General features: G+C 68.7%; 51 protein-coding genes. 18 read left to right on the top strand and 33 right to left on the bottom strand.

Features of this window, described 5'->3' with window-relative positions; genetic code table 11:
- The first annotated feature begins 33 nt into the window (after positions 1 to 33).
- A complete protein-coding gene (locus AC1HFW_RS20380; protein WP_006392258.1) occupies positions 34 to 1,005 on the top strand; it encodes a Bug family tripartite tricarboxylate transporter substrate binding protein in 972 nt (323 codons plus the stop codon).
- Between the two features lie 33 nt (positions 1,006 to 1,038).
- Here AC1HFW_RS20380 and AC1HFW_RS20375 read toward each other — a convergent pair whose 3' ends face one another.
- Positions 1,039 to 1,371 carry a YnfA family protein gene (locus AC1HFW_RS20375; protein ID WP_061072785.1) on the bottom strand — a complete coding sequence of 111 codons (333 nt, stop codon included), beginning with the start codon at positions 1,369 to 1,371 and terminating at the stop codon, positions 1,039 to 1,041.
- 7 nt (positions 1,372 to 1,378) lie between these two features.
- Positions 1,379 to 1,762 carry a MerR family transcriptional regulator gene (locus AC1HFW_RS20370; RefSeq protein WP_006392261.1) on the bottom strand — a complete coding sequence of 128 codons (384 nt, stop codon included), beginning with the start codon at positions 1,760 to 1,762 and terminating at the stop codon, positions 1,379 to 1,381.
- 73 nt (positions 1,763 to 1,835) lie between these two features.
- On the opposite strand from AC1HFW_RS20370, the gene AC1HFW_RS20365 reads away from it, so the two are divergent.
- The gene (locus tag AC1HFW_RS20365) at positions 1,836 to 2,903 is read left to right on the top strand and encodes an MBL fold metallo-hydrolase (RefSeq protein ID WP_479285067.1); all 1,068 of its coding nucleotides are present in this window, start codon (positions 1,836 to 1,838) and stop codon (positions 2,901 to 2,903) included.
- A 9-nt stretch (positions 2,904 to 2,912) separates the two neighbouring features.
- On the opposite strand, the gene AC1HFW_RS20360 is transcribed toward AC1HFW_RS20365, so the two are convergent.
- Positions 2,913 to 3,539 (bottom strand): LysE family translocator, encoded by a 627-nt coding sequence (locus AC1HFW_RS20360; RefSeq protein WP_006392263.1) that lies wholly within the window; start codon positions 3,537 to 3,539, stop codon positions 2,913 to 2,915.
- Between the two features lie 77 nt (positions 3,540 to 3,616).
- Here AC1HFW_RS20360 and AC1HFW_RS20355 point away from each other — a divergent pair, with 77 nt between their 5' ends.
- Positions 3,617 to 4,315, top strand: a complete 699-nt coding sequence (locus AC1HFW_RS20355; protein ID WP_479285066.1) for a nitroreductase — start codon at positions 3,617 to 3,619, stop codon at positions 4,313 to 4,315.
- An 84-nt stretch (positions 4,316 to 4,399) separates the two neighbouring features.
- A complete protein-coding gene (gene metC / locus AC1HFW_RS20350; RefSeq protein WP_479285065.1) occupies positions 4,400 to 5,593 on the top strand; it encodes a cystathionine beta-lyase in 1,194 nt (397 codons plus the stop codon).
- Between the two features lie 63 nt (positions 5,594 to 5,656).
- On the opposite strand, the gene AC1HFW_RS20345 is transcribed toward metC, so the two are convergent.
- The 5 genes from AC1HFW_RS20345 to argS form a co-directional block, all read right to left on the bottom strand.
- Positions 5,657 to 6,631 (bottom strand): alpha/beta hydrolase, encoded by a 975-nt coding sequence (locus AC1HFW_RS20345; RefSeq protein WP_479285064.1) that lies wholly within the window; start codon positions 6,629 to 6,631, stop codon positions 5,657 to 5,659.
- Entirely contained in the window at positions 6,610 to 7,821 is a 1,212-nt protein-coding gene (locus AC1HFW_RS20340) for an ABC transporter substrate-binding protein (protein WP_479285063.1), read from the bottom strand. Before AC1HFW_RS20340 ends, AC1HFW_RS20345 begins: the two co-directional genes overlap by 22 nt.
- A gap of 161 nt (positions 7,822 to 7,982) precedes the next feature.
- On the bottom strand, positions 7,983 to 8,615 hold the full coding sequence (locus AC1HFW_RS20335; RefSeq protein ID WP_006392268.1) for a thiol:disulfide interchange protein DsbA/DsbL: 633 nt from the start codon (positions 8,613 to 8,615) through the stop codon (positions 7,983 to 7,985).
- Between the two features lie 85 nt (positions 8,616 to 8,700).
- The gene (locus AC1HFW_RS20330; protein WP_479285062.1) at positions 8,701 to 9,432 is read right to left on the bottom strand and encodes an SPOR domain-containing protein; all 732 of its coding nucleotides are present in this window, start codon (positions 9,430 to 9,432) and stop codon (positions 8,701 to 8,703) included.
- A 9-nt stretch (positions 9,433 to 9,441) separates the two neighbouring features.
- On the bottom strand, positions 9,442 to 11,127 hold the full coding sequence (gene argS / locus AC1HFW_RS20325; RefSeq protein ID WP_479285061.1) for an arginine--tRNA ligase: 1,686 nt from the start codon (positions 11,125 to 11,127) through the stop codon (positions 9,442 to 9,444).
- A 311-nt stretch (positions 11,128 to 11,438) separates the two neighbouring features.
- On the opposite strand from argS, the gene AC1HFW_RS20320 reads away from it, so the two are divergent.
- The 6 genes from AC1HFW_RS20320 (at position 11,439) to AC1HFW_RS20295 (ending at position 16,191) form a co-directional block, all read left to right on the top strand.
- Entirely contained in the window at positions 11,439 to 11,783 is a 345-nt protein-coding gene (locus tag AC1HFW_RS20320) for a DUF1840 domain-containing protein (RefSeq protein ID WP_006392271.1), read from the top strand.
- An 80-nt stretch (positions 11,784 to 11,863) separates the two neighbouring features.
- Positions 11,864 to 12,181, top strand: a complete 318-nt coding sequence (locus AC1HFW_RS20315) for a hypothetical protein (RefSeq protein ID WP_006386976.1) — start codon at positions 11,864 to 11,866, stop codon at positions 12,179 to 12,181.
- Between the two features lie 230 nt (positions 12,182 to 12,411).
- A complete protein-coding gene (locus tag AC1HFW_RS20310) occupies positions 12,412 to 12,870 on the top strand; it encodes a type III secretion system chaperone (RefSeq protein WP_479285060.1) in 459 nt (152 codons plus the stop codon).
- A 32-nt stretch (positions 12,871 to 12,902) separates the two neighbouring features.
- Positions 12,903 to 13,325, top strand: a complete 423-nt coding sequence (locus AC1HFW_RS20305) for a type III secretion system chaperone (protein ID WP_006392273.1) — start codon at positions 12,903 to 12,905, stop codon at positions 13,323 to 13,325.
- A gap of 26 nt (positions 13,326 to 13,351) precedes the next feature.
- Positions 13,352 to 13,780 carry a CesT family type III secretion system chaperone gene (locus tag AC1HFW_RS20300; protein WP_479285059.1) on the top strand — a complete coding sequence of 143 codons (429 nt, stop codon included), beginning with the start codon at positions 13,352 to 13,354 and terminating at the stop codon, positions 13,778 to 13,780.
- 14 nt (positions 13,781 to 13,794) lie between these two features.
- Complete coding sequence (locus AC1HFW_RS20295) at positions 13,795 to 16,191, top strand: hypothetical protein (RefSeq protein ID WP_479285058.1); 2,397 nt, start codon at positions 13,795 to 13,797, stop codon at positions 16,189 to 16,191.
- A 27-nt stretch (positions 16,192 to 16,218) separates the two neighbouring features.
- On the opposite strand, the gene AC1HFW_RS20290 is transcribed toward AC1HFW_RS20295, so the two are convergent.
- From AC1HFW_RS20290 to AC1HFW_RS20265, 6 genes are all read right to left on the bottom strand, one after another.
- Positions 16,219 to 17,019, bottom strand: coding sequence for a carbohydrate ABC transporter permease (locus AC1HFW_RS20290; protein WP_006386977.1), 801 nt, complete (start codon positions 17,017 to 17,019; stop codon positions 16,219 to 16,221).
- A complete protein-coding gene (locus tag AC1HFW_RS20285; RefSeq protein WP_035359840.1) occupies positions 17,016 to 17,891 on the bottom strand; it encodes a carbohydrate ABC transporter permease in 876 nt (291 codons plus the stop codon). Before AC1HFW_RS20285 ends, AC1HFW_RS20290 begins: the two co-directional genes overlap by 4 nt.
- A gap of 13 nt (positions 17,892 to 17,904) precedes the next feature.
- Entirely contained in the window at positions 17,905 to 19,200 is a 1,296-nt protein-coding gene (locus tag AC1HFW_RS20280) for an ABC transporter substrate-binding protein (RefSeq protein ID WP_479285057.1), read from the bottom strand.
- A gap of 33 nt (positions 19,201 to 19,233) precedes the next feature.
- The gene (locus AC1HFW_RS20275) at positions 19,234 to 20,289 is read right to left on the bottom strand and encodes an ABC transporter ATP-binding protein (RefSeq protein WP_479285056.1); all 1,056 of its coding nucleotides are present in this window, start codon (positions 20,287 to 20,289) and stop codon (positions 19,234 to 19,236) included.
- A gap of 122 nt (positions 20,290 to 20,411) precedes the next feature.
- Entirely contained in the window at positions 20,412 to 21,209 is a 798-nt protein-coding gene (locus AC1HFW_RS20270) for a phosphodiesterase (RefSeq protein ID WP_241068030.1), read from the bottom strand.
- Between the two features lie 35 nt (positions 21,210 to 21,244).
- On the bottom strand, positions 21,245 to 22,258 hold the full coding sequence (locus AC1HFW_RS20265) for a LacI family DNA-binding transcriptional regulator (RefSeq protein WP_479285055.1): 1,014 nt from the start codon (positions 22,256 to 22,258) through the stop codon (positions 21,245 to 21,247).
- A 316-nt stretch (positions 22,259 to 22,574) separates the two neighbouring features.
- Here AC1HFW_RS20265 and AC1HFW_RS20260 point away from each other — a divergent pair, with 316 nt between their 5' ends.
- Positions 22,575 to 23,903 (top strand): amidase, encoded by a 1,329-nt coding sequence (locus tag AC1HFW_RS20260; protein WP_479285054.1) that lies wholly within the window; start codon positions 22,575 to 22,577, stop codon positions 23,901 to 23,903.
- Between the two features lie 132 nt (positions 23,904 to 24,035).
- On the opposite strand, the gene leuA is transcribed toward AC1HFW_RS20260, so the two are convergent.
- From leuA to AC1HFW_RS20245, 3 genes are all read right to left on the bottom strand, one after another.
- On the bottom strand, positions 24,036 to 25,745 hold the full coding sequence (gene leuA / locus AC1HFW_RS20255; RefSeq protein WP_006392282.1) for a 2-isopropylmalate synthase: 1,710 nt from the start codon (positions 25,743 to 25,745) through the stop codon (positions 24,036 to 24,038).
- 391 nt (positions 25,746 to 26,136) lie between these two features.
- Entirely contained in the window at positions 26,137 to 27,114 is a 978-nt protein-coding gene (locus AC1HFW_RS20250; protein ID WP_006392283.1) for a tripartite tricarboxylate transporter substrate binding protein, read from the bottom strand.
- Between the two features lie 196 nt (positions 27,115 to 27,310).
- Positions 27,311 to 27,958 carry a hypothetical protein gene (locus AC1HFW_RS20245; protein WP_035359844.1) on the bottom strand — a complete coding sequence of 216 codons (648 nt, stop codon included), beginning with the start codon at positions 27,956 to 27,958 and terminating at the stop codon, positions 27,311 to 27,313.
- 16 nt (positions 27,959 to 27,974) lie between these two features.
- Here AC1HFW_RS20245 and rpoN point away from each other — a divergent pair, with 16 nt between their 5' ends.
- On the top strand, positions 27,975 to 29,402 hold the full coding sequence (gene rpoN / locus AC1HFW_RS20240; protein ID WP_479285053.1) for an RNA polymerase factor sigma-54: 1,428 nt from the start codon (positions 27,975 to 27,977) through the stop codon (positions 29,400 to 29,402).
- A 102-nt stretch (positions 29,403 to 29,504) separates the two neighbouring features.
- On the top strand, positions 29,505 to 29,804 hold the full coding sequence (locus AC1HFW_RS20235; RefSeq protein WP_104021657.1) for a (2Fe-2S)-binding protein: 300 nt from the start codon (positions 29,505 to 29,507) through the stop codon (positions 29,802 to 29,804).
- Here AC1HFW_RS20235 and AC1HFW_RS20230 read toward each other — a convergent pair.
- Positions 29,774 to 30,694: a LysR substrate-binding domain-containing protein gene (locus AC1HFW_RS20230; protein WP_006392289.1), complete on the bottom strand. Its 921-nt coding sequence runs from the start codon at positions 30,692 to 30,694 to the stop codon at positions 29,774 to 29,776. The two genes, AC1HFW_RS20235 and AC1HFW_RS20230, sit on opposite strands and share 31 nt — an antisense overlap.
- A 112-nt stretch (positions 30,695 to 30,806) precedes the next feature.
- On the opposite strand from AC1HFW_RS20230, the gene AC1HFW_RS20225 reads away from it, so the two are divergent.
- Positions 30,807 to 31,721: a DMT family transporter gene (locus AC1HFW_RS20225; protein WP_479285052.1), complete on the top strand. Its 915-nt coding sequence runs from the start codon at positions 30,807 to 30,809 to the stop codon at positions 31,719 to 31,721.
- Between the two features lie 330 nt (positions 31,722 to 32,051).
- Positions 32,052 to 32,528, top strand: coding sequence for a bacterioferritin (gene bfr / locus AC1HFW_RS20220; RefSeq protein ID WP_006386993.1), 477 nt, complete (start codon positions 32,052 to 32,054; stop codon positions 32,526 to 32,528).
- An 87-nt stretch (positions 32,529 to 32,615) separates the two neighbouring features.
- On the opposite strand, the gene AC1HFW_RS20215 is transcribed toward bfr, so the two are convergent.
- The 4 genes from AC1HFW_RS20215 to AC1HFW_RS20200 all read right to left on the bottom strand — a co-directional run bounded on the left by AC1HFW_RS20215 (position 32,616) and on the right by AC1HFW_RS20200 (position 37,250).
- Complete coding sequence (locus AC1HFW_RS20215; protein ID WP_192579531.1) at positions 32,616 to 33,317, bottom strand: hypothetical protein; 702 nt, start codon at positions 33,315 to 33,317, stop codon at positions 32,616 to 32,618.
- Between the two features lie 24 nt (positions 33,318 to 33,341).
- Entirely contained in the window at positions 33,342 to 34,949 is a 1,608-nt protein-coding gene (locus tag AC1HFW_RS20210) for a peptide chain release factor 3 (protein ID WP_054433946.1), read from the bottom strand.
- A 111-nt stretch (positions 34,950 to 35,060) separates the two neighbouring features.
- Positions 35,061 to 35,690: a LysE family translocator gene (locus tag AC1HFW_RS20205; protein WP_006386996.1), complete on the bottom strand. Its 630-nt coding sequence runs from the start codon at positions 35,688 to 35,690 to the stop codon at positions 35,061 to 35,063.
- A 45-nt stretch (positions 35,691 to 35,735) separates the two neighbouring features.
- The gene (locus AC1HFW_RS20200) at positions 35,736 to 37,250 is read right to left on the bottom strand and encodes a DEAD/DEAH box helicase (RefSeq protein WP_162876239.1); all 1,515 of its coding nucleotides are present in this window, start codon (positions 37,248 to 37,250) and stop codon (positions 35,736 to 35,738) included.
- A 303-nt stretch (positions 37,251 to 37,553) separates the two neighbouring features.
- On the opposite strand from AC1HFW_RS20200, the gene AC1HFW_RS20195 reads away from it, so the two are divergent.
- Positions 37,554 to 39,026: a YdgA family protein gene (locus AC1HFW_RS20195; RefSeq protein WP_061072764.1), complete on the top strand. Its 1,473-nt coding sequence runs from the start codon at positions 37,554 to 37,556 to the stop codon at positions 39,024 to 39,026.
- A gap of 151 nt (positions 39,027 to 39,177) precedes the next feature.
- A complete protein-coding gene (locus AC1HFW_RS20190) occupies positions 39,178 to 40,614 on the top strand; it encodes a YdgA family protein (RefSeq protein WP_479285051.1) in 1,437 nt (478 codons plus the stop codon).
- Positions 40,615 to 40,650: 36 nt separating this feature from the next.
- Here the strand turns inward: AC1HFW_RS20190 and AC1HFW_RS20185 are convergent, their stop codons facing one another.
- The 8 genes from AC1HFW_RS20185 to AC1HFW_RS20150 form a co-directional block, all read right to left on the bottom strand.
- A complete protein-coding gene (locus tag AC1HFW_RS20185; protein WP_479285050.1) occupies positions 40,651 to 41,859 on the bottom strand; it encodes a metal-dependent hydrolase family protein in 1,209 nt (402 codons plus the stop codon).
- A gap of 28 nt (positions 41,860 to 41,887) precedes the next feature.
- Positions 41,888 to 43,615, bottom strand: coding sequence for a dipeptide ABC transporter ATP-binding protein (locus AC1HFW_RS20180; protein ID WP_238890835.1), 1,728 nt, complete (start codon positions 43,613 to 43,615; stop codon positions 41,888 to 41,890).
- A 7-nt stretch (positions 43,616 to 43,622) separates the two neighbouring features.
- Positions 43,623 to 44,549 (bottom strand): ABC transporter permease, encoded by a 927-nt coding sequence (locus AC1HFW_RS20175; RefSeq protein WP_061072760.1) that lies wholly within the window; start codon positions 44,547 to 44,549, stop codon positions 43,623 to 43,625.
- A 12-nt stretch (positions 44,550 to 44,561) separates the two neighbouring features.
- Positions 44,562 to 45,533, bottom strand: coding sequence for an ABC transporter permease (locus tag AC1HFW_RS20170; RefSeq protein WP_006392299.1), 972 nt, complete (start codon positions 45,531 to 45,533; stop codon positions 44,562 to 44,564).
- A 155-nt stretch (positions 45,534 to 45,688) separates the two neighbouring features.
- Entirely contained in the window at positions 45,689 to 47,296 is a 1,608-nt protein-coding gene (locus tag AC1HFW_RS20165; RefSeq protein WP_035359848.1) for an ABC transporter substrate-binding protein, read from the bottom strand.
- 209 nt (positions 47,297 to 47,505) lie between these two features.
- Positions 47,506 to 48,876, bottom strand: a complete 1,371-nt coding sequence (locus AC1HFW_RS20160) for a GTPase/DUF3482 domain-containing protein (protein WP_006392301.1) — start codon at positions 48,874 to 48,876, stop codon at positions 47,506 to 47,508.
- Positions 48,869 to 50,299 carry a DUF2868 domain-containing protein gene (locus AC1HFW_RS20155; RefSeq protein ID WP_479285049.1) on the bottom strand — a complete coding sequence of 477 codons (1,431 nt, stop codon included), beginning with the start codon at positions 50,297 to 50,299 and terminating at the stop codon, positions 48,869 to 48,871. Before AC1HFW_RS20155 ends, AC1HFW_RS20160 begins: the two co-directional genes overlap by 8 nt.
- Positions 50,300 to 50,376: 77 nt before the next feature.
- Complete coding sequence (locus AC1HFW_RS20150; RefSeq protein WP_479285048.1) at positions 50,377 to 51,264, bottom strand: helix-turn-helix domain-containing protein; 888 nt, start codon at positions 51,262 to 51,264, stop codon at positions 50,377 to 50,379.
- Between the two features lie 170 nt (positions 51,265 to 51,434).
- On the opposite strand from AC1HFW_RS20150, the gene AC1HFW_RS20145 reads away from it, so the two are divergent.
- On the top strand, positions 51,435 to 52,328 hold the full coding sequence (locus tag AC1HFW_RS20145) for a DMT family transporter (RefSeq protein ID WP_479285047.1): 894 nt from the start codon (positions 51,435 to 51,437) through the stop codon (positions 52,326 to 52,328).
- 43 nt (positions 52,329 to 52,371) lie between these two features.
- On the opposite strand, the gene AC1HFW_RS20140 is transcribed toward AC1HFW_RS20145, so the two are convergent.
- From AC1HFW_RS20140 to gcvA, 3 genes are all read right to left on the bottom strand, one after another.
- Positions 52,372 to 53,577, bottom strand: coding sequence for an aminotransferase class V-fold PLP-dependent enzyme (locus AC1HFW_RS20140; protein ID WP_479285046.1), 1,206 nt, complete (start codon positions 53,575 to 53,577; stop codon positions 52,372 to 52,374).
- 47 nt (positions 53,578 to 53,624) lie between these two features.
- Positions 53,625 to 54,098, bottom strand: coding sequence for a RidA family protein (locus AC1HFW_RS20135; protein WP_006392307.1), 474 nt, complete (start codon positions 54,096 to 54,098; stop codon positions 53,625 to 53,627).
- Positions 54,099 to 54,206: 108 nt separating this feature from the next.
- Complete coding sequence (gene gcvA / locus AC1HFW_RS20130; RefSeq protein ID WP_479285045.1) at positions 54,207 to 55,109, bottom strand: transcriptional regulator GcvA; 903 nt, start codon at positions 55,107 to 55,109, stop codon at positions 54,207 to 54,209.
- Positions 55,110 to 55,154: the final 45 nt, after the last annotated feature.

Raw genomic sequence — 55,154 nt, 5'->3', positions numbered from 1 at the left:
TGACGCAGTGCTACGCAACACCACAAGGAAGCCATGAAAAAGAAGATGCTGTTCACGGCCGCGGGGGCGGCCCTGGCAATCATGACGGGCGGCGCCGCGCTGGCGCAGGGCTGGCCCGCCAAGCCCATCACCCTGGTCGTGCCCTACACCGCCGGCGGCAGCGCCGACGCGATCGGGCGCCGCCTGGGCGACGTGCTGCGCAAGGAGGCCAACGCCACCGTCATCGTCGAAAACAAGCCCGGCGCGGGCGCCTCGGTCGGCACCGACTTCGTGGCGCGCGCCCAGCCGGACGGCACCACCCTGCTGCTGGCCTCGACCAGCCCGCTGACCATCTTCCCGCACCTGGCCAAGACCAACTACGATCCGATGAAGGACCTGACGCCGGTGGCCAGCGTGGCCGTGGCGCCCGTGGCGATCGTCGCCACCAAGGCCCTGCCGGTGAAGGACTTCGCCGGCCTGATCGACTACGCCAAGTCGCACCCGGACGGCGTGCGCTACGGCACGCCGGGCCAGGGCACCGTGGCCCACATCGGCATGGCGGCGCTGACCACGCAGACCGGCACCAAGATGCTGCACGTGCCCTACCGCGGCAACAGCCAGGCGCTGACCGACGGCCTGGGCGGCGTGGTCGAGCTGCTGGTGGTCAACACCGACGTGGTGCTGCCGCACGTGGCCAGCGGCGCGCTCAAGCCGCTGGCGGTGATGGCGCCCGAGCGCCTGGCCGCCTGGCCCGACGTGCCCACCATGGCCGAACTGAAGCTGCCGCAGGCGCAGTACTTCTCAAACTTCGGCATCTTCGCGCCGGCCAACCTGCCGCCGGCGGTGTCGGGCCCGCTGCAGGCCGCGCTGGCCAAGGCCGTGGCCAGCCCCGAGTTCAAGGAACTGCTGGCCAAGTCCTACCTGCAGCCGGGCACCGCGTCCGGCGACGCCTTCGTCAAGCAGGTGCAGGCCGAATACGCCAACAACGCGCGCATCATCAAGGAAGGCAACATCAAGGCGGAATGACGCCGGCGCTGCACGGTTATCCGCGGCAAGCGCTCAGGCGGTCTTCGGCCCGAACATGATGACCAGCATCCCCGCCAGGCACAGGCCCACGCCGACGTAGTCGCTGACGCTGGGCCGCACGCCGTCGACCGCCCACAGCCACAGCAGCGCCATGCCGATGTACACGCCGCCGTAGGCCGCGTAGACGCGTCCGGACGCGGTCGGGTGCAGCGTCAGCAGCCAGGCGAACAGGGCCAGGCTGACGGCGGCCGGCGCCAGCAGCCAGATGGAATAGCCGCGGCGCAGCCACAGGTACGGCAGGTAGCAGCCGACGATCTCGGCCAGCGCGGTCAGGATGAACAGCGCGACGGTTTGCAGCATGCCCATGGCGCGGTCAGGCCCGCTGCTGCGCCAGCAGGTCGTGGCACTGGCGCTCCTGCACCGCGATCTCCTGCAGCGTATCCTCGATGTCGCGGCGCTGCTGTTCCAGCGTGGCGCGGTGCTGGGCCAGCACCGCCAGGTACTGGCGCAACTGCACCTCGGTGTCGCCGGGGCCGTCGTACATGTCGATCAGCGTCAGGATCTCCGACAGCTGCAGGCCCAGGCGCTTGCCGCGCAGGGCCAGCTTCAGGCGCGTGCGGTCGCGCGGCCCGAAGATGCGGTTGCGGCCCTCGCGCGCCGGGCTGACGATCCCCTGGTCTTCATAGAAGCGGATCGTGCGGGGCGTGACGTCGAACTCGCGGGCGAGCTCGGAGATGGTCCAGGTTGACGGGGACATGCGACGTGTGGCAGTTTACGTAAACGTAAATTATGATGACTTGACGCGATCGTCAAGCGTGGAGAGCGAGGCAATGAACCCCAACGAACAGAAGCTGCAGTATCCCTGGGCCGATTTTCAGCCCGAAGCCGGCCGGGCCCACCAGGTGGCCGAGGGCGTCAAATGGATCCGCATGCCGCTGCCGTTCGCGCTGGATCATATCAATCTCTGGCTGCTGCGTGATCGCATCGACGGCCGCGACGGCTGGACCATCGTCGACTGTGGCATCTCGCGCGACGAGGTCAAGGCGCTGTGGGAGCAGGTATTCGAGAACGAACTGGAAGGCCTGCCCGTGCTGCGCGTGATCGTCACCCACATGCACCCCGACCACATCGGCCTGGCCTACTGGCTGTGCGAACGCTGGGACGCGCGGCTGTGGATGACCATGACCGACTTCATGGTGGCGTCGCTGTGGTCCTCGCGCCGCAATGACGCCGGCGCCGGTCCTGGCGGCCAGTCGGCGGTCGACCACTTCGCCCGCCACGGTCTGACCGACCCGGACGCGCAGGAACAGATCCGCCAGCGCGCCAACTACTTCCCCAACCTGGTGCCGGCGGTGCCCGCGCGCTACACCCGCATCATGCACGGCGACCAGGTGCGCATCGGCGCGCGCGATTGGCGCGTCATCGTCGGCTACGGCCACGCGCCCGAGCACGCTTCGCTGCATTCGCCCGACCTGGGCGTGCTGATCTCCGGCGACATGGTGCTGCCGCGCATCTCCACCAATGTCAGCGTGTTCGACTACGAGCCCGACGCCAATCCGCTGCCGCTGTACCTGCGTTCGCTCGACGGTTACGCCGACGTGCTGCGCGACACGCTGGTGCTGCCGTCGCATGGCCGGCCGTTCAAGGGCCTGCACGAACGCATCGCGCAGCAGCACGAGCACCACCGCGACCGCCTGGCCGAAGTGCTGGAGGCCTGTACCGCCGGGCCGCAATCGACCTCGGACATCGTGCCGGTGCTGTTCAAGCGCAAGCTCGACCTGCACCAGCTCACCTTCGCCATGGGTGAGGCGCTGGCGCACCTGCATGCGCTGTATTTCGAAGGCAAGTTGACGCGCGCCACCGGCGCGGACGGCATCGTCCGCTTCAAGGCGGCCTGACGCCGCTTGCTAGCGCGTGGCCGTCGCCAGCCGCACGGCCAGCCCCACGAACACCAGCGCCGCGACGCGGTTGAGCCAGCGCTTGGCCGTGACCGAGCGCTGCAGCAGTTCGCCGAACGCGCCCGAGAAGAAGGCGATGGCGCCGAACACCAGCAGCGTGGCCAGCATGAACACCGCGCCCAGCTGCACCGTCTGCCAGCCCACCGAACCCAGCTTGGGCGAGGTGAACTGCGGCAGGAAGGCGAAGAAGAACAGCAGCACCTTGGGGTTGGTCAGGTTCATGACGATGCCGCGGCGATACAGCGCGGACGTCTTCATCGGCGCCGGCCTTTCGCCGTCCTCGGCATGCACCGGCGCCCGCAGGATCTGCCACGCCAGGTAGGCCAGATAGGCCGCGCCCGCCAGCTTCAGCACCGTGAAGGCCACCGGCGAGGCGGCGAACACGGCGGCCAGCCCCAGCGCCACCGCGGCGGTGTGGCCCAGCAGCCCGGTGCACAGTCCCAGCACCACGAACAGCCCGGCCTTGCGGCCCCAGATGGCCGACTGCATCAGCACGAACAGGTTGTCGGGCCCGGGCGTCAGGGCCAGCAATACGGCAATGCCGAAGAATGCGATCAGGGAATCGAGGGGCAGCATGGGGTCTCGCCAGGGTCGGGCGGCGCCTTGCGCGCCGGCAATCAAGTGGCATCATACGAGGAAACCAAGGAGACACCATGCCCGCCGTACCGCAAGCGCCCGCCGCGCGTCCCGATGCCGCGCTCGAAGACTGGCTGCGTACCCGCCATAGCTGCCGCGCCTTCCTGCCCGAGCCGGTGCCGCGCGCCACCATCGAACGCATCCTGACGCTGGCGCAGCGCACGGCGTCGTGGTGCAACTGCCAGCCGTGGCAGGTGACGGTGGCCTCGGGCGACGGCGCGCGGCGCCTGAGCCGGGCCCTGGTGGAACGCGCCGGGCAGTCCGGCTTCACGCCCGACTTCCCGTTCCCGCGCGAGTACCAGGGCGACTACCTGGCGCGGCGCCGCGAGTCGGGCTTCCAGCTGTACGGCGCGGTGGGCGTGGCGCGCGGCGACCGCGAGGCCTACCGCCGCCAGGAGCTGCGCAACTTCCAGTTGTTCGACGCGCCGCACGTGGCCATCATCACCACCGACGAGGCGCTGGGCGAATACGGCGCCATCGACTGCGGCGGCTATGTCGCCAATTTCCTGCTGGCGGCGCAGGCCAACGGCGTGGCCACGGTGGCCCAGGCCTCGCTGGCGATGTATCCCGAGGTGCTGCGCGAACAGCTCGGCATCGGCGCCGACCGCCGCGTGGTCTGCGCCATCTCGTTCGGCTACGCGGATGCCGAGCATCCCGCCAATAGCTACCGCACCAGCCGCGCCGACCTGGACGCGGCGGTGCGCTGGATCGACTGACGCCGGACCCCGGGGGCGCGACATTCCGGCGCGTTCCTGCTAGGGTTCGGATTCCCCACCATACGCAAGCACTCCCTCTTGAAGATGGCTACCAAACACATCGATACGGTTTTGCAGCACGCGGGCACCGCCCCGTTCAACCCCGAGACGGGCACGGCGCCGGTGCCGCTGCCGCCGATGCGGGCCAGCACGGTGCGCTTCGAGAACCTGGCGGCGCTGGAAAAAGCCCAGCGCACCAAGGCCGCCGGTGGCCGCGCCACCACCTATGGCCGCATGGGCATGGACACGCACGCGGCGCTGGAGCAGGTCTTCGCGCAGCTCGAGGGCGGCACCCATGCCTACCTGGCGCCGTCCGGCCTGTCGGCCATGACGATGGTGATGCTGGCGCTGTGCTCGGCCGGCGACCACGCCCTGATCTCCGATTGCGTCTACGGTCCGATGCGCGAGCTCGACGATGCCGTGCTCAAGCGCATGAACATCTCGATCACCTACTTCGCCGCCGGCGAGGACCTGGACGCGCTGGTGCAGCCCAACACCAGGCTGCTGTACGTGGAATCGCCCGGCTCGCTGCTGTTCGAGATGCTGGACATGGGCGCCATGGCCGCCATCGCGCAACGCCACGGCCTGGTGCTGGCCACCGACAACACCTGGGGCTCGGGCTACATCTACCGGCCGCTGACGCTGGGCGCGCAGGTCTCGGTGATCGCCGGCACCAAGTACGTGGGCGGCCATTCCGACCTGATGCTGGGCGCGGTGGTCACCAACGACGAAGCCATCGCCAGGAAGCTGAACCGTACCCAGTACGCCATGGGCTACTCGATCAGCGCCGACGACGCCTGGCTGGCGCTGCGCGGCGTGCGCACCATGCCGATCCGCATGGCGCAGCACGCGCGCCATGCGCTGCAAGTGTGCGATTTCTTCAAGGGCCGTGCCGAGACCGTGCGCCTGTTCCACCCGGCCTGGCCGCAGGATCCGGGCCATGCGCTGTGGCAGCGCGACTGCACCGGTTCCAACGGCATGCTGTCGGTCGAACTGCGCCTGTCGCCGGCCGCCGCGCGCGTGTTCGTGGACGAGCTGGAGCTGTTCGGCATCGGCTTCTCGTGGGGCGGCTACGAAAGCCTGGTGCAGCTGGTGTCGCCCAAGGACCTGTCGCACCACCGCTACTGGGGCGAGGGCCAGAACGCGCTGGTGCGCCTGCACATCGGCCTGGAGTCGCCGCAGGACATCATTGCCGACCTGACCCAGGCGCTGGAAAAGGCCGCTGCCGTCAAGGGCTGACGCGGGGCCGCCAACCCGAGGGAACGCCGGCCCTGGCAAGGGCCGGCCGCCTGCCAGACCGCTTCAGGCGGTGGCGCGGATCCACGCGCCGATGCGCGTGGCGATGTCGTCGCTGTTGTCGTCCATCATCGGCAGGTGCGAATTGCCGTGGATGCCCATGTCGGCCAGGCGCCAGCGGGTCACGCGGCCGCCCTGCGCCGCCAGGCGGTCGGCGTAGGCCTGCCCGGCCGCATCCAGCTTGGCCCATAGCGGCGTGGCGTCGAGATAATCGCCATAGACGAACAGGAACGGCTTGTCCGCCACGGCGGCCGGGTCCACTTCCTGCGAGAAGCCCGACGGCTCGATGCCGATGACGCCGCGCACCAGGTCCGGCCGCGCCTGCAGCGCGCGGTAGGCCACTTCGCCGCCATGGCTGTGCGCCAGCACCAGGCACGGGCCGATGCGTTCCAGCGCGGCGCACAAGCCCGCCAGCGCCGCATCGTTGTTGCCCAGCCAGCGCGGCACCGCGTGGCGGATGAAATCGTCGAAGGCCGCCAGCGGAAAGCGCTGGCCGTCGAAAGCCCGGCGCCGCGCGTAATCCTCGGCGCGGCCGAGACGGAACAGCGACCAGCTTTCCTCGGCGTTGCGCACGATGGGCGCATCCGGCCAGACTTCCTCGAACGGCGTCCAGCCGGCGCGGCCGCGCTCGACGTTGTCGACCACATAGACCGCGTGTCCCTGCCGCACGAAGTGCTGCAGCCAGCCGCGCCGCCCGTCCGGCGTCTGTTCCCACATCGCGCCGGTCATGCCGCCGCCGTGCAGCAGCACCAGCGGCAGCGGGTGACGGCGTTCGGCCGGAATGAAGAACTGCACGTAGGCCTGTTCCACGTGGTACAGCCCATTGGGGTCGTACGACAGCGAGGCGGTCTTGGTGAAGGCGATCTCGCGCACGGGGCGGCCGCTGATGCGCGCCTGCCGCCCGCCCGCGTAGAAGCTGCCGAAATCGGCCAGCGCCAGGGGGCCTGCTTCCAGGGGGCCTACTTCTTGACCAGCGGGCATTGGCTTTCCGACAGGGGCCAGGCGAGCGAGTCGCCGGGAATGGTGCGCACGATGTTGTAGTAGTCCCAGGGCGCCTCGGACTGGTCGGGCGATTTCACCTGCGCCAGCATCATGTCGCGCACCACCAGGCCGTCCTCGCGGATGTGCGCGTTCAGGCTGAAGGGGTCGTCGATCGGCATCGACTTCATCTTCGCCATCACCGCGTCCGAATCGGTCGTGCCGGCCGCCTGCACCGCGCGCAGGTAGTGGCGCACCGAGCTGTAGACGCCGGCCTGCAGGAAGGTGGGCGGGCGGCCCAGGCGGGCCTCGAACTTCTTGCTGAAGGCGCGGGTGCCGTCGTTCATGTCCCAGTACGACGGCACGGTCAGGTAGGTGTGCTGCGCGGCCTGCAGGCCCAGGCTGTGCACGTCGGTCAGCAGCAACAGCATCGCCGCCAGCTTCTGGCCGCCGCTGGAGATGCCGAATTCGGCCGCCTGCTTGATCGCCGAGATGGTGTCGCCGCCGGCATTGGCGACGGCGATGATCTGCGCCTTGGAGGCCTGCGCCTGCAGCAGGAACGAGGCGAAGTCCGAGGCGTTGAGCGGATGGAACACCGTGCCCACGACCTCGCCGCCATTGGCCTTGACCACGGTCTCGGTATCGGCGGCCAGCTGCTTGCCGAAGGCGTAGTCGGACGCCAGGATGAACCAGCGCTTGTTGCCTTCCTTGACCACGGCGGTGGCCGTGCCGCGCGACAGCGCGTAGGTGGTGTAGGTCCATTGCACGCCATAGGGCGAGCATTGCGCCTGCGTCAGCGCGGTGGTGCCGGGGCTGGAGAACAGCACCAGCTTTTTCTTTTCGCGCGCGATGCCCTGCACCGCCAGCGCCACCGACGAATTGGGCACGTCCACCACCACGTCGACGCCGTCGGTGTCGTACCACTTGCGCACCATGCTGCTGCCGATGTCGGGCCGGTGCTGGTGGTCGCCGGACACCAGCGACACGGGCTTGCCGAGCACGCTGCCGCCCAGTTCCTCGATCGCCAGGCGGGCCGCCTCGACCGAGCCGCGCCCGGTGGCGTCGGCGGTGACGCCCGCCATGTCGGTCAGGACGCCGATCTTGACGCCGTCGGCGTCATTGGCGTGCGCGGTCATGCCGGCCAGCGCCAGGCATGCGCCCAGCGCCGCGCGGCGCAGGAATTGCTGTCTCATGTCTTCCACCCTTGTGAGCCGCGCATGGCGGCGAATTATTGTGGAAGGAAGTGTAGCCCGCGCCGGGCGCTTTGCCGCGGGGGCGGGTCCTGGGGATGACCCCATGAAAAACGCCCCGGCCTGGCGGCTCGGGGCGTCTTGATATCTGGCGTTGCGCGGGATTACTTGCCGCGGGCCATCGGGATCAGCTGGTTCACTTCCTTGATGGCGCCTTCGTAGCTGTTGCCCGCCATGACCGGCGAGGTCATGAACTTGCCGCCCACGGCGAACGACGGCGTGCCGTCGATGCGGTAGGCCTCGGCCAGCTGGTTGGCGCGCTGCACCTGGGTCTGGACGCTGAACGAGTCGAACACCGAGTCGAACTTGGCGCGGTCCACGCCTTGCGCGGCGGCCCACTCGCCCATGGCCTTCTTGTCGATCAGGCGCTTGTGCTCGCCGTGGATGGCGGTGAAGACCTTGGCGTGCAGGTCGGGGCGATCCAGGGCCAGCAGCGTGTAGTACAGCTGTTGCAGCGGCTTCATGCCGGCGTTGAAGGCGATCGGCACCTGCTTGAGCACGACGTCGTCGGGCTTGGTCTTGGCCCAGTCCTCGATCATCGGTTCCATGGCGGCGCAGTGCGGGCAGGTGTAGGCGAAGAATTCCAGGACCTCGATCTTGCCCGGGGTGTCCGACGGCAGCGGCGGATTGATCGGCACGTAGGCCTGGGTGCCCTGGGCGTGGCTGACCGGGCTGAAGAACGCGGTGGCGGTCAGCGCGGCGGCTGCCAGGATGCGGATGAGCTTGGGGGACAGCATGATGGGATGAGGTTCCTGAACAAAGAGGTTACAGACAGGGCCAGGCCCGGATTAGTTCAATCAAAACCATGATGCGGGCGCCGTGTTACTGGCGCACCACCGCCGTTTCAATCTTGTTTTCGCCGAGGCGGCCACGGGCGCGGTTCATGTCGTCCAGGCGGGCGAACGGACCGACGCGCACGCGGTTGATCGGCTTGCCGTTGACCTCGGCTTTCTGCACCGCCACCGGCAGGCCCAGCAGGATGATGCGGGCCTTGAGCGATTCGGCGTCGTCCTGGCCGCGGAAGGCGCCGGCCTGCAGGTAGTACGAGCCGTTGGCCGATGCCGTCGGGGCGGCGCTGGCGACCGGCGCCTTGGCCGCGGGCGCCGGGCTCGGCGCCATCTTGGCGATGGGCGTGGGCGGCGCGCTGGCGGCCGGCGCGGGCGCCGGGGTCGCGGCCGGTGCGGCGGTGGGGGTGTTGTTGGAGGTCGGCAGGGTGGCGATCAGCGCGCCCAGGTCGTCAGGCTTGCGCGACGGCTCGGTGCCGGCGCCCGGCAGCGGCGCGGGCGCCGTGGCGGTCGGGCCGGTGGGCGACGAACCCGCGGCGCCGTCGCGGCCATACAGGCCGGCGTTGGGGTCCGGCGCCTGGCGCGGGTCGGGCAGCTTGCCGGCGTCGCCCTGGCGGGTGGCGCGATCGACGAAGGGCACGGGCGCCTTGGTGACGTAGAACGCCACGACGGCGGCCACGATCAATCCGAGGAGCAGACCGGCGAGCGCCCCGTACAGGGTGCTGCCGCTTTCGCCTGACCGGCGGGTGGGTTTGCGCTTGGTGGCCATGTACCGATGTTACATCCGCTCGGGGGCGGACACGCCCATCAACGCCATGCCGTTGGCCAGCACCTGGCGCGTGGTCGCGGCCAGGCGCAGGCGCGCCAGCTTGAGCGCGGTGTCGTCGACCAGCACGCGTTCGGCGTTGTACCAGGCGTGGAAGTCCGACGCGCAGTCACGCAGCCAGAAGGCGATGTGGTGCGGCGCCAGCTCCTGGGCGGCCAGCGCCACCACGTGGGGGAATTCGGCCAGGCGCTGCATCAGCGCGAATTCGCTCGGGGCGGTCAACAGGGACGCATCGGCCGCGGCCACGTCCGCCGCCGGCATGGCGGCGTTGTTGATGACCGAGCAGATGCGCGCGTGGGCGTACTGGATGTAATAGACCGGGTTCTCGTCGCTCTTGGACAGCGCCAGGTCGACGTCGAACACGAATTCGGTGTCGGCGCGGCGCTGGATCAGGAAGTAGCGCACGGCGTCGCGGCCGACCCAGTCGATCAGGTCGCGCATGGTCACGTAGCTGCCGGCGCGCTTGGAGATCTTGACCTCCTGGCCGCCGCGCATCACCTTGACCATCTTGTGCAGCACGTACGACGGGTAGTCCTTGGGGATGCCCTCTTCCAGCGCCTGCAGGCCGGCGCGCACGCGCGCCACGGTGCCGTGGTGGTCGCTGCCCTGGATGTTCACGGCGCGGTGGAAACCGCGTTCCCACTTGGCCTTGTGGTAGGCCACGTCCGGCACGAAATAGGTGTAGCCGCCCTCGCTCTTGCGCATGACGCGGTCTTTGTCGTCGCCCGTGCCCAGTTCGGTGGTGCGCAGCCACAGCGCGCCGCCTTCTTCATAGGTATGGCCGCCGGCGACCAGCGCCTTGACGGTGGCCTCGACCCGGCCCGAGGTGTACAGCGAGCTTTCCAGGTAGTAGTTGTCGAACTTCAGTCCGAACGCCTGCAGGTCCAGGTCCTGCTCGCGGCGCAGGTAGGCCACGGCGAAGGCGCGGATGTCGTCCAGGCTGTCGATGTTGCCGGTGGCGGTGACGGGCTCGCCGTCCGAGGCCTGCAGGGTCTTGCCGGCCTGGAAGTCGCGGGCGATGTCGACGATATAGTCGCCCTTGTAGCCGTCGGCGGGCCATTCGGGCGAGTCGGTCGTCAGGCCGCGGGCGCGCGCCTGCACGCTGATGGCCAGGTTCTCGATCTGGTTGCCGGCGTCGTTGTAATAGAACTCGCGGGTCACGTCCCAGCCGATGGCGTCGTACAGGCGGCACAGGGCGTCGCCCAGGGCGGCCTGGCGGGCGTGGCCGACGTGCAGCGGGCCGGTGGGGTTGGCGGACACGAATTCCACCAGGATCTTCTCGCCGCTGCGGGGCGAGCGGCCGAAGGCCTCGCCCTGCTCGGCCACGACGCCGATGACGGCCTGGCGAGCGGCGGCGGTGACGCGCAGGTTGATGAAGCCGGGACCGGCGATTTCAGCGCTTTCCACCAGATCGCGGGCGCCGGGCTGCGCCAGCAGCGCCTCGACGATGGCCTGGGCCAGTTCGCGCGGGTTGCGCTTGGCCGGCTTGGCCAGCTGCATGGCCACGTTGGTGGCGACGTCGCCGTGGGCGGCGACCTTGGGGCGCTCCAGCAGGACGATGGCCTGGGCGTCGGGCAGGCTCTGCGCAACCGCGGCCTGGATCAGGGAAATAAGCTGTTTTTGTTGCTCGGGGAGCATGGGCGTCTGGAGAAGTTCTGGGTGGGTGACGAAAGCGTCGGGCCGGGGGCGCATACAGGCCCGCCAGCGGCGCCAGGGGGCGGGATCGGCCCGGCGGGCGCGCCGCTCGGGGCACGACCGCGCCTGGGCGCCGGATTCTCGGCCGCCGCGGCGCCTGCCGTCACGGGAATCTCCTGAATCATAGCTTGATTTGGCGGCCGCCACCGGGCGCGGCCCCCCGCCCCGGCATGGCCCGCCGCGGGGGCCAGTTGGCATCCCCTGGGCGTTGCGGTAGTGTATGGAAGGTATTCAATAGTGAGGGAGACCGGAATATGCTGATTACATTTCACTCCAAGGTCGTGGCCGAAGTCCTGATGCTGACCGACCACGCCGGCATCCTGCTGCAGGCGGCGGGCAAGTCCTTCGGCGACAAGATCCCCGAGCGCGGCGTTTTCACCGTCGACCAGCTTGGCCCGGCCATCCAGGGCATCGAGCGGGCCATCGAGGAGTCCCAGGGCAGCCACGACGAGGACGAGGAAGACGAGGACAAGGCGCCCGTGGCCCCCATGGCGCGCGCGGTCGGCCTGAAGGAACGCGCCTTCCCCTTGCTGGACATGATGCGCCAGTCGCAGGCGGCCGGCGCCGAGGTCACCTGGGAAGTCTCCCGCGGCTGGTAGGCAATGTCGCCGGACGGACAATCTGCCCGGCGATTTTTCCCTACCCTTTGCGGCTGACGTCATTTCAAGGAATCCCTGCCATGCGCAGCGACATCACCATCGTTTTCGACACCCGGCGCTCGCTGGACCTGTCGGCCAACGTCGAACCCAGCCCGCAGCGCCAGAACGACGCCCGCGACTGGTTCGACGGCGCCTGGGAAACCCTGGGCTGCGAACCCCTGCGCCCGAGCGGCAAGGTGCTGCTGCTGGACAAGGTGCTGGGCGTGGCCGACGCGCTGGGCTACGACATCCTGTCCACCGACGCAAAGGAAGCCCGCGAGTTCGCCGAGCACCTGGCGTTGGCGCTGGAACGCCCGCGCATCACCGTGGACCTGCCCGGCCTGACGGTCGGTTACTGACCGGGCGGCGCCCGCCGCCCCGTCCCCGAAGCCGGATCCGATCCTCGAATCCGGCTTTTTCTTTGGCCGCGTTGCGGCCGCGCACTGGCCTGAACCCAACCCACTCCACCCCGCCGCGTCCGCCGTCACGGAACCAATCCGGCCTGCCCGTTACTCATGGGCGAGGGTGGCCTCGCGCCATCCGCCGATCATCCCCCCGCCGATCATCCCCTTTACGCGGAAGCCGTGACATGAGCCAGGATCGTTATCTCGCCCTGTTGGACGCCTACGCGCGCCGCCGTCCGGCCCATGCCGACGTGGCGCGGACACAGGCCGTCGTCATCGGCGGGCGCGCCATCAGCCTGTGGTTCGAGCCCGCCGGGCCCGACCGCCCTGCCGATGACGGCCGGCTGCTGTGCCGCGCCGACGTGGCGCGCTTTCCCGCCGGTGTCCCGCTGTCGGTCTGCCGGCTGCTGTTGCGGGCGGACAACCTGTGGGCCGGCACGCATGGCGCCACGCTGGGCCTGCGCGGCCACGACACCGTGATGCTCAGCGCGGCGCGGCGCATCGGTTCCCTGACCGCCGCCACGCTGGACGCCCTGCTGGCCAGTCTCTGCGTCGATGCCCAGACCTGGGCCGCGCAACTCACGCGGCCCGCGTCGCCGCCCGCCACGGGCGCCGGCGCCGCCATGCTGCATCTGCGCGCCTGATCTCGCCAACCCCGCGCTGGAGCCCTACGCCCATGTCCGAAGCACGCTATCACGCCGCCCTGGCCGACCTCGCCATCCATATCGGCGTCGATGCGCCGGCGCTGGCCGAGCGCCAGGAACTCGTCATCGACGGCGCCGCCATCGCCCTGGCGTATGTTGACGACGGCCTGGGCGGCGCCATGCAGGGCGCCTGCCGCGTCGGCGCGCAACCGCTGCCGGCCGAGCCGCCCGCGGGCCTGCTGCCGCTGCTGTTGCAGGCCAACACCCTCGGTCCCGCCACCCGCGGCGCCACCCTCGGCCTGCAGCAATCGGGCCATCTGGTGCTGGCCAGCCGCCAGCCGCTGGATCTGCCGCCCGAGCGCCTGGCGCAAGCCTGGCGCGACCTGGCCGAGGCCTCGACCGCCTGGGCAACCGCCATCGACCAAGGGCTGGGCCACCCCGCCGGTCCCCGCTGAATCCGCTTTGCGACAGGAGCCTTCCCATGTCCCGCTATGAAACGCTGCTCGAAGACTACGCGCGCCTTGCCGGCCTGTCGCCGGTCGAGGATTTCCTGGCCAACCAGGAACTGGTCATCGCCGACATCGTGGTCGGCCTGTCCGTCGAAGGCGATGCCGACGCCGGTGACATCGCCTTCTTCGCCACGCTGGGACGGCCGGCTCCGCAGGTCGCGCGCGACAGGCTGCTGCAGCTGATGCTCGAAGCCAACGCCCTGTGGGTGGGCACGGGGGGCTGCACGCTCGGCCTGCAGGCGGGCACCGGGGTCGTGGTGCTGTGCGCCCGTGCGCCGCTGGCCCTGTGCGACGCGCCGGCGCTGGCCGTCGCGCTGGATGCCTTTGCCGATGTCGGGCTGCTGTGGCGCGACGTGGTGCAGGGCCGCGTCACGCCTGAACTGCCGCAACTGGCCGCCTGACCGGGAGCGCCGCCATGTTCATCAATCCCAATGCCGGCCGCGTGGTCGGTGGCGAGCTGCCCCCTGCGCAGGACAACGCGACCGGCCAGACCGCCGGGACGCAGGCGTCGCCCCAACCCGGCCAGGGCGGGCTGCAGGGCACGATGGTGGCCGTCGGCGAAGGCGGCACCACCGCGTTGCGCGAGGACGCGGCGCAGACCCGGGGCTGGTTCAGCGGCGCGCTGTCGGCCTTCTGGGAGGCCGCCGAGGCGTTCACCTTTGCCATGCACGGCGACCCCGTCGATGACGACGCCGAGGTGCGCGCCGACGGCGGCGCCGATGACGAGGTCCGCACCGACACCGACGACGATGACACGCTGACCGAAGTGGATGACGGCGAAGACGAGTTCTTCGATTGCGACGACGATGGCATCGCGGCCTACAACGCCCGCCAGCTGGAACGGCAGGCGCTGCCCGACGGGCCGGTCGGATCGGCGGGGCCATCTTCGCTGGACGATGTGGAGATCCTGCCGCTGTCCGCGCTGCTGGGAGACATCGGCGATCCGGGCCTGAATGTCGAGACCGGATCCACGCCGGCCCGCGAGGCCGTCGCGCAGCAGACGCAACAGCAGCAGGACGGCATCCTGAGCCGCATGATGGCCCTGGGCGGCAACGCGCTCGGCGCGGTAACCTCGACCGTGGCCAGCACCGTGTCGACGGTGGCGAGCACGGTCCGCGCCTATCTGCCGGGCGGCGGCACGCCGGTGGCCGAAGGCGCCGGCGTCGCGCCCAGCCAGACCGTCTCCGAGCGCAACCTGGCGCGCGCCGGCGAGGTCGCCGGCAAGATCGACCTGGAGATGGCCAAGCTCAACGAGCAATTGCGCCGCATGGGCGGCGACGCGCTGCGCGTGCCCGATGGCGAGCGGCTGAATGCGCCGACACTGTCGAACTGGGACACGCTGTCGCGTTGGAACCACCAGGTGCGCGGCGCCATGTCGGCCGGGCTGACCACGCTGGGATGGACCACCGCGGCGGTGGCGATCCCGACGGCCACCAGCGTCGTCACGTCGCCGATGGGCTGGACGCCCACCGGCATCGGCCTGAATGCCACGGCCGCGCTCGGCGGCGCCTACCTGGGCCTGACCGCGCTGCGCGACTTCCCCGAACTGGCGACCAATCGGGGGGCGCTCAGCCTGGTCGAAAGCACCCTGCAATCGCTGCAGCCGCAGTTCAAGGAACTGGACAACCTGATCGCGCAGGAACAGTCGCGCCAGACCGCCACCGAGCGCACCCTGCTGGTATCGCTGGAACGCGCGCCGCGCATGGACGCGCTGCAACGCGAACTGGCGCAAGTGGACGAGGCGCTCAAGACCGCGCCATCGGATGCCGCGCAAGGCACCGCCCTGCGCCATCCGGTGGCCTTGGGCGATGGCCAGGCGCGCGCGCAGACGCTGGGCCTGGCGGCGCGGGCCAAGTCGGCGTTCCATTCCTTTTTCGGTTCGATCGCGCGCGGGCTGTCCAGCGTCGGCCGCTTCCTGTCCGACCTGCCCAACGTGCCGGGGCGGCTGCTGGAGCGCCGCGCCGCGGGCAAGAGCGAACTGGCCTACACCCAGGGGGCCGGCCGTGCCGCGCTCGGCCTGCTGGCGTCGCCGCGCGACGGCGGCATCGTGCGTGATGGCGTCGATGTTCGGGTGATGCAGCGCGCCACCGACGCCGGCGCCTCGCAAGGGCTGGCCGACGTGCGCCGCCAGATGCACATCGGTGAGAACCTCACGCAGGCCCTGCGCGCCAATGGCCAGCCGGCCTTCGGCGCCGTCGCGGTGGGCGAAGGCATCCAGCAGGTCGCGGTCACCGCCAACCTGACCACGGCGCGCGCCATGGCCTGGTATTTCGCCGCCGCGGCCGAAGGCGGCAACGGCCAGGATCCGGCCGTCACCCGCAATGCCGACGGCAGCCTGTCGGTGGCCGACCCGGACCGCAAGCTGTACAGCTTCCTGATGCATGCGCCGTCGGCCTATACCGGCGCCATGGCCGGCGACAGCGGCGGAGAACCGGGTCGCCTGACGCTGGATGATCACCGGCGCGGTTTTCCCGAGGGCGCGCGCGGCATGCAGTTCGAGACGGCGCTGGATGCGCGGGGCGGCGCCGAATTGCGCGTCCGCTTCGTCGCCGACCGGGCGCAGCCGGTGTTCAACCCGCTGGCCAACGAGCACGACGTGCTGCTGTCCATGTACCAGGCCCTGCACAGCCCGGCGCAGGCGGGCGAGCGGCAGGCGGATTTCTCCGGCTGGTCGCGCCAGCAGCTGGAGGCGCACCAGTCGTCGCTGCAGGCCTCGTTGCAGCGCGAGGCCAGCCTGATGGCCGGCGACCAGCAGCAGGTGCGCGACCTGCAGGGCTGGCAGAACCCGGCCTTCCTGGCGGGCCGGGCCTAGCGCCTGGCCCCTGGCGCCCGGCGCCGCTCAGCGGATGCCGGCGCGCATGAACGACTGCACGAACTGGCGCTGGAACAGCAGGAAGGCGATCAGCAGGGGCGCGGCCGACATCAGCGTGGCGGCGGTGATTACCGACCAGTCGATGCCCTGGTCGGTCGATGAGAACACCTGCAGGCCGACCGTCAGCGGCCGCGATTCGACCGAGTTGGTGATGATCAGCGGCCACAGGAAGTTGTTCCAGTGGTGGCTGACCGACACCAGCCCGTAGGCCACGTAGATCGGCTTGGCCAGCGGCACGTACACCTTCCACAGCACCTGCAGGGCGTTGGCCCCCTCCATGCGCGCGGCCTCTTCCAGCTCGCGCGGCACCGTCTTGAAGGTCTGGCGCAGCAGGAAGATGCCGAAGGCCGAGGCGAAGTACGGCAGGCCGATGGCGAACACCGTGTCGCGGATGCCCAGCTGGCTCATGGAGCGGTAGTTCTCCACCAGCAGCACGTCCGGCATGATCATCAGCTGCAGCAGCACCAGCATGAAGACGAAGTCGCGGCCGCGGAACTCGAAGCGCGCGAAGGCGTAGCCGGCCAGCGTCGACAGCACCAGCTGCGCCGCCAGCACCATCGTCACCAGCAGGAACGTGTTGGCGAAATAGCGCGGGAACGGCGCGGCCTGCCAGGCCCGCGCGAAGTTGTCGAGCGTGAGCGGCGCGAACAGGTCGAAGCGGGTGGCATAGGCCGGCGGGTGGAACGCCGCCCACACGGCATACGCCAGCGGCAGGATCCACAACAGGCCCAGCGCCCACGCGCCCAGGGTATCGAGCTTGTCTTTCATTGGTAGTGCGTCCTGCGGTCCAGCCAGCGGAACTTGATCAGCGCGGTCAGCGCCAGCACCACCAGCAGCACGACGGTCAGCGTCGCGGCATAGGCGGTGTCCCAGAAACTGAAGCCCACCTGGTAGATGTAGTACAGCAGCAGCGTGCTGGCGTTGTCGGGCCCGCCGCGGGTCATGACCACCACGTGGTCCACCAGACGGAAGGCATTGATCAGCGCGTTGATCAGCACGAACAGCGTGGTCGGCATCAGCAGCGGCCACAGCACGCGCCGGAAGTACTGCCAGCGCGAGGCCCCTTCCAGCATTGCCGCCTCGCGCAGCGACGGCGACACCGTCTGCAACGCGGCCAGGTAGAAGATCATGAAGAAGCCCGACTCCTTCCACACCGTCACCAGCATCAGCGCCGGCAGCGCCGTCTCGCGGTTGCCGAGCCAGTTGGGGCCGGGCGAGCCGAACAGCTGCATCACCTGCGCGATCAGGCCGTACTGCGGGGTGTAGAAGAACAGCCAGATATTGGCCACCGCCACCATCGGCAGCACCGTCGGCGTGAAGTACGCCATGCGCAGGAAACCGCGCCCGCGCAGGTTGCGGTTGACCCACAGCGCCATGACCAGCGCGATGCCGATCGAGGTCGGAATGGTGCCCAGCGCGAACCACAGGTTGTTCCAGAGCGATTGCCAGAACACCGGGTCGTCGCGCATGACGGCGTAGTTGTCCAGCCCGACGAAGCGGGCCGGGCGCGCGCCCTTGGGCGTGGAATAGAAGCTGTGCCAGAGCGTCGCCAGCGCCGGGTAATGCGTGAACGCGGCGAGCAGCACGATGGCTGGCAGCAACAGCAGCCAGCCATAAAGCGCATTCAAAGAGCGGCTCATCGTGCTTGCGGATTTACTTGTAGGAACGCAGTATGCGGTCGGCCTCGCGCTGGGCGTCCGTCAGCGCCTGCTGCGGCGTCTTCGAACCCGTCAGCGCGGCCTGCAGCGCGTCGTTCAGGGTCTTGGTGACGCGCTGGTTCTCGTGGGTCGAGAATTCGGCCACGCTCACCTGCAGCTGGTCGCGCGCCACGGCGGCGGCCGGCACTTCCTGCGCGTACTTCTTCATCTTCTCGGTCTGCCAGGCGGCGGGCGTCACGGCCACGTAGCCGGTGGCGATGCTCCAGTCGGCGGCGCGCTCGGGCGTGGTGGCCCATTGCGCGAACTTGAGCGCGGCCTGCTGCTGTTCCGGCGTGCCGCTCTTGAAGATGTAGAAGTTGCCGCCGCCGGTCGGGCTGCCGCCGCGCTTTTGCTGCGGCATCATCGCCACGCCGAACGGGAAGTCGGCGTTCTTGCGGATGTTGGTCAGGTTGCCGGTGGTGGTCCAGATGATGGCGGCCTTCTTTTCCAGGAAGTCCTTGGGCGTGGTGCCCCAGTCGATGGTGCCGGTGGGCATGACCTTGTGCTTGGCCGACAGGTCGCGCCAGTACTGCGCGGCCTCGACCACGGCGGGCTTGTCCAGGTAGACCTCGTTGCCGGCCTCGTTCATCAGGATCGCGCCGTTGGGCGTGGTCAGGGCCTGGAACAGCCAGTAGGCGAAGGCGCCGCCCGACGGGATCTCGATGCCCCACTGGGTGGTGTTGCCGCTGGCGTCCTGCTTGGTCAGTTTCTTGCCGTACTCGACCAGCTCGGCCCAGGTGGCGGGCGCGCGCTCGGGATCCAGGCCGGCGGCCTTGAACAGATCCTTGTTGTAGTACATCACGATGGTCGAACGCTGGAACGGCACGCCCCAGGTGTGGCCGCCGGTGCGGCTGTTCTGCATGAAGGCGTCGTAGAAGCCGCCCAGCCACTTCTTGTCGGCGTCGCTCTTGGCCAGGCCGTCGATCGGCACGATGGCGTCTTCGTCGATCAGCGTGAACATGTCGGTCGACAGCAGCACGGCCAGTTGCGGCGGCGTGCCGCCCTTGAGCGCGGTCAGCGCCTTGGCGATCGAGTCCTGGTACGAGCCGGCGTAGATCGGCTTGATCTTGATGCCGGGGTTTTCCTTTTCGAAGTCCGTCACCATGTCGTCGACGATCTTGGTGATCGGGCCGCCCACGGCGACCGGGTAGTAGAACTCCACTTCGACGGGCTTTTGCTGCGCCTGCGCGGGCAGCGACAGGCAGGCGGCGGCAAGGCTGGCGGCCAGGGTCTTGAGTACGATGCGTCGCATGATTGCGTTTCCTTTCCTGTGGATTGGGCGTCTTCAGCGCCCGACGGTGTTGATGACCGCCGAATCGGCGGCAAAAAAATGCTGTTGCTCGTGCGGCCACGACAGGCGCAGCGCCTCGCCGGCGCGGGCGCGCAGATGGCCGCCCACGCGCACCGCCACGCCGCCGCTGTCGCCGATGCGGCAGACCACGATGGAATCGGCGCCGAAGTACTCCACGCTTTCCACGGTGGCGGGGAAACCGTCGCCGTCGATGCGGATGTGCTCGGGGCGCACGCCCAGCTTGGCGGCGCCTTCCGGTGCGCCCGCGATGGCCGGGCCATGGGTGCCGGCGATCACGGTGGCGCCCTGCAGCGGCATCAGGTTGATCAGGTTCATGGGCGGCGTGCCGATGAAGCGCGCCGCGAATTCGCTGGCCGGACGGGCGTACAGGCCGTCGGGCGTGTCGTGCTGTTCGATCTGGCCGCCGCGCAGCAGCACCACCTGGTCGGCCATGCTCATGGCCTCGGTCTGGTCGTGCGTGACGTACACCATGGTGATGCCCAGGTCCTGCTGCAAGGCGCGGATCTCGCGCCGCATTTCATGGCGCAACTGTGCGTCCAGGTTGGACAGCGGCTCGTCCATCAGGCACACCGGCGCTTCGGAGATCACCGCGCGGCCCAGCGCCACGCGCTGCTGCTGGCCGCCCGACAGTTGCGACGGCTTGCGGTCCAGCAGGTGGCCCAGGCCCAGCAGCGAGGCGACGCGCTGCAGGCGGCGGTCGTAGTCGCGGGCGGGTTCCTTGCGCACCTTCAGTCCGAACAGGATGTTCTCGCGCACCGACAGGTGCGGAAACAGTGCGTACGACTGGAACACCATGGAAATGCGGCGTTTGGCGGGCGGCAACTGCGTCACGTCGCGGTCGCCGATGCGGATCGTGCCCGAGGTCGGCGTGTCGAGCCCGGCGATCATGCGCAGGGTGGTCGACTTGCCGCAGCCCGAGGGGCCCAGCAGCACGGTGAAGCTGCCGGCCGGCACGGTGAAGCTGACGCCGTGGATCGCGGCCGCGCCACCGTATTGCTTGGTGAGGTTATCCAGAACGATGGATGACATGCTGTCTCGTAGATCTAATTTTCAGATCCGTCTGCGGCGCGTGCGATGAAAACCTTTTCATTGTGCAGCGCAATCATGACGGAGATATGGCAGGGCATAGTGTTTGTAATCGAGATCGGGGCTCAGGCGAAGGGATACGGCCCGGGGTATTCCCCAATCACGGCATGGTGGGTGACCAGCGCGCCGTCGTGCCACCAGTGCAGCTGGTAGCCCGGCGGTTCCATGATGTACTGCAAGGTCGGGCGCGGCCCCAGTTCCAGCGCCAGCTGGTGCGCGGTGCCGGGACAGGTCGAAGCGATGGTGCCGCCGAAACGGCGGAAGATGGTGCGGTGCAGGTGGCCGCACAGCACCCGTTCGACGCGCGGATAGCGCGCCACGATGCGTTCGAGTTCCGGGCCGCCGGCCAGCAGGCCGATGGCGTCCATGTGTTCGATGCCGGTCTGGAACGGCGGATGGTGCATCAGCACCAGCGTCGGCCGGTCGGGCTGCTCGGCCAGGCGCGCGGCCAGCCAGCCCAGGCGCGCCTCGCACAGCTCGCCGTGGCTTTTCATCGGCACCACGGTGTCCAGCGCCAGCAGGCGCAGCGGATACGTCTCGACCGCGTACTGGATGAACGGCCCCTGCCCTTGCAGGTAGGCATGGTCCGGAAAGGCCGCGCGCAATTGCGCGCGATCATCGTGATTGCCCGGCAGCAGGAAATACGGGATTTCAAGCGCGTGCAGTTGTTCGCGCAGCGCCTGGTATTCGTGCGCCTTGCCCAGGTCGGTCAGGTCGCCGGTGATCAGCACGCAGTCCGGTCGCGGCGTCAGGGCGTTCAGGGCGCGCACCGCGGGACCGAGGAAGGCGGCGGGATCGATGATGCCGTAGGCCTTGTCGCCCGGGGTGCGCATGTGCAGGTCGGTGATCTGTGCGATGAGCATGGCGCGTGTCTGTATCGGAATTCGAAAAGGGGAAATCAGCGGCGCACGGGCGCCGCGGTGCCGCCCACGACGATGCAGTGCGGCAGGCGGCTCGATTGCGGCGGTTGGCCGTGGATCTGCGCCAGCAGGTTGGAACAGGCGGCCTGGCCGATGCCGTCGCTGGGCTGCGCCACGGTCGTCAGCGGCGGCGTCAGCAAGGCGCCAAAGCGCATGCCGTCGAAGCCACAGACTGAAATATCGGACGGGACTGACAGGCCCAGGGCCACCAGGTCGGCGATGACCGCCGTGGCCAGCAGGTCGTTCGAGCAGAACAGGGCCGTGGGCGCCTGCTTGCCGCGCAGCGCGCCCTTCAGGGCGTCGGCGTCGCTGCCGGTGTGCGAGCTCATGGCGATGTGCTGGATCGGCTCCAGCCCCAGTTTCTTGGCGCAGGTGCGGGCGCCGGCCAGGCGGCGGCGCGCGCGGTCCGACGCGGTCAGCGGGCCGGTCACGAGGGCGATGCGCCGGTGTCCCAGCGCGGCCAGGTGCGAGACCATGTCGATGGCCGCGGCGCGATTGTCGACAGACGCGTAGGGGTGGGCCGCGGACTCGTTGTAGACCAGCACGTAAGGCATGCCGGCGCTGTCCAGATCGTCCAGCGTGGTGCTGCGCGCGGCGTCCGCCACGGTCAGGATCAGGCCGTCGACCAGGTGGTCGATCAGGCCCTGGACCGCCGCCGATTCCACCGCCGGGTCATAGCCGGTGGCGGTCAGCATGACGCTGTAGCCGGACTCGCGGGCGCGCCGTTCCGCGCCTTCGAAGCATTCGGCGAACACGGGATTGGAGAGCGTCGGCAGGATCAGGCCGATGGTGCGGGTGCTGCCGGACCGTAGGCTGCGGCCGACGCGGTTGGGCCGGAAGCCCGCCCGCTTGGCGATGGCGCGGATGTGCGCCAAGGTGTCGGGATGGACGATGTCCGGCTGGTTGAACGCGCGCGAAACCGTCGCGGGCGACACCCCGGCCTTGCGGGCAACCTCGATGATGGAAAAGCGGGGCGAGACGCGCGACGCCATGGCTACATTGCTGTCGGTTTGCTGAAAACGTTTTCATCTTACAAGACAAATATGACCTTTGTATTGCACGGGTTTGCGCTATGCTGTTAACGACGCAACAACACAAAGCCAAGGCGCGGCGCCGCATGAAATCCTGGCGAAAACACGGTGTTTTCAGTGGTTTTCCCAATTGACGCGACGCGCACAATGGCTGGGTTTGTCACAACCGGCCGGCATCATGCCGCCAGCCGGATCGGGATAAACCCCAGGTCAAGGGGACCGGGTGCGGAAGTCAGTACCGTGCATCTCGCACGGCACCGGGATAGAGGAAAGGATCATGTCTACTGCCTTAAACAGACTTGGCGCGCTTGAAGCGGCGCGCAAGCTGCAACGGCGCGAATTGACTGCGGTGCAATTGGTGCGGGCCTGCTTTGCGCGCATCGAACAACGCGAAAACACCATCCATGCCTGGACGGCGCTGCAAAAGCAGGCCGCCCTGGATCACGCGGAAGCCCTCGACCGGGGCGCATTGCGCGGCCCGCTGCACGGCCTGCCGCTGGGCGTGAAAGACCTGTTCGACACCGTCGACCTGCCGACGCGTTACGGTTCACCGATCTACGAACGCCATCACCCCGGACTGGACGCGGCTGCCGTCGCGCTGTGCCGCCATGCCGGCGCCATCGTCATCGGCAAGACCGTCACCACCGAATTCGCCACCTACCAGGCCGGGCCGACGCGCAATCCGCGCAACGAGGCCTACACGCCCGGCGGCTCCTCCAGCGGCTCGGCCGCGGCGGTGGCCGACGACATGGTGCCGTTCGCGCTGGGCTCGCAGACCGCGGGCTCCATCATCCGCCCCGCTTCGTATTGCGGCATCGTCGGCTACAAGCCCACCTTCGGCGCGATTCCGCGGGCCGGCGTGAAGAGCCTGGCCGAATCGCTCGACACCGTGGGCGGTTTCGCCCGCTCGGTGCCGGACGTGGCCCTGTTCGCTTCCGTCCTGATGCGCGATCCGCGCCTGCAGGATCTGAGCTACGACGCCAAGCCGCGCATCGGCATGTACCGCAGCCTGCAGTGGCGCCATGCCCAGTCCGAGACCAAGGAAGCCTTCGCGCAGGCCGCCGCCACGCTGTCGCGCGCCGGCGCCCACGTCGAAGAAGTGCCGCTGCCGCCCGAACACTGCATGCTGGTGCAGCTGCACGCCGACATCATGGCGTTCGAGTCGTCGCAGTCGCTGGCCTATGAAAGGCTGGAGCACGCCGCGCAGCTCAGCCCGAAGATCCAGGCGATCCTCGAGGCCGGCGCGCAGATCACCGCCGAAGAGCACATCAAGAACCTGGCGCGGGCCGCCGAATCGCGCGCCCGCGTGGACGGCTGGTTCGACAAGTACGACGTGCTGCTCGCGCCCGCCGCCAGCGGCGAAGCGCCGTTCGCCGACCTCGGCACGGGCGACCCGCAGTTCTCGCGCGCCTGGACCCTGTTCGGCCTGCCGTGCCTGAACCTGCCCTTCGCCACCGGTCCGCAAGGCCTGCCGGTGGGCCTGCAACTGATCGGCAAGCGCTACGACGACCACCACACCCTGGCGATCGCCGCCTGGATCCACGAGCGGCTGCTGGCCGCGCGCGAACCCGATATCGGCGCCTCCGACATGTGGCCGCGAGGCTGAGCCAGCCCGCCGCGAAAAAAAGAAAGCCCGCCGGATAAAGGCGGGCTTTTTGTTGTGCGGAGCGGCTTCACCGTAAGAAGCGCGCGGGGGACGCGGCGGCGGTAACCGCCACGCCCGCGGCCTGGCGGCGGATCACGCGGCCTCGGCGGCTTCCTGTTCGGTGGCGACGGTGCCGGCGTTGATGTGGCGGTTCACCGCGCTCAGCACGGCCTGGAACGAGGCCGTGACGATGTCGCGGTCGATGCCCACGCCGAAGCCCGTGCTCGAGTCGCCGACGCGCAGTTCCACGTAGGAGGCGGCGCGGGTGTCGGTGCCGGTGCCGATGGCGTGCTCGTGGTAGTCCATGATGCGCACCGGCACGTCCAGCGCGGCCACGAAGGCCGAGATGGCGCCGTCGCCCTTGCCCGTCACGATGCGGCGTTCGCCGTTGTATTCGAGTTCGGCCTCGATGCTGAAGTGCTGGCCTTCGCCGGCCGACGGATTGCCGTCGATGCGATGGCGCACCAGCTTCCACGGGGTCTTCTGCTCGAGGTATTCGCGGTTGAAGATGGTGTGGACGTCGTCGGCCGTGACTTCGCGGCCGGTCTCGTCGGTGACGCGCTGGATGGCGCGGCTGAATTCGATCTGCAGGCGGCGCGGCAACACCAGGCCGTGTTCCTGTTCGAGCAGGTACGACACGCCGCCCTTGCCCGACTGGCTGTTGACGCGGATCACGGCGTCGTAGCTGCGGCCGAGGTCGGCCGGGTCGATCGGCAGGTACGGCACTTCCCAGACGGCGTCGGGCTGCTGCTGCGCGAAGCCCTTCTTGATGGCGTCCTGGTGCGAACCGGAGAAGGCCGTGAAGACCAGGTCGCCGGCGTACGGGTGGCGCGGGTGCACGGGCAACTGGTTGCAGTACTCGGCGCAGCGGCGCACTTCGTCGATGTCCGAGAAGTCCAGGCCCGGGTGCACGCCCTGGGTGTAGAGGTTCAGGGCCAACGTGACCAGGTCGACGTTGCCGGTGCGCTCGCCGCTGCCGAACAGGCAGCCTTCGATGCGGTCGGCGCCGGCCATCACGGCGAATTCGGCGGCGGCCACGGCGGTGCCGCGGTCATTGTGCGGGTGCACGCTCAACACGATGCTGTCGCGGCGCGCCAGGTTCTTGTGCATCCACTCGATCTGGTCGGCGTACATGTTCGGCGTGGTGGCCTCGATGGTGGCGGGCAGGTTCAGCACCATCTTGCAGTCCGGCGTGGGTTGCCATACGTCGGCCACGGCGTTCGAGACTTCCAGCGCGAATTCCGGTTCGGTCGTGCTGAAGACTTCGGGCGAGTACTGGTAGCGCCACTTGGTTTCCGGGTGCTTGGCCACGTGCTGCTTGACCAGGCGCGTGCCGGTCGTGGCGATGTTCTTGATCTCGTCCTTGGTCATGTTGAACACGACCTTGCGGAACGCCGGGGCGCAGGCGTTGTACAAGTGGACGATGGCCTGCTTGGCGCCGGCGGCGGATTCCACCGTGCGGCTGATCAGGTCTTCACGCGACTGGGTCAGCACGATGATGGTGACGTCGTCGGGGATGCGCTTTTCGTCGATGAGCTTGCGCACGAAATCGAAGTCGGTCTGCGAGGCCGACGGGAAACCCACTTCGATTTCCTTGAAGCCGATCTTGACCAGCTGCTCGAAGAAGCGGAGCTTGCGCTCGACGCTCATCGGCTCGATCAGGGCCTGGTTGCCGTCGCGCAGGTCGGTGCTCATCCAGATCGGCGGCTGCGTGATGCGGCGGCTGGGCCAGGTGCGCTCGGAAAAGTCGCGGGCGAACGGCGTGAAGGGGACGTATTTGGTGGCGGGGTTGGCAAGCATCATCACTACACCTCGATCGGTTTCTTGTGAATCCCGGGATCGGTTTCCTCGGCCGGCATGCGGCCGGATGGCGGCCTGGTGCCAGGGTTGGCCGCATTCGCGCGGCGCAAGATTCAGTTTTGAAAAGGGGAAATCGCGTGTGGCAAGCGTGGCTGCCGAGCTACCACGGGGACACTAGGCCCGGCAACCGATCGGTAGGTATAGCGATAGCGCGATGAAGGCGGTACGAGCGCGCAGGCCGGCAACCGGAGCGGCGGAGCGTCCGGTGGCAATCGCGAGGGAGGTGCGTTGAGCGGCCATAGGTTGCTAGTCAAACATACTTTTGCGGACTGCGCAATTGGGAAAGCGATAAAAAGCCGGGGACGGATCAGTCCCCAGCCGAGCATCTCACACGTTATTGCGTCTGCATGTGGCCGTTCTTGACGACCTGGCCCAGGCGCTCGCGCTCGCTCTTGGCGAACTCGATGAAGCTGGCGCGCGAACCGCCGCCCGGCTCGATGCTGCTCTGGCGCAGCGCGTCCTGCACTTCCTTGGTCTGCAGCGATTTCTCGATCGCGGCGTTCATCTTGTCGAGCACGTCGGCGGGCGTGCCGGCGGGCGCGTACAGGCCGGCCCAGTGGCCGATGCGGATGGCGGGGAAGCCCAGCTCGGCGGTGGTGGGGATGTCCGGCGCGCTGGCCATGCGCTTGTCCCAGGTGGTGGCCAGGGCCTTGAGCTTGCCGCTCTGCACCAGCGGCAGCGTGACGATGCTGGCTTCCGAGGTGGCGTCGACCTGCTTGCCGATCACGGCGGTCACGCCTTCCGAGCCGCTCTTGTAGGCGATCGGCTCGACCGGCAGGCCGGTGGCTTCCTTGACCATCTCGGCCACGAAGTGCGGCGTGCTGCCATTGCCGGCGGTCGAGAACGTGATACGGTCGGTCTTGGCCTTCTTGGCGCGTTCGACGAAGTCCTTCAGGTCCTTGGCCGGGTTCGACGGATTGGCGACGATGACCGACGGAGTGATCGACAGCAGCGCGACCGGGGTCAGCTCTTCGTCCTTGTAGGGCTGGTCCGAGCGGATCAGGCTGTTGGTGACGGTACCGTTGCTGCCCACCAGGTAGGTGTAGCCATCGGCCGCGCTGCGCGCGACGTGCGCGGCGCCGACCACGCCACCGGCGCCGGGACGGTTTTCGACGATGACGGGCTGGTTCAGCGTCGTGCCCACCGCCTTGGCGATGATGCGCGCGACCAGGTCGTTGGCGCCGCCGGCGCTGAAGGGCGCGACGAACGTGATGGGCTTGTCGGGCCAGGCGGCGTTGGCCGGGGCGGCGACGAAGGCGGCCGAGCAGGCCAGCAGGAGGCCGGCGGCATACCGGACGGGGGTGCGGAACATGTAAAGCAACTCCAGGGGGCTGGCCGCGCATCCGACCGGTCTCTGCAGTCGGCTTGGTCTGGTTTTGAAGGTGCGCGGCCCGCGGTTGCGCGAGCCTGGAGGGGCAGTATAGGGGAGCCCGGCTGGCAGGGGACTGAAACAACCAGGCCGCCTTGCGGCGGCCTGGATCAGCGGTCTGACGGTGGTGTGCGCTGCTTCAGCGGACCGGGCCGCCGATGCGGGGCTCGACGTAGCGGGGTTCGCGGCTGTCGCGGGCATCGCGGCGGTCGTCGCCACGGCGGCCGTCGTCACGATCGTCGCGCGACGGCTTGGCGGTCGCGCCGTCGAGAATGTCGGCCTGTTCGGCCACCATCGCGATCTTGCCGATGCGGTTGTGGCGGATTTCCGACAGCGAACGGTGCAGGTCGCCGACGGTGAAGGGTTCCTCGCGGGTGCCCCAGGTCCAGCGCAGCACGCCCAGGGACTCCTCCGACAGCTGCGGCGCCAGGTCGGCCAGCACGCCGGTGCCGACCGGGGTGGCGCGGCCGGAAGCCAGGCTGGCCGACAGCCAGGCGCGCAGGATGAAGAAGACGATCAGGGTCCAGATGCCGGCCACGACCCACCAGATGTACGGATTGACCTTCTGCACCATGTCCATGGTGGGTTGGCCCAGCGAATGCAGGAATTCGTAGTTGATGCGCTTGCCGAAATCCAGGATCCAGGAGGCGGCGAGATACCAGACGATCACGGCAACGGCGATCACGATCGCGCGCACGAGAAGTCGGGGAAGTGCCAGTTTGAGCAGGGTCTGGCCGATAAGTCGGCAATCCTGGCGAACGCGTGCGGGCGAAGTCTGATTCATCATGCAAAATATTGTACCTATGACCCGTCCTATTTTAGAACTGCGGCCCGGTCAGCATCTGACGCTGACCCCTCAACTGCAGCAATCCATCCGGTTGCTGCAGCTGTCCACGCTCGACCTCGAGGCGGAAATCTCGCAGGTGCTCGCCGACAATCCGTTGTTGGAACGCGACGATGAGCCGTCGTCCGCCGAAACCCAGGCGGAATCCGAGCGCGAATCGTCGGTGCAGGACGACGATCCGGCGCCCGAACGCGAGACCCCGGTGGACGAAATGCCGGGTTCGGGCGGGGTCTACCCCGACGACGATTCCAGCCTGCCCGAGGCGGCCCGCCCCGACACCCTGCGCGAGCACCTGCTGGGCCAGCTGGTGCTGACGCGCGCGGCGCCGCGCGATGCCGCCCTGGCGGCGCTGCTGATCGACGAACTGGACGAGAACGGCTACCTGGGGTCGCCGCTGGAGGAGATCCTGAGCTGGCTGCCCGCCGAGATGGAGCCGGACCTGGATGAACTGCGCGCGGCGCTGTCGCTGCTGCAATCGTTCGATCCGGCCGGCATCGGCGCCCGCGACATGTCCGATTGCCTGTTGTTGCAACTGCGCAACCCGGACCTGACGCGCCTGCCCGAAGCCGCCGATCCCAAGGTGCTGGCCTGCGCCCGTCTGATCTGCGGCCAGCACCTGGCGTTGCTGGCCACCGGCAACAACGCCCGCCTGTGCGCGGCGGTCGGCTGTGACGAGGCGACCCTGCGCGCCGCCCATGCCCTGATCCTGCGCCTGGAGCCGCGTCCTGGCCGCGCCTGGACGGTGCCGGCGGCCGATTACGCCGTGCCCGACGTGATCGTGCGCAAGACGCGCCGCGGCTGGCAGGTGACGCTTAACAGCGCCGCCGTGCCGCGCCTGCAGATCAACGGCCTGTACGCGCAGATGCTGGGCAACCAGAAGGAATCGGCCCATGCCGGCCTGCAGGCGCAACTGCAGCAGGCCAAGTGGATGATCCGCAACGTCGAGCAGCGCTTCGACACCATCCTGCGGGTGGCCCAGGCCATCGTCGACCGCCAGACCGCCTTCTTCAGCCAGGGGCCGGCGGCCATGCGGCCGCTCATCCTGAAAGACATCGCGGGCGAACTGGGCTTGCACGAATCGACCATTTCACGGGCCACGACGCAGAAGTACATGCTCACTCCGTTTGGCACGCTGGAGCTCAAGCGCTTCTTCGGGGCGGGGGTGTCGACGGACGGCGGCGACGCCACTTCGGCCACGGCGGTGCAGACCTTCATCCGCCAGATGGTGGCCGAGGAGAACCGGGCCAAGCCACTATCGGACAGCCAGATCATGGAAAAGCTGGCCGATCAGGGCATCGTCATCGCCCGCCGCACGGTCGCGAAGTACCGCGAAGCGCTGCGCATCGCGCCCGCCGCGCTACGCAAGGCGCAAGCCGTGGCGCGGTGAAATAAGGGACGCTTCTTAGGAAAAATGTCCCTTATTTCAATGAGTTAAGCGACAAGGTGGTTGCAAATTATTTACGCTGAGTACTTGTCATTGCACGAATAAATGTCGATAATTATTCTCATGTACATTTGCGTATGTAATGCCATCACCGAACGCCAAGTCCGCGCCAGCGTGGACGCGGGCGCGACGTCGCTTTCCGACCTGCAGTTCGAGCTGGGCGTGGCCACGTGCTGCGGCTGCTGCGCGGCCACCGCCGCCGAATACCTGCCGGGCGGCCGCTGCTCCAGCGTGTGCGATGTGCGCTCGATCGCCGTTCCGGTCAACCCGCCGGCCGCCATGGCCGAACCGGGCGCGGCCGCGGCGAACAGCAGCTATCCGGTCATCCAGGTCGCGGTCGCCTGAGAGGCGCCGTCATCTGCCACGGCTTGCAGGCCCAGCCCTGCAAGCCGTTGTGTTTCCGTTTCACAAAAATCCCTGATCATCCCTGCCAGTTGGCGCACCGGCTCGCGCGCGTTGTCCGCCAGGCATAGCGCCAGTTCGGACGGCGGCACCGGCGGCAGCGCGTCGTCCACCAGCCGATGGCCCGCGGCGATGCAGCGCCGCTCCAGCAAGGCCACCCCCAATCCTCCCGCCAGCGCGGCCTGGATCCCCATCAGGTTGGGGCTCTCGTAGGCGATGCGCCAGCGGCGTCCGGCGCGTTCGAGCGCGTGGATGGCGCGGTTGCGGTAGATGCAGCCCTGCGGAAAGGCCACCAGCGGCACCGGTTCGGTGCTGGCGGGTAGCGCATGCGGGCCGGCGATCCAGTGCAGGTGTTCCGGCCAGCTCGTCAGCGCCGGGCCGGCCCCCGGCTCGCGCTTGAGCAGCGCCAGGTCCAGGTCGCCCCGTTCCAGTCCGCGCGTCAGCGCCACGGTCAGGTCGCAGCGCACCGACAGCCTGACGGCCGGCCGGGCGCGGGCGAACTGCGCCACGATGGCCGTCAGCGTGTCGGCGGCGAAATCGTCGGGGATGCCCAGCCGGATCACCTCCACCCGCTTGCGGCCGCTGACGGCTTCGCGCACTTCGGTGGACAGCGCCAGCATGCGGCGCGCATAGCCCAGCAGGCGCTCGCCGTCCTCGGTCAGGTGGACCTGGCGGCCTTCGCGCACGAACAGCGAGCATTCGAGGGTCTCTTCCAGCTTGCGGATCTGCTGGCTGACGGTGGACTGGCTGCGGTGCACCCGTTCGCCGGCGCGGGTGAACCCGCCCGCGTCGACGACGGAGACGAAGCTGTGCAAGAGATCGAGATCGAGCATGGGAGGCGCCTTTGCATCGGTTTTTCAAATACTTTTGATCCAAATAAAGCGTTTGTCAATGGATGGGGCCGCGCCCAGAATGGGCTCCTCTTCCTTTGCCGGACCTGCTGCCATGAAGGCGTCATCGACTTTGCCCGCCACCGCCCTGCCTGCCGACGCGCCGATGGGAGTGGCCTGGACGCCCATCGCGGCGTTCTGTTTCCTGTGGAGTTCGGCGTTCGCGGCAGCCAAGATCGCGGTGCGCGACTGCCCGCCGCTGACCCTGCTGACGATTCGGTTCCTGATCGCCGGCGCGCTGATGCTCGGCGTGGCCGCGGCCAGTGGCCGTTGGCAACGGCCCAGCGGCCGCGACCTGGCGTCGCTGGTGCTGCTGGGCGTATTGAACAACGCGGCCTACCTGGGCCTGAGCTGGAGCGGCATGACCACGGTGTCGTCGGCTTTCACCGCGGTGCTGATCAGCACCAATCCGCTGCTGATCGGCGTACTGGCCGGGCCGGTGCTGGGCGAGCGGCTGGGCTGGCGCAAGATGCTGGGCCTGTGCCTGGGGCTGGCCGGCGTGGCGCTGGTGCTGCGTTCGCGCCTGTCGGGCATGCAGGAGGATCTGCACGGCACCCTGCTGGTGACGGGCGGCCTGGTGGCGCTGGTGGCGGGCACGCTGCTGTACAAGCGCCTCAAGCCGTCGACCGGCTTGTGGATGGCGACCGGCATCCAGTCGCTGGCCGGCGCGGTGGCGCTGATGCCGGTGGCGCTCTTGCACGACAACATCGGCGATGCGCGCATGACGGCCAGCCTGTTCTCGAGCATGGCCTACATGATCGTGGCGGTGTCGATTGGCGGCTACTACCTGTGGTTCATGATCCTGGGCCGCGCCAGCGCGACGGCGGCCAGCGCACTGCATTTCCTGATGCCGCCGCTGGGCCTGCTGTTCGGTTGGCTGGTGCTGCGCGAACAGGTGTCGTGGCTGGATCTGCTGGGCATCGTGCCGATCGCGTTCGGCATCTGGCTGGCGACGCGGCGCGCGCCGTAAAAAAAGATTGGGCGGGCGATCGATGGAATCCGGCGCGAGAGCGGCGCGCCGGCCAGCGCTTTTCGCGGCAAATGGCGGCCGAATATGGCGCGTCATGCGCGCGCAGGCCGCCAAATACCTGTGCCGCGCTGGCAAATCATCAAGCACACATACTCATTCTCATTTGTTTGTCGCTTTCTTGTAGCGCTCGTAAAGCGGTTTACCAAATGCGCGCCAAGGCTAGGCGCGGCCCCGCGGCCGATGTTAGTCTGCCGGGGTTGCGTACTCGCGGCATCGTGCGCTTCTTGTCGCGATGCAGTGCGCGTCGCGCCCGACTGCAAGGAGTCCATTATGAAAGGCGACAAAACCGTCATCCAGTTTCTGAACAAGCAACTGACCAACGAACTGACGGCGATCAACCAGTATTTCCTGCACGCCCGCATGTTGAACCACTGGGGTTTCGACAAGCTGGGCAAGCACGAGTACGAAGAATCCATCGGTGAAATGAAGCATGCCGATCGCCTGATCGCGCGCATCTTCATGCTCGACGGCCTGCCCAACCTGCAGGACCTGCACAAGCTGCTGATCGGCGAAGACGTGCCGGAGCTGCTGGCCTGTGACCTGAAGCTGGAGCAAGGCGCCCAGGCGACCGTCAAGGAAGCCATTGCCTACTGTGAATCGGTGCGCGACTACGTGTCGCGTGATCTGTTCCAGGACATCCTGGACGACACCGAAGAGCACATCGACTACCTGGAAACCCAGATCGACCTGATCGACAAGGTCGGCCTGCAGAACTACCTGCAAAGCCAGATGTCGGTGCCCGACTGATCGATTTTGCCGGCATGAAAATGGCGCCCCGCGGGGCGCCATTTTTTTGTGGCCGCCGCGCGTGGCGCGGACGGTGAATGCGGGGATTTACTGCGGGCGGGCCGGGCATTCGGCCATCGTGCCCCAGGCGCGGTTCGGACCACAGTACTTGTTGCGGGCCGCCCACGAACACGAGGGACGCTCGAAGAAGCCTTGCGTGGCGCACTGCGCCAGTTCGCGCTTGAGCGCGTCCTGCCAGCCAGGCGCGCCGGGCGCGGGCGAGGAGTTGGGCGGCGGTGGTGCCTGCACCATCGGCGTGTTGCCGTAGCCGGCGGCCTGGGTCTGGGTGCCGGGCTGGCCCTGGCCGCCATTGACGGCGGCGCCGGTGCCCGGCGCCTGCAGGTCCAGCGTGCTGACGTCGGAACCGCCTTGCGGCAGCGGCACCTGCGAGGCGGCGGCGATTTCGCGCGCCTGTTCCTGGCTGATGCGTTCGCGCGAGATCTTCACGGCCGGATCGCTGACGGTGTCGAACAGCGACACCGTGTTGATGGCCCATTCGCGGTCGGCGGGCTTGTCGGGCACGCCGAGCGTGCCGTCGATGCGCGGCTGCGGCGGCTGGGCCACGTAGGGACGCCCGTTGGCGTCGAGCACGGGCTGCTGCGACGCGGCCGCATCCTGGCCGGGCGCAGGCGCGGCGGGCGGCGCATGCGCCACCAGCCAATCACCCAGTTGAATGCCGCCCCATGCCGACGCGCCAAGCGCCAGCAGGAGCGTTGCGAATAATAAACGCCAAGACATTGCTACCCTCATCTGCCGTGCGGTACCCGAACGGGTCTACGCCTTGTCTCCGAAGACCTTGCCGCCGTGCTCCCGCATGGCGTGGAATTTCACATCCGGATACAGTTCCTCGGCCACGCGCAACTGCGCGGGGGAACTGATCAAAAACGCCGCCGCATCGACCACATCATAGGCGATATGGGCTGCATTGGCATCCATGAACTTGCGCAGCGCCTTGGGGTTATCAGAAGTAATCCAACGTGCCATTGTGTAGCGCGAAGGCATCATGCGGGCGTCCACGCCGTACTCGGTCTTGAGGCGGTGCGCGACCACTTCGAACTGCAGCTGGCCGACCGCGCCGAGCAGCAGCGAGCCGCCGGCGGCCTCGGGGCGGAACACCTGGATGGCGCCCTCTTCGCCCAGCTGCGTCAGGCCGGTGCGCAACTGCTTGGTGCGCAGCGGGTCCTTCACTTCGACGGCCTGGAACAGTTCCGGCGCGAAGAACGGCAGGCCGGTGAACTGCAGCGTCTCGCCTTCGGTCAGCACGTCGCCCAGTTGCAGCACGCCGTGGTTGGGAATACCGATGACGTCGCCGGCATAGGCCTCGTCCAGCAGCTCGCGGCGTTGCGACAGGAACGACACCACGTTGTTGGGGCGCATTTCCTTGTTGGTGCGCGCGACCTTCAGGCGCATGCCGCGCTCGAAGCGGCCCGAGCTGACGCGCACGAAGGCGACGCGGTCGCGGTGGGCCGGGTCCATGTTGGCCTGCACCTTGAACACGACGCCGGTGAACTTGGGCTCTTCGGGTTGCACTTCGCGTTGCAGCGCGACGCGCGGGCCGGGGGGCGGCGCCTGTTCGACCAGCGCGTCCAGCACTTCCTGCACGCCGAAGTTGTTGATGGCCGAGCCGAAGAACACCGGGGTCTGCTTGCCCGCCAGGAACTGGTCGCGGTCGAACGCCGGCGCGGCTTCGTTGATCAGTTCGATCTCGCCGCTGGCCTGTTCGAAGGCCGAGCCGAAGCGCCGGCCGATCTCGGGATTGGTCAGGCCTTCGATGAAGTCGTCGTTGTCGGAGCGGCGCTCCTGGCCGGGGCGGAACACGCGCATGCGGTCGCGGCGGATGTCGAACACGCCGCCGAAGGCCTTGCCCATGCCCACCGGCCACGAGAACGGCACGGCGTCCATGCCCAGGTGGCCTTCGATTTCCGACAGCAGTTCGAGCGGCTCGCGTACTTCGCGGTCCATCTTGTTGATGAACGTGATGATGGGCGTGTTGCGCGCGCGGCAGACCTGCAGCAGGCGGATGGTCTGCGGTTCGACGCCGTTGGCGGCGTCGATCACCATCAGCGCGGCGTCCACCGCCGTCAGCACGCGGTAGGTGTCTTCCGAGAAGTCCTGGTGGCCCGGGGTGTCGAGCAGGTTGATGACGCAGTCGCGGTATTCCATCTGCATCACCGACGAGGCCACCGAAATGCCGCGCTGCTTTTCGATTTCCATCCAGTCCGACGAGGCGTGGCGCGAGGCCTTGCGCGCCTTCACGCTGCCGGCGATCTGGATCGCGCCTGCGAACAGCAGCAGCTTTTCGGTCAGCGTGGTCTTGCCCGCGTCAGGGTGGGAAATGATGGCGAATGTACGGCGCCGCGCTACTTCTTGTGGGATGTTCATGATCGGAGGATTCAACCTGACGCCGCGGCTTCAGCCCGGCGCGGTCCGGTATCGTGCATCGAAACAAGCGGGGCACGCGCCGTTGCCGGCGCGTGCCCCGCGCGTGGAAATTCAGGAATGGCGGCGGAACGAGGCCAGGAACACGCCGGCCAGGATGAACAGCGAACCGAAGGTGCGGTTCATCCAGCGAATGTGCTTGGCATCGCGCAGCAGGCGCAGCACGCGCGCCGCCAGCAGCGTGTACACGCCCATCGCCACCAGGTCGGTGAACGCCAGCGTGCCGGCCAGCGCCGCGTACTGCGGCGTCAGCGGCAAGGCGGTGTCGACGAACTGCGGCACCACGGCCAGCAGGAACACCGTGCCCTTGGGGTTCATGGTGTTGATCAGGAAACCGCGCATCACCAGTTCGCGGATCGAGGCCTGCTTGGGATCGCCGGCATCGACCGCGACCGGCGCGGCGTCGGTGCGGATCTGGCGCACGCCCAGGTAGATCAGGTAGGCGACGCCCAGGTACTTGACCACGTTGAAGGCCATCTCGGAGGTGGCCAGCACCGCGCCCAGGCCGACCGCGACCACCACGAACTGGAACAGGATGCCCATGATCAGGCCGGCCGTGTTCCAGTAGCCGCGGGCGAAGCCGTACTTCAGTCCGGAGGACATCGCGGAGATGGCCCCCGCGCCGGGCGAGAACGAAATGGCCCAGGAGGCCAGGAAGAACGTCAACCAGGTAGAAAGAGGCATGATGGCGCGGGTCCGTGGGTCGCAGTAACAGGTATGCCGCTGATATTACTTGGAGAGCAGCGCCGCGCGCGGGCCGCCGGCCGGGCGGCCGCCGTTGCCGTTGCCGGCGGGACGGGCGCTGCCTTCGGGACGGCGGTGGTTCTGCTGCGGGCGGGCGTCGCCGCGGCCGGCGTGGGCCGGACGGTCGGACGGCTTGCCATCGCGCTGGCCCTGGCCGCCGCGGTTGTCGCCGCCGGCGCGGGCCGGCGCCGGGGCGCGGCCGCCGTTGGCGCTGCGCGGCGCGGCGTTGGCCGGACGCGAACGGGGCGCGCCGGCATTGCCGCCGCGGCCGCCGTTACGGCCGCCACCGCCACGCGGCTGGCGCGAGTCTTCGTCGCGTTCCTGGCGTTCGAAGGCGGCGGCGCTGGTGGCGGGCGGAGTCCAGTCGGCCACCGGCTTGCGCTCGATGGTCTTCTTGATCAGGCGCTCGATGTCCTTGAGCAGCTTGATTTCGCTGTTGTCCACCAGCGAGACCGCGGCGCCGGTGGCGCCGGCACGGCCGGTGCGGCCGATGCGGTGCACGTAGTCTTCCGGCACGTTGGGCAGTTCGAAGTTCACCACCTGGGGCAGCTGGTCGATGTCCAGGCCGCGGGCGGCGATGTCGGTGGCCACCAGCACCGTCACGGTGCCTTCCTTGAAGCCGGCCAGCGCGCGGGTGCGGGCCGACTGGCTCTTGTTGCCGTGGATCGCGGCGGCGGTCAGGCCGTCCTTGACCAGCTTTTCGGCCAGGCGGTTGGCGCCGTGCTTGGTGCGCGTGAACACCAGCACCTGGTGCCAGCCGCTTTCGCGGATGATGTGGCTGATCAGGTCGCGCTTGTGGTGCTGTTCGACCAGGTGCACCGTCTGGGTGACCAGTTCGGTGGCGGTGTTGCGCGGGGTGACCGAGACTTCGCCCGGGTTGTTCAGCACGCCGCGCGCCAGCGAGCGGATCTCATCCGAGAAGGTGGCCGAGAACAGCAGGTTCTGGCGCTGCTTGGGCAGCAGGGCCAGGATCTTGCGGATGTCGCGGATGAAGCCCATGTCCAGCATGCGGTCGGCTTCGTCCAGCACCAGGATCTCGACGCCGGACAGGTCGACCGTCTTCTGGCCGCAGTGGTCCAGCAGGCGGCCGGGAGTGGCCACCAGGATGTCCAGCGGCTTGCGCAGGGCGGAGATCTGGGGGTTGATGTTGACGCCGCCGAACATCACCATGGACGTCAGCGAGGTGTGCTTGCCGTAGGTCTGCACCGATTCGGCCACCTGCGCGGTCAGTTCGCGCGTGGGGGTCAGGATCAGGCAGCGCGGGCGGCCGGCCTTGCGGGCTTCCGGCTTGCTCTGCATCAGCAGATGCAGGATGGGCAGCGTGAAGCCGGCGGTCTTGCCGGTGCCGGTCTGGGCAGCGGCCAGCAGGTCGCCACCCTTGAGGACCTGCGGAATCGCCTGGGCCTGGATGGGGGTGGGCGCGGTGTAGCCGGTATCGGCAATGGCGCGCAACAGGGAATCGGCCAGCCCGAGGTCGGCGAAAGAAGAAGAGGTAGTCAAAACAACTCCAGCGGCAGCCCGTCGCTCAAGTTGAGAGACTCCAATCCAGGCGGACGAATAAGGAGAAAAGGGAAGCGCCCCTGAGGGCGAAGCTTGGCGGCGAAGTGCCTAGCGGACGCGTGCAGATTGGCAAAGCACGCCAGGCGATTGTAGCTGATGCGGCGGTGCCGCATGCGCAATCGCTTGTTATCGGCATGGTCCGTAACATTTTGCACTAAATGTGTACGAAATTAGCGTAATCCCTAGGCTGCGCTCCCTATAATCCGTGCGCTTACCTCCAACACACAAGAATTAAGGGTTGCTATGAAAAAGGCGGCAATAGCGGGTCTGGTCGTTGCTCTGGGTGCGATTTGGACCGGCACGGCCTGGTACACCGGCCAGAAGGCCGAAGCGTTCGTGAAGCAGTCGATCGAAGACGGCAACGTCGAACTGCGCAAGATCGGCGAAAAGTGGGGCGTGACCCCCGTGATCGAACTGATGTCGTTCGAGCGCGGCGTGTTCTCGTCGACCGAGCGCTATCGCGTGAAGTTCACGCTGCCCGCCAAGGACGGCAAGCCGGCCGAGGAGCGCGAGCTGCAGTTCGTCGAGCACCTGTCGCACGGCCCGTTCCCGTTCTCGAACCTGGCCTCGGGCAAGCTGGCCCCGGCCATGGTCGCGAGCCGCTTCCAGATCGAGGAAACCCCGGCCGTCAAGGGCTGGTTCGCCGCCACCAAGGGCGCCACGCCGCTGACGGGCGCGTATAGCGTCAGCTACGGCAAGCAGGTCACCGGCACGTTCAACCTGGCCCCGGCCGAAGCCTCGACCGACAAGACCAAGCTGACCTTCGCCGGCCTGGCCGCCGACGTCGACTTCGACACCAATAGCAAGCACGGCGTGCTGGCGCTCAAGAGCGACGGCGTGACGCTGGCCGGTCCGGCCGGCGACAGCGATATCGTCGGCATGGCGGTCAAGGGCATCACGCTCAACAGCGACCTGACCCCGGGCAAGAGCGACATGGCCATGGGCAGCCAGAAGCTGGTCTTGAAGGAATGGACCATCACGTCCAAGACCAAGCCGCCGGTGCTGCTCAAGGACACCAGCATTGCCGTGGACCTGGCCGAGGCCGATACCGGCGTGAACGCCAAGATGGTGCTGGACTTCGGCATGATCAATGTCCAGGAAAAGGACATGGCGGGCCTGCAACTGGCCATCGGCATGAAGAACATGGACCCGAAGGCGCTCAAGGCGCTGAACGACGTCTATGAAGCGTCGTCGCGCCGCATGATGCAAGGCGGCGGCGAGCAGGCTGCGCCCGAGTTCACGCCCGAAGAGCAGCAGATCCTGAAGACCAACGTCGAACTGCTGCTGGCCGGCAAGCCCAGCCTGTCGGTGTCGCCGCTGCAGGTGCGCACCGCCAATGGCACCTCGACCTTCAACCTGGACGTGGACCTGTCGCAACCGGTTTCGACCGATAAGTCGATCTGGGACGTGGCGCTGCAGGCCGTTCGCAAGCTGGATGCCAAGCTGGTGCTGTCCAAGGGCAACCTGGCCGACCTGATGGCGATCGAGCCGCAGATGCGTGGCGTGCCGGCCGATCGTGCCATCCAGACCGCCAAGGGCCAGGCTGAAATGGTGGGCACCATGGCGGGCGCCATGGGCGTGGCCAAGACGGAAAATGACAACATCGTTTCCTACCTGAACTATGCCGACGGCCAGGTCGATTTCAACGGCAAGAAGATGCCGCTGCAGCAGTTCATGATGATGGTCATGAGCGGCGCGATGGGCGGCATGCGCTAAGGCGCGGGCAGGACCCTGGCGCCGGCGTGATGCCGGCGCCTTGTACGGGCTGCGGCGCCCTCGGGCGCGGCAGCCCGTTTTTCATGCGCGGCGTATGCTGGCGGCTGCGGTCGATGCGAGGCCGGCGCAAATGGGAAGCGGGACGGACATCATGCGGAAATGGGTAGCGGTGGGTTGCACCGTGCTGGCGCTGGGCGCGATCTGGACGGGCACGGCCTGGTACACCGGCAAGCAGCTGGAAACCGGCATGGCGCAGTTGGCCGAAAACGCCGCCGAGCAGGCGCGGCTGATCGGCGCGAAGCTGGGCGAGACGCTGTCGTTCGAGCAGCTGTCGTACGAACGTGGCGTGTTCACGTCGCAGGCGCGCTATCGCCTGAAGGCGGTGCCCTCGCCCAAGGATGGCGCCGGCGCGGCGGGACGCGATTTCGAGATGCTGGTGCGCCTGGACCATGGGCCGTTTCCCCTGTATCGCCTGGCGCGGGGACAGCTGTTCCCGGCGATGGCGGCGGCCCGTGCCGACCTGGTTCGGACGCCGTCCGTCGAAACCTGGTTCGCGGCCGCCGGGGGCGCCGTGCCCATGACCGCCGAGGCCGTGGCGGGCTATGGCCGCGACATCGCCGGCACGCTGGACATGGCGCCGTTGGAGCGCACGCGGGACGATTTGCGCTTCAGCTTCTCGGGCCTGAAAGTGCAGGCCAATGTGGCCGCCGGCGGCAGGCACAGCACGGTGACCCTGCGGTCCGACCGCGCCGACCTGTCCGAACCGTTCACCAAGGATGGCGCGCGCCACGCGCGCCGGCTGGCCATGCGCGACCTGGCGATCACATACGACGCGACCCGGGCGGCCGACGAGACGAGCGCCGCCTCGACCCGCGCGACCCTCAAGCAATGGGACGTCGAGGTAGACGGCGAGCCGGTCACGCTGCGCGATGTCGCCATCAACGCCGACGCCAAGGGCGTCGAGAGCGCGATGAACGCCAAGCTGGCCGTGCAGGTCGGGGGCATCGACGCGCGCGGCGGACAGGCGGCCAACCTGCGCCTGGCCGCCGAGGCGCACAACTTCGACCTGGTGTCGTTCCGCGCATTCCAGGCGTCGATGGAGGCGACCCAGGGCGACGCCAGCCTGAGCGACAAGATGGTGGGCGCGGGCCATTTGATGAAGTTCCTGCTGGCCCAGCCGGGCTTTTCGCTGTCGCCGCTGCAGGTCGATACTGCTCGCGGCTCCGCGACCCTGCAGCTGGACCTCGACCTGAGCGCGCCCACGTTGTGGAACCGTTCGCCCGCCGCGGTCGTCAAGGAAACCGTGCGCAAGCTCGATGTACGGATGTCCGTGCCGGTCGTCAGCATGGCCGACCTGATCGCGGTGCGCCTGCAGGCCGAAGGCATGCCCGAGGCTGCCGCCCGCGAGGCCGCAGGCCTGCAGGCCGAGGCCATGCGCGACCGCTTCGTGGCGAGCCAATGGGGGCGGCTGGAAGACGGCAAGCTGGTGGCGAGTGTGAACTACGCGGGCGGCCAGGTCGATCTCAACGGCGAACGCATGCCGCTCGAGACGTTCCTGGCCTGGCTGATGGTCAGGGGCGTGCGGTAAGGCGCGGGACGCCGCCGTGTCCCGCGCGGGCGGGCATCAACCCGGCAACGCGCCCGCCACCACTTCGCCGTTGCGCAGCACTGCCACATGGAAGCGCCGGTCGGCGGCCTGCATGATGTCCTCGGTCGGGTCGCCGCGCACCAGCAGCAGGTCGGCCACGCTGCCCTGCTCCACCACGCCGTGGCCGTCCATGCCCATCAGGTCGTGGCCGCGCGAGGTCGCCGCGATCAGCGCGTCGACCGGCGTCATGCCGAATTCCACCATGTAGGCCAGCTCCATCGCGTTCTCGCCGTGCAGGTTGAACGGCGTGCCGGCGTCGGTGCCCAGCGCGATGCGTCCGCCTGCCTTGTAGTACATCTGGATCGATTCGCGGTGGCGCTGCTCCACTGCGCGCGCTTTCTCCACGGCGTAGGCGGGAATGCCGTTGTCGGCGTTGGCGACGATGTTGCGCACCGCGGCGATGGTCGGCACCAGGTACGTCTCGGCCGCCAGCATTTCGCTCAGGCACTGCTCGTCCATGAAGATGCCGTGCTCGATCGAGTCGATGCCGGCGCGCACCGCGTTCAGGATGCCCTGCGTGCCCTGCGCGTGGCTGGCCGTGCTCTTGCGAAAGCGCTTGGCCTCGTGCACGCCCGCCTTCATCTCGTCGAAGCTGTAGTGCGCGTCCATGGGGCTCACGCCCGGCGTCATGACGCCGCCGGTGGCCATGATCTTGACCAGGTCGCAGCCGGCGTGGACCTGCTCGCGCACGGCTTTGACCACTTCCTCACAGCCGTCGGCGACGCGGCCAATGCGGTTGCCGTGGCCGCCCGTCATGCAGATGATGCGGCCCGAGGCCTTGATGGTCGGGCCCGGGAACACGCCGCGCGCGATGGCGTCGCGCACGCCGAACTCCAGGTAGTCCTTGCCGCCGCAGTCGCGCAGCGCCGTGAAGCCGCCGCGCAGCGCGGCCTGCGCGTTCTCCAGCGCCGTCAGGGTGATTTGCGCCGGACCCTGTTTCGACATCTGCACGTGGGGGTCGGCGCTGCCGGTATAGACCAGGTGCACGTGGCAGTCGGCCATGCCGGGCATCAGCGTCATGCCGCCGGTATCGACGCGGCGTCCGGCGAAGCCGGTGAATTCGCCGGCCGGCGCCACGCGCGCCACGTTCTTGCCCTCGACCAGCACGCCGTGGTTCGGCAGCACCTGGCCGCGGCCGTCGAACACCTTGCCGCCGATGAACAGGGTCTGTGGCGTCGCACTCATGTCTTGCTCCTTGTCGTCTCGCTCGGATTTAGCCGGCCACGTCCAGACCCTCGCGGGACATCGACTGCAAGCGGGGCATCAGCCCCAGCAGGTGCTGGCTATAGGGATGCTGCGGGTGTTCGAACAGCGCCTCGGTCTCGGCCACTTCCAGCAGCTCGCCGTAGCGCATCACGCCGACGCGGTCGCACATCTGGCGGATGACGGGCAGGTCGTGGCTGATGAACAGCATGGTCAGGCCCAGCTGTTCCTGCAGGTCCTTGAGCAGGTTCAGGATCTGCGCCTGGATCGAGACGTCCAGCGCCGAGGTGGGCTCGTCGCAGATCAGGAAGCGCGGCCGCGTGGCCAGCGCCCGCGCGATGCAGATGCGCTGGCGCTGACCGCCGGAGAACTCGTGCGGGAAGCGCTCGGCGGCGCGATCGCCCAACCCGACCACGTCGAGCAGGTCGGCGACCACGCGGCGCGTCTCGGCTTCGTTGGCCGCCAGCTTGTGGAAGCGGATCGGCTCGGCCACGATGTCCAGCACCCGCATGCGCGGGTTGAGCGACGAGAACGGATCCTGGAAGATCATCTGGATCTGGCGCCGGAACGGGTTGAGCTGCTTTTCGCCCTTGAGCGCGGTCAGGTCGGTGCCGCCGAAGGTGACCGAGCCGCCGCTGGGCGTATACAGGCCCGAGATCAGCCGCGCCACGGTGGACTTGCCCGAGCCGGATTCGCCCACCAGGCCGAACACCTCGCCTTCGCCGATCGAGAAGTTGACGCGCTTGACCGCGTCCAGCGTGCGCTGGTTGCGCTTGAGCAGCGCGCTCTTGAGCACGAAGCGCATGCCCAGGTCCTGGACCTGCACCAGCGGGCCTTCGCCGCGCGCGCCGAAATCGCGCCGCTGGCCCAGCCAGTGGGTGGCCAGGTCGAGCGGCTTGGCCGGGGTCTTCACATCCTCGATGTAGGTGACCAGCGGAAAGCGCTTGAGCTTGATGTCCGGCCGCGGCACGGCCGAGATCAGGCTGCGGGTGTAGGGATGGTCGGGGTCGCCCAGGATCTTGGCGGTGGGGCCCTGTTCGACCAGCTTGCCGTGGTACAGCACCGCCACCCGGTCGGTGACGTCGGCGATCACGCCCATGTCGTGGGTGATGATGATCATGCCGACCTGTTCCTGGCGGCAGAGCTTTTTCAGCAGCTCCAGGATCTGCGCCTGGATCGACACGTCGAGCGCGGTGGTGGGTTCGTCGGCGATGATGACTTCGGGCTCACAGCACAGCGCCAGCGCGATCACCACGCGCTGCCGCATGCCGCCCGAGAACTGGTGCGGATACTGCTGCACGCGCAGCTCGGGCTGGTCGATGCCGACCTGCGCCAGCAACTGCACCGCGCGTTGTTTGGCCTGGTCGTGCGTCAGGTCCAGGTGCACCAGCATGGTCTCGACCAGCTGGCTTTCCACGGTCTGCAGCGGGTCCAGCGAGGTCAGCGGATCCTGGAAGATCATGCCGATGCGGCGGCCGCGCACCTTGCGCTGCTGCGCGGGCGTCAGCGTGTCGATGCGTTCGCCGTTGAGCAGCACCGCGCCGCCAGCCAGCCGGCCGGGCGCTTCGAGCAGGCCGATCACGGCATTGCCGATGGTCGACTTGCCGGCGCCGGACTCGCCGACCACGCCCAGGATCTCGCCTTTCTCCAGCGACAGCGACACGCCGTCCACCGCCACCAGCGTGCCGCGGCGGCTGGGAAATTCGATGCGGATGTCTTCGATGTTCAGCAGGGCCATGGCATCCTCAGCGCAGCTTGGGGTTGAGCGCGTCGCGCAGCCAGTCGCCCAGCAGATTGACCGACAGCACCAGCGCGACCAGCGCGATGCCGGGGAAGATCGAGATCCACCACATGCCCGAGAACAGGTAGCTGTTGCCGATGCGGATCAGCGTGCCCAGCGACGGCGCGGTGGGGGGCACGCCCACGCCCAGGAACGACAGCGTGGCCTCGGTGATGATGGCGATCGCCAGGTGGATGGTGGCGATCACCAGCACCGGGCCCATGACGTTGGGCAGGATGTGGCGGCGCAGGATGGTGATGGGACCGATGCCGATCAGCCGCGCCGCCTGCACATATTCCTTGTTGCGTTCCACCAGCGTCGAGCCGCGCACGGTGCGGGCGTACTGCACCCAGCCCGAGATGCCGATGGCGAAGATCAGCACGTACAGCGCCAGCTGGTCATGCATGTCGCGCGGCAACACGCCGCGCGCCACGCCGTCGATCAGCAGCGCCACCAGGATGGCGGGAAACGACAGCTGCACGTCGGCGATGCGCATGATGAAGCTGTCGACGCGGCCGCCGGCATAACCGCTGATGAGGCCGAGCGTGACGCCCAGCACCATCGAGAACAGCACCGACGCGAAGCCCACCAGCAGCGACACGCGCGAGCCGTACAGCACGGCCGACAGGATGTCGCGGCCCTGGTCGTCGGTGCCGAGCAGGAAGTCGGGGCTGCCGCCCTCCTGCCAGGCGGGCGGGGTGTTGGCGTCCATGATGTTCAGGGAGGCCAGGTCGAACGGGTTGTGCGGCGCCACCACCGGCGCGAACAGCGCGCCCAGCAGGATGGCCAGCGTGACGGCGGCGGCGATGATGGCGCCGGGCGAGCGCTTGAAGCTGTGCCAGAGGTCGCTGTCGGCGGCGCGCGCGAAGAAGGGAGCGATGCGGGCGTTCATGAGGCGGTTCCCTTATTTGCTCTGCACGCGCAGGCGCGGGTCGACGGCGAAATACAGCAGATCGACCACCAGGTTGATGACGACGAACATGAAGGCGATCAGCACCAGGTAGGCGGCCATCACCGGAATGTCCACCATGCTGATGGCCTGGATGAACAGCAGGCCCATGCCGGGCCACTGGAACACCGTCTCGGTGATGATGGCGAAGGCGATGATGGAACCGAGCTGCAGGCCGGTGATGGTGATGACCGGCACCATGGTGTTCTTGAGCGCGTGGCGGAAGTTGATCAGGCGTTCCGGCAGGCCGCGGGCGCGCGCGAACTTGATGAAGTCGGCGCGCAGCACCTCCAGCATCTCGGCGCGCACCAGCCGCATGATCAGGGTCATCTGGAACAGCGCCAGCGTGATGGCCGGCATGATCAGCGCCAGCCATCCGGATTTGGTCAGGAAGCCCGTGGTCCACCAGCCCAGCCCGACCACGTCGCCGCGCCCGAAGCTGGGCAGCCATCGCAGCTGCACCCCGAAGAACAGGATCAGCAGGATGCCGATGAGGAAGGTGGGCAGCGAGATCCCGGCCAGCGAGATCGCCATGAAGGTCTTGGACAGCACGCCGTGGCGCTTGAGCGCGGTGTAGATGCCCATGGGGATGCCGAGCGCCAGCGCCATCACGGCGGACACGAACGACAGCTCCAGCGTGGCCGGCAGGCGTTCTTCGAGCAGCTCGCTGACCGGCCGGCGGTGGCGATAGGAAATGCCGAAGTCGCCGCGCACCGCGTTGGCGACGAAATGCGCGTACTGCACCACGAAGGGATCGTTCAGGCCCAGCTGTTCACGCAGCTGATCGCGCTGTTCGGGCGTGGTGTCCTGGCCCACCATGCTGGCGATCGGATCGCCGACGTAGCGGAACATGGAGAACGCGATCAGCGCCACCGTCAACATCACCAGCACCGACTGGATCAGCCGCTGCGCAATAAAGGAAAGCATGGTTGGATGCCCTCTTGGTCGGATAACGCCGGGCCGCGCGTTGCCGTTCGCGGCAAGCGGGGCTGGGCCGGGCGCGCCCGGACGGCTGGCGCCGTCGCGGGGGTCGCATCAACACGGCGCCGCGCACGCCCTGCGGCGTGGCGCGGCGTCCGGGGTTACGGCAGGACCACGTCGCGCAGGTCGAGCACGTCGTCGGCGCGCTGGATGACCTTGATGTTGTCCTTCACGCCCCACGACATCGGCTGCTGGTGCAGCGGCAGGTAGCCGAAGTCGCTGCGCACGATGCCGAAGGCTTCCTTGATCATCGCGTTGCGCTTGGCCTGGTCGGTCTCGACGCCGATCTTGGCGGTGAGGTCGTCGACCTTCTTGTTGCAGTAGCCGCCCAGATTGAACTGGCCCGCCGCCGTCTTGGCGTCGCGGCACGCGGCCAGGTTCAGCAGCGTGTTGTGGGCATCGGTCGAGCTGGGCGTCCAGCCGAGCATGTACATGCTGGTCTGGTTGCCGGCCTGCAGCAGGATCTTGCCGAAGTACTTGGACTTGGTCTGCGCCAGCAGGTTGATCTTGATGCCGACGCGCGCCAGCATGCCGGCCACCGCCTGGCAGACCTTCTCGTCATTGACGTAGCGATCGTTGGGGCAGTCCATGGTCACGGAAAAGCCCTTCGGGTAGCCGGCCTCGGCCAGCAGCTTCTTGGCGCGTTCCGGGTCCGGCTTGTAGGGCGCGCCGAACGATTCGTCGTAGCCGTTGATGGCGGTGGCGATCAGCGAACCCAGCGGCTTGGCCGCGTTGCGCATGATCTTTTCGTTGATGGCCTTGGTGTCCACGGCCAGCACCACGGCCTCGCGCACCTTGGGGTCCTTGAAGGGGTTCTTGCCCTTCACGTCCGAGAACAGCAGCTCGTCGCGGTCCTGGTCCATGCCGATGAAGATGGCGCGGGCCTCGGGCGCGGTCAGCGGCTTGACGCCCTTGGCGTCTTCCAGGCGCTTCCAGTCCTGCACCGGCACCGGTTGCACCAGGTCCATCTCGCCGGAGATCAGCGCGGCCACGCGCGTGGCTTCCTGCGTGATCGGCTGGAAGATGACCTCGTCGACGTTGGTCTTGATGTCCTTGTTCCAGTAGCCGTCGTAACGCTTGAGCACGGTCTTCACGTCGGGCTGGCGCGACACCAGCATGAACGGGCCGGTGCCGTTGGCGTTGAGGTTGGCGTAGTTGCCCTGGTTGTCGCCCTTGACGTTGGTGGCCTCGGTGGTCTTGTTCTTCTCCGACCACGTCTTGCTCATGATGTAGAGGAACACCCATTCGCGCGGCAGGATCGGGTTGGGCGTGGGGGTGGTGACCTCGATGGTGTAGTCGTCGACCTTCTTGATGTCGGAGGCCTTGGCGCCGTAGCCCTTCATGTCGGAGCCTGGCGTGAGGCTGCGCTTCCACGAGAAGATCACGTCATCGGCGGTGAACGGCGAGCCGTCGTGGAATTTCACGCCCTTGCGCAGCTTGAAGACCCACTTGGTGGGCTCGGGGTTTTCCCAGCTCTCGGCCAGCAGCGGCGTCAGTTTCAGGTTGCCGTCGTAGCCGGCCAGCGTTTCGTAGATGTTGCCCTGGAAGCCCAGCGTGAAGGTCTCGTTCAGCGCCATCGGATCCATCGATGTGGCGTCGCCCTGATAAGACCAGTGGAAGGTCTTGGCGGCCGCGCCAGCGCTGAATGCCAATGAGGCCGTCAGCGCGGCTGCCAGCGCCACTTGCTTTAGGTGGGGAAAAGTACGCATAGCCCTCATGCTCCGTAATGCGCGGATAGCGCGACAGAAGTGATAGGGCCCTGGCCCACGGGGAGCCGGGGCATGGCGTTGCTGCTACGAGGAAAGGCGGTTCACGGTAGATCCAACCCCTTGTGATTGTCATGGCGGGATGGACCGCACCGATGCAAAACGAATCTTATAGAGCGATTCGTTTAAGCGTCAATCGGTTTGGATTGGGGTTAGTACTTGCTTGCTTTCGCCAATTCGCGCACCACCTGCTTGCGCCGTTCGCTGTCTTCGTGGCCGGGGGCCAGCGCCGACCATTCGGGCCGGCTGCGGGCTTCCTTGAGCGCTTCGGGCAAGGGGCCGCTGCGCAGCGCATCGTCATCGGGCCGGTCCAGCCGCAGCGGCGCGCGGGCCGCGTGGCCGCGGCGTTCGAGCGCGTCGATCAGTTGCCGCTGGCGCAGCGCCAGCAGGCGCAGCACCGCGTCGTCGACGCTGATCTCGCGCCAGCCGCGCAGCTTGCCGGCGACGCGCTTGCCGAGTTTTTCCACGCCTTGCCACAGGCCGCCGGCGGCGGCGCCGATCAACATGCCGGTGCCCAGGCTGAGGCCGGCGCTGAGCAGGTCCACCGCCGCGCCGGCCATGGCGCCGGCGGCCGCGCCCATGCCGACCTGCACGCCCATGTCCTTGAGCGCCTGCGGGTGGAACAGATCCATGCCCCAGCGTTCGCCCTGCAAGGGCAGCGCGTCGTCATCGAAATCAGATGAACGGAAGTTGTAGAGCGCCAGCAAGGCGCTGACGCAGGCTTGTTCGCGTTGCCGCACCTGTTGGCGCAGTTGCTGCGCGGTCGCGGCCAGCGCCGCTTCGTCGCTGGCGCTAGTCAGATGCAGCGCGGCCACGTCGACCAGCAGATCGGCCAGCAGCTCGCACGCCGCTTCGTGGCGTTCGCGGCGCTGGCGCGCCAGGCTGTCGGCCAGTTGCGCCAGCGTGTCGGCATGGCGGTCCAGCAACACGCCGAGCTTGGCGTAGAGCTGCTGTTCGCCATCGAGCGGTGGCGCCACGGTGTCGAACTCGACGGCCGCGTGCAGTCCTAGCCGCGCCAGCGCGTCGCGCCATTCGCCGGCGCGGTGCGCGGGTGCGTTGACGAAGTTCAGCACCGGCAGCAAGGGGCGGCCGCAGGCAGCCAGGATGGCCAGTTCGTCGCGATGCTTGCCCAGCACCGGGTCGCGGGCGTCGACCACGTACAGCGCGGCGTCGCAGTCCAGCATCTTCTTGAGCACGCGCGCTTCCTGCTCGTAGCGGCCGTGCGCTTCCGGGGTGTCGAGGAAGCGTTGGATGCGCGCCGGTCCGTCGAGCCGTTCGCCAGGCTGGGCGACGCGTTCCAGGTACTCCAGCAAGGCGATGCTGTCTTCCATGCCCGGCGTGTCGAACCATTCCAGCACCGGACGGCCATCCAGCCGCAGGCGCGCGCCCTCGACGTGGCGCGTGGTGCCGGGCTGGTCGGCCACTTCGCCGAAGGTGGTGTCGCGTGTCAGCGTGCGCAGCAGGGAGGTCTTGCCGGTGTTGGTGTGGCCGACGACGGCGATGCTGATGAGCGGCTCACGCATCGCCGTGCTCCAGCCAGGCCAGCGGCGTGCCGCCGGGGCCGATGATGTCGCCGGCCTCAAGGCCGAGGGCCGCCAGGCGTTCGCGCCACACGGGTTCGCGGGTGTCGGCGGCGGCGGGCGTCCGCAGCCAGACGCGGGTCTGACCGGCGTGCGCGGCCAGTTCGGCGATCAGCGCGAGCGTGCCGCGGTCGGGCGTCTGGCGCGCGTCGCAGGCGATCAGCAGGCGCGAGGCGGCGGCTTGCGACAGCGCGTCCAGCAGCCGATTGCGTTGTTCGCGGGTATCGAGGTTGCCAGCCATGCGGATGGCGTCGGGCAGGCCCGCGGGGGGCCAGTCCAGGTCCGCCGGCAGTTCCAGCCCCAGCAGCACGGGCTGGCCGCCCATGCCCGCCGGGACCGCCGATTCGACGCGGGGCTGGTGCAGCGGATCGACCGGGCGGTCGATGCCGGTGGATTGGGCCGGGGGCTCGAGCCGGTCGCGCAGCGCCGCGTAGCCGGCCAGCGCGGGATCGATGCGCAGGCCGCGCAAGGCGCGCCGGGTGGCGGCCAGGCATGCCAGCCACGCCAGCAGGCGCGGCAGGATGCCGTAGGTCACCAGCACGCCGATCAGCCACCAGGACCATTGCACCTGCGCGTCGGCCCCCAACGCCTGGACGCCGTCGCTGGCGCGCACCATGGCGGCGTCGGGCAGCGGAAAGCCCAGGTGCGCGGGCAGCCAGCCCACGACCTGGGTCAACCCGACGAAGGTGTCGGGCGCGAGCAGCGTGGTGGCCCAGATGAAGCGGTAGCTGGCGGTGGTCAGCAGCGCCAGCAAGGTCGCCAGCGCCGCGCCCAGGCCGGCCAGCCACAGGCCATGGCTGACGGCGCCGAACAGCCCGCGCAGCGCGCCGGCGCGGGCCAGCAGGTTGAGCAGGGCCTGCGGCACCAGCGCGCCGTCCGGGCCGCGCGCCAGCTTGCGGGTGGCCCAGAGCCAGAGGCGTCCCAGCGGAGTCATCGCGGCCGGCGCCAGCAGGAAGCTGGCCAGCCAGAGCAGGAAAGTGAGCGCGTGCAGGCCGAGCAAGGCGCCCAGCGCCCACAGCACATTGACGGGGCGCGTGCCGTCGCCCAGCGCGCCGGCGGCCACGCCCGCGCCGGACAGCAGCGCCAGCAGCAGCAACACGGCCAGTACGGCCCAGGCGCTGCGGCGCCAGCCGTCCACCAGCGGCGCCAGGCCTTCGCGTTGCGCCAGTTGTTGCGCCCGGACCAGGATGCGGTCCGGCAGCGCGACGTCCATCTGGCGCACCTGCCGGACCACGGCGGCGTCTTCCAGCGGCCCCCAATGCGCTTCGCGCAGCCGGATCAGCTCGGCCAGCCAATGCGCGCGCAGCGGCGAGGGGCGGGAGACGTCGGGGACAGCGGAAACGGCGCGGGAAATCGGCGATGGCATCGCGGGCGGGGCAGGCGATCAAGGCCGCGAAGGGCGGTGCGCCATTGTAGACCGCGCGGGCCCGGCGGGCCTGGGGTTCAGTGGCCGCGACGGGCGGCGCGGTATTGCCCCGGCGTCACGCCGACCGCGTCGCGGAAGACGCGCGACAGGTGGCTGGCGTTGCCGAACCCGGCGGCCTGCGCGATGCCCGCCAGATCGCCCTTGCCTGCCGCCAGCAGGCCGCGCGCATGCGCCAGGCGGCGGCCGCGCACCCAGGCGTGCGGCGGTTCGCCGAACGAGGCGTGGAACATGCGCGCGAAGTGATAGGTGGACAACGCGGCCACGCCGGCCAGCTGGTCCAGCGTCAAGGGCTCGGCGAGATGGGCGTCGACGTAGTCCATGACGCGCCGGCGCACCGCGGGCGCAAGGCCGCCGCGGGCCGGCGGCGCAGCCTTGCGCGACACGCCCTGCCGCAGCAGGTGATGCAGCACCGTCTCGGCCGCGCTGCTGGCGGCCAGGCGGTCGGCGGGCGCATTCCAGTCGGTGTCGAGCAGGGCCCGGCAGACATCGGTCAGCGAGTCGTCGTGGATGTAGGTGCGGTCGCGCAGTTCGAGCGAGCGCGGCTCGCAATCGAGCCGCATCACCGCCTCGCGCGCCAGCCGCTGCGGCGCGATGTACAGATGCAGGAAGTGCACCGTGTCGTTCATGCACCAGCGCGAATAGTGTTCGGCCGGCAACACGCAGAACTTGCCGGCGCCGCCGTGCAGCGGATTGCCGACCCGGAACGATTTCTCGCCGCCATGCAGGTACAGCGACAGTGTGTGATGCCCGGGCGTGTCGTAGCCCAGCGTCTCGTGGGCGCTGCGGCCCCATTGCGAAATGGCGATGCCCTCGCCCAGCGAGGCCGCGCGCGCCAGCGTCGCGGTGGACGCGGACAGCGTGCGAAAAACGGAGAAGTCGGACGGAGCCGATGCGATGGTGCCCATGGAACCGAAATGCTACTGCGATCCTTGCGCGCGTGGAGCGCGCGAAGCAAGAAAAAACCGCAAGAACCGGCAATTTTCGCGGGACGCGCGGGCGCAGACTGCGCGACAGGGCAGCGCTTTTTCGCATGCCCCGATCCGATGTCTTTTTTCGCCCTGCCGAGCGTCCGAAAGTGAATCTCTTCCTGTATTTCCTGACCGTCATCATCTGGGGCACCACCTGGATCGCCATCAAGCTCCAGCTGGGCGTGGTGGCCATTCCCGTCTCCATCTTCTACCGCTTTGCGCTGGCCGGACTGGTGCTGTTCGCCGCCCTGCTGCTGACGCGCAAATTGCAGCGCATGGACCGGCGCGCGCACTGGCTGTGCCTGGGCCAGGGGTTGTGCCTGTTCTGTCTGAACTTCCTCTGTTTCTACACGGCCACGCAGTGGATTCCCAGCGGCCTGGTGTCGGTGGTGTTCTCGGCCGCCACGCTGTGGAACGCGCTCAATGCGCGGCTGTGGTTCGGCACCCGCATCGCGCCGCGCGTGATGGTCGCGGGCGTGGTGGGTTTCTGCGGACTGGTGCTGCTGTTCTGGCCCGAGCTGTCGGGCCAGCAGGCCAGCCACGAGACCCTGCTGGGCCTGGGCTTCGCGCTGCTCGGCACGTTCTGCTTCTCGACCGGCAACATGCTGTCGTCGCTGCAGCAGCGCGCGGGCCTGCGGCCGCTCACCGGCAACGCCTACAGCATGCTGTACGGCGCCGCGGTGCTGCTGGCCGGCTGCCTGGTCGCCGGCGTGCCGTTCCGTTTCGACACATCCACGGCCTATGTCGGCGCGCTGGTGTACCTGGCCATTCCGGGGTCCGTGATCGGCTTTACCGCCTACCTGACGCTGGTCGGCCGCATGGGGCCGGCGCGCGCGGCGTATTGCACCGTGCTGTTCCCGGTGGTGGCGTTGAGCGTGTCGACCTTCGCCGAGGGCTACCAGTGGACTCCCGCGGCGCTGCTGGGCCTGGCGCTGGTGATGTTCGGCAACCTGCTGGTCTTCACCAAGTGGTCGCCGTTCGCGCGCCGCGTCGAGGTGTAGGGCGACGGCGCCGCGGTGTCCGTCGGCGCCGCGGCGACGAACGCTAGCCGCCCTGGCGCGCCAGCGTGCGCAGCGCGTCGAGCAGGCGGTCAATCTCGTCGTCGCGCGTCAGGTAGCTGACCGAGGCGCGCGCGATCTGCGTCAGCCCGCGCGCGTTCATGTCCAGCGGCGTGTACGGCACGCCGTTGCTGCCGATGATGATGCCTTGCGCCGCCAGGGCGCGCTGCACCGCGGTGGCTTCGTGCCCGGCGAGGTTGAACGACACCAGGCCCGAGCGTTCGCGGCCCTGGTCCAGCACCTCGATGCCGGCAATCGCGGCCAGCTCCGTTCGCAGCGCCTGGGCGACCGTGTCGATGCGGGCCCGGATGGCGTCCAGGCCGATGTCGAGCGCTTCGCGCAGCGCGTTGGCCTGGCCGCAGCGCAGCGCCAGCGAGGCCTCGGCGGATTCGAAGCGCGCCGCGTCGGCGCGCACTTGCGGCTGGCCGTCGGCGTCCAGCGGCGCGGAATAGGTGTCGACGAATGCCGGCGTCAGCCGTGGCAGGAAGTCGCGCCGCACGTACAGCAGGCCGGTGCCGCGCGGGCCGCGCAGGGCCTTGCGCCCGGCGCCGCTCAGCACGTCGCAACCGACTTCGGCGACGTCCACCGGCAATTGCCCCACGGCCTGCGCCGCGTCGATGAAATACGGCACGCCGGCGGCGCGCGCCACGCGGCCGACGGCGGCGGCCGGATTGATCAGGCCGCCGTTGGCGGGTAGCCAGGTCAGCGCGATCAGCCGCACCCGTTCGTCGAGCATGGCCTGTAGCGCGGCCGGATCGACGCAACCGCTGTCGTCCGACGGGATCGTCTCGATCGAGGCGCCGGCGCGTTGCGCCGTCAGCCGCATGGCGGAGAGATTGCCGCCCCATTCATGGCGCCCGACCAGGATGCGGTCGCCCGCGCGCCACGGCCCCAGCGCCGCGAAGGCCGCGCCCCAGCCGGGCGAATTGCCGCCGGTCAGGGCGATTTCGTCGGGGTGGGCGTTGAGCAGGCGCGCCGCCAGCTGGCGCGCCTGCTCGGTCGTTGCACGCGCGGCCACGCCCGCCTCCATCGGCCCCTGCTCGGCTTCGCGCCGCAGATGGGCCTGGATGGCGTCGAGGGTGGCGGCGGACGGCAGGGAGGCGCCGGCATGGTTGAAGTGGACGGTGGTGCGCGTGCCGGGCGTGGCGGCGCGCAACGCGTCCAGGGCGGCGGGAGTCAGGGCGGCGGACATGGCGATTCCAGGAAAGTCGCGCCGGGCGGCGGCCCGGCGCCGCGACATCAGGCGGGGGTGAGCGCGATGACCGCTTCCACTTCCACCGCCACGCCTTGCGGCAGCGAGGCCACGCCGACCGCGCTGCGCGCGTGGCGGCCGGCGTCGCCGAAGACCTCGACCATCAGGTCCGAGGCGCCATTGGCCACCGCGCTCTGGCGGTTGAAGTCCGGCGTGCTGGCGACGAACACGCCCAGGCGCACCACGCGCGCCACGCGATCGAGGCGGTCGCCGGTGGCGGCGGCGATCTGCGCCAGGATGCCCAGCGCCGACAGGCGCGCGGCGGCGACGCCGTCGGCTTCGGAAATCTGGTTGCCCAGCTGGCCCAGGAACGCCGCCTTGCCGCCGGCGCGCGAGATCTGGCCCGAGATGTACAGCAGGTTGCCCTCTTGCACGAAGGGGACGTAATTGGCGGCGGGCGCGGCCGCGGGGTCCAGCGCAAGGCCGAGTTCGGCCACGCGGCCGGAGATCGTACGGGTCATGGAGTCACCTGTGAAACGGGAAAGGGAAAGGGTGATCCCCATGCTATCGGCGCGCGCCGCGCCTGACCAATCAATTATTGTGGACCACGTATGAATAAAAGTAATGCGTCAGCCTTCCGCCGCGGCCCGCATCAGCCACGCCTGGAATGCCTGGGCGGCGGCATCGGCCTTGCCGCGCGGGCTCACGAACCACCAGCCGATGCGCGGATCGTCCAGGGTGGTGCCCGGCAGGGCCTCGACCAGGGCGCCGCTGGCCAGCTGCGCGGCGATCATGCGGTGGCGGCCCATGGCCAGGCCCTGCCCCGCCAGCGCCGCCTCGACGACGATGTTGTAGTCGTGCAGGTGCACGGTCTGGGCGCGGCCGAGATCCAGGCCTTGATGGCGCGACCACGTGTCCCACTCGAACGGATGCTGGGTGTGCGAGACCAGCAAGGGATGGCGCAGCAGGTCCGCCGGCGTGCGCGGCCGTCGCCGGCCCGCCAGCAGCGCGGGGGCGCACACCACCGACAGCCGCTCCGCCATGATCCGGCGCGCCTTGACGCCAGGCCAGGTGCCGCGGCCGTAGCGGATGGCCACATCGACTTCGCCGCCCGCCACGTCGGCCAGGCCGATGTCGGGCAGCAGTTGCAGGTCGATGTCGGGGTGGGCCGCGGCGAAGTCCGCCAGCCGCGGCGCCAGCCAGCGCGTGGCGAATGACGCCAGCAGGCCGACGCGCAGCGTGTGGCGCGCGACGGCCGGCGCGCGGATGTCGTCGGTGCCCTGGCGCAGCAGCGTGAACGCGGCATGGACCCGCTCGTAATAGGCCTGCCCGGCCGCCGTCAGCGCCACGGCGCGGGTGCGGCGCTCGAACAGCGCCACGCCCAGTTCCGCCTCCAGCCGCTGGATATGGTGGCTGATGGCGCTCTGGGTGACGAACAGCTCTTCGCCCGCCAGGCTGAAGCTCAGGCGCCGGGCGGCGGCCTCGAAGGCGCGCAGCGAGACCAGGGCGGGCAGGGATCGATTGGAGCGCATGGGGCGGGCGGTGGCGGAAAGGACCGGACGGGGGCAGTATCCGGC

It is taken from the genome of Achromobacter sp. ISS7, assembly GCF_056523125.1.
The sequence above is the reverse complement of the archived record's forward strand: the minus strand, read 5'-3'. Positions and strand labels throughout refer to the sequence as shown.

Excerpts from the sequence above, each read along its gene's own strand:
- AC1HFW_RS20150 (WP_479285048.1), bottom strand. The coding sequence starts at position 51,264 with ATGGGCACCATCGCATCGGCTCCGTCCGACTTCTCCGTTTTTCGCACG.
- AC1HFW_RS20380 (WP_006392258.1), top strand. The coding sequence starts at position 34 with ATGAAAAAGAAGATGCTGTTCACGGCCGCGGGGGCGGCCCTGGCAATC.
- AC1HFW_RS20210 (WP_054433946.1), bottom strand. The coding sequence starts at position 34,949 with ATGAACATCCCACAAGAAGTAGCGCGGCGCCGTACATTCGCCATCATT.
- AC1HFW_RS20185 (WP_479285050.1), bottom strand. The coding sequence starts at position 41,859 with ATGAGTGCGACGCCACAGACCCTGTTCATCGGCGGCAAGGTGTTCGAC.
- rpoN (WP_479285053.1), top strand. The coding sequence starts at position 27,975 with ATGACCCGTCCTATTTTAGAACTGCGGCCCGGTCAGCATCTGACGCTG.
- AC1HFW_RS20205 (WP_006386996.1), bottom strand. The coding sequence starts at position 35,690 with ATGCCTCTTTCTACCTGGTTGACGTTCTTCCTGGCCTCCTGGGCCATT.
- AC1HFW_RS20300 (WP_479285059.1), top strand. The coding sequence starts at position 13,352 with ATGTCCCGCTATGAAACGCTGCTCGAAGACTACGCGCGCCTTGCCGGC.
- AC1HFW_RS20160 (WP_006392301.1), bottom strand. The coding sequence starts at position 48,876 with ATGCGTGAGCCGCTCATCAGCATCGCCGTCGTCGGCCACACCAACACC.
- AC1HFW_RS20170 (WP_006392299.1), bottom strand. The coding sequence starts at position 45,533 with ATGCTTTCCTTTATTGCGCAGCGGCTGATCCAGTCGGTGCTGGTGATG.
- AC1HFW_RS20295 (WP_479285058.1), top strand. The coding sequence starts at position 13,795 with ATGTTCATCAATCCCAATGCCGGCCGCGTGGTCGGTGGCGAGCTGCCC.
- AC1HFW_RS20340 (WP_479285063.1), bottom strand. The coding sequence starts at position 7,821 with ATGAGACAGCAATTCCTGCGCCGCGCGGCGCTGGGCGCATGCCTGGCG.
- AC1HFW_RS20315 (WP_006386976.1), top strand. The coding sequence starts at position 11,864 with ATGCGCAGCGACATCACCATCGTTTTCGACACCCGGCGCTCGCTGGAC.
- metC (WP_479285065.1), top strand. The coding sequence starts at position 4,400 with ATGGCTACCAAACACATCGATACGGTTTTGCAGCACGCGGGCACCGCC.
- AC1HFW_RS20215 (WP_192579531.1), bottom strand. The coding sequence starts at position 33,317 with ATGAGGGTAGCAATGTCTTGGCGTTTATTATTCGCAACGCTCCTGCTG.
- AC1HFW_RS20375 (WP_061072785.1), bottom strand. The coding sequence starts at position 1,371 with ATGGGCATGCTGCAAACCGTCGCGCTGTTCATCCTGACCGCGCTGGCC.
- AC1HFW_RS20310 (WP_479285060.1), top strand. The coding sequence starts at position 12,412 with ATGAGCCAGGATCGTTATCTCGCCCTGTTGGACGCCTACGCGCGCCGC.
- AC1HFW_RS20360 (WP_006392263.1), bottom strand. The coding sequence starts at position 3,539 with ATGCTGCCCCTCGATTCCCTGATCGCATTCTTCGGCATTGCCGTATTG.
- AC1HFW_RS20320 (WP_006392271.1), top strand. The coding sequence starts at position 11,439 with ATGCTGATTACATTTCACTCCAAGGTCGTGGCCGAAGTCCTGATGCTG.
- AC1HFW_RS20355 (WP_479285066.1), top strand. The coding sequence starts at position 3,617 with ATGCCCGCCGTACCGCAAGCGCCCGCCGCGCGTCCCGATGCCGCGCTC.
- AC1HFW_RS20275 (WP_479285056.1), bottom strand. The coding sequence starts at position 20,289 with ATGTCATCCATCGTTCTGGATAACCTCACCAAGCAATACGGTGGCGCG.
- AC1HFW_RS20250 (WP_006392283.1), bottom strand. The coding sequence starts at position 27,114 with ATGTTCCGCACCCCCGTCCGGTATGCCGCCGGCCTCCTGCTGGCCTGC.
- leuA (WP_006392282.1), bottom strand. The coding sequence starts at position 25,745 with ATGATGCTTGCCAACCCCGCCACCAAATACGTCCCCTTCACGCCGTTC.
- argS (WP_479285061.1), bottom strand. The coding sequence starts at position 11,127 with ATGCTCCCCGAGCAACAAAAACAGCTTATTTCCCTGATCCAGGCCGCG.
- bfr (WP_006386993.1), top strand. The coding sequence starts at position 32,052 with ATGAAAGGCGACAAAACCGTCATCCAGTTTCTGAACAAGCAACTGACC.
- AC1HFW_RS20245 (WP_035359844.1), bottom strand. The coding sequence starts at position 27,958 with ATGATGAATCAGACTTCGCCCGCACGCGTTCGCCAGGATTGCCGACTT.
- AC1HFW_RS20290 (WP_006386977.1), bottom strand. The coding sequence starts at position 17,019 with ATGAAAGACAAGCTCGATACCCTGGGCGCGTGGGCGCTGGGCCTGTTG.
- AC1HFW_RS20285 (WP_035359840.1), bottom strand. The coding sequence starts at position 17,891 with ATGAGCCGCTCTTTGAATGCGCTTTATGGCTGGCTGCTGTTGCTGCCA.
- AC1HFW_RS20175 (WP_061072760.1), bottom strand. The coding sequence starts at position 44,549 with ATGAACGCCCGCATCGCTCCCTTCTTCGCGCGCGCCGCCGACAGCGAC.
- AC1HFW_RS20365 (WP_479285067.1), top strand. The coding sequence starts at position 1,836 with ATGAACCCCAACGAACAGAAGCTGCAGTATCCCTGGGCCGATTTTCAG.
- AC1HFW_RS20230 (WP_006392289.1), bottom strand. The coding sequence starts at position 30,694 with ATGCTCGATCTCGATCTCTTGCACAGCTTCGTCTCCGTCGTCGACGCG.
- AC1HFW_RS20305 (WP_006392273.1), top strand. The coding sequence starts at position 12,903 with ATGTCCGAAGCACGCTATCACGCCGCCCTGGCCGACCTCGCCATCCAT.
- gcvA (WP_479285045.1), bottom strand. The coding sequence starts at position 55,109 with ATGCGCTCCAATCGATCCCTGCCCGCCCTGGTCTCGCTGCGCGCCTTC.
- AC1HFW_RS20190 (WP_479285051.1), top strand. The coding sequence starts at position 39,178 with ATGCGGAAATGGGTAGCGGTGGGTTGCACCGTGCTGGCGCTGGGCGCG.
- AC1HFW_RS20330 (WP_479285062.1), bottom strand. The coding sequence starts at position 9,432 with ATGGCCACCAAGCGCAAACCCACCCGCCGGTCAGGCGAAAGCGGCAGC.
- AC1HFW_RS20225 (WP_479285052.1), top strand. The coding sequence starts at position 30,807 with ATGAAGGCGTCATCGACTTTGCCCGCCACCGCCCTGCCTGCCGACGCG.
- AC1HFW_RS20270 (WP_241068030.1), bottom strand. The coding sequence starts at position 21,209 with ATGCTCATCGCACAGATCACCGACCTGCACATGCGCACCCCGGGCGAC.
- AC1HFW_RS20135 (WP_006392307.1), bottom strand. The coding sequence starts at position 54,098 with ATGACCCGTACGATCTCCGGCCGCGTGGCCGAACTCGGCCTTGCGCTG.
- AC1HFW_RS20335 (WP_006392268.1), bottom strand. The coding sequence starts at position 8,615 with ATGCTGTCCCCCAAGCTCATCCGCATCCTGGCAGCCGCCGCGCTGACC.
- AC1HFW_RS20260 (WP_479285054.1), top strand. The coding sequence starts at position 22,575 with ATGTCTACTGCCTTAAACAGACTTGGCGCGCTTGAAGCGGCGCGCAAG.
- AC1HFW_RS20370 (WP_006392261.1), bottom strand. The coding sequence starts at position 1,762 with ATGTCCCCGTCAACCTGGACCATCTCCGAGCTCGCCCGCGAGTTCGAC.
- AC1HFW_RS20195 (WP_061072764.1), top strand. The coding sequence starts at position 37,554 with ATGAAAAAGGCGGCAATAGCGGGTCTGGTCGTTGCTCTGGGTGCGATT.
- AC1HFW_RS20140 (WP_479285046.1), bottom strand. The coding sequence starts at position 53,577 with ATGTCCGCCGCCCTGACTCCCGCCGCCCTGGACGCGTTGCGCGCCGCC.
- AC1HFW_RS20345 (WP_479285064.1), bottom strand. The coding sequence starts at position 6,631 with ATGCCCGCTGGTCAAGAAGTAGGCCCCCTGGAAGCAGGCCCCCTGGCG.
- AC1HFW_RS20265 (WP_479285055.1), bottom strand. The coding sequence starts at position 22,258 with ATGGCGTCGCGCGTCTCGCCCCGCTTTTCCATCATCGAGGTTGCCCGC.
- AC1HFW_RS20235 (WP_104021657.1), top strand. The coding sequence starts at position 29,505 with ATGTCGATAATTATTCTCATGTACATTTGCGTATGTAATGCCATCACC.
- AC1HFW_RS20180 (WP_238890835.1), bottom strand. The coding sequence starts at position 43,615 with ATGGCCCTGCTGAACATCGAAGACATCCGCATCGAATTTCCCAGCCGC.
- AC1HFW_RS20155 (WP_479285049.1), bottom strand. The coding sequence starts at position 50,299 with ATGCCATCGCCGATTTCCCGCGCCGTTTCCGCTGTCCCCGACGTCTCC.
- AC1HFW_RS20165 (WP_035359848.1), bottom strand. The coding sequence starts at position 47,296 with ATGCGTACTTTTCCCCACCTAAAGCAAGTGGCGCTGGCAGCCGCGCTG.
- AC1HFW_RS20280 (WP_479285057.1), bottom strand. The coding sequence starts at position 19,200 with ATGCGACGCATCGTACTCAAGACCCTGGCCGCCAGCCTTGCCGCCGCC.